The following is a 57,671-nucleotide window of genomic DNA, read 5'->3' on the forward strand; positions in this document are numbered from 1 at the left end:
ATCTGTACGAGTGCCCACACAGATGATTGCTTTATATTGTTAAAGAACGTTGCGATTAAAGCGTTAAACTTTATCTCGCTAGGGCTGCGCATCTTACGCTTTCCTATTTTTTTGTCAACACTTAATTTTGTTAAACTTGAAAGTTTTTAAAATTAAGTTTTACTCAACTCACTGAGTAGCTCGTGCCTCGCTATGCGTTGCGCTCTGTCGTCTCAGTGGGGTCGCATTATAGGGAGAACGGATTTTTACGCAAGCGTTTTTTAATAAAAACTATAAATAAAAGCTCTTTCGTGTATTTTTCACTCTAAAGAGCCAAAAGCAGTACAAAAAACAAACTAAACCTATATGCAAAGCCCAGTTTGTTTTAAATATAACGATGTATAAAACGCAAAAAGCACCTATAAGGTGCTTTTAAGTTAATTTATTAACTGCGCGTATTAATACAAAATACTATAAAGCTTTCTTCTGTATTTCGCTGCAAGTGCATCTCCATCTGGTAGAGAAGCGATAATTGCTAAAAAGCTTGCTTTAGCGTCATTAAAGTTAAGATCTTTTTTAAGTACGCTGAAGAGTGTTTCGAGTGCTTCTTCTTTTCGTCCTGCATCATTTAGCAATTGGCTTAGCTCTATTTTCAGGTCTAAGTCATTTGGGTACTTTTCTACTTGAGATTGCTTTTCTTTTATCTCTGGCGAGTCGGTAGCTTCTAGAGCCGCTTCGCATTTAGCTTTTATATTATGAAAATAAGCATCTTGCTCTTGGGCGTCAATGGTATCAATGAGTGCTTGAGCATCATCTAACTTGTGTATTTGAATGCATATATCGGCTAATACAAGCTTTATACGTGCGTTTGCACTGTCTATTTCATACGCTTGCTTTGCGTAATTAAATGCAGCATTTAGGTCCGACTTTAATAATGCTTGTTTTGCTTGTTCAAGAAGTAGGTCCTGTTGCGCTGGTAAATGCTTACTCAGGGCTTCGCGAATTTGCGCGTCTGTTTGTGCACCCGCTAATAAATCTACTGGAGCTGAATCTTTTAACAATACAAGTGTAGGTAATGTTTGCAAGCCAACCTGCTGCGCTAATTGCGAGGCGAGTGCTTGTTCTGCGTCACAATCAAGATTAGCCACTACAATATGGTCTTTATATTGCGTAGCTAAATTTTCTAATATACCGATTTGGCTAATACACTCAGGGCTTTGTGGCGAGTGGAAGTTAAGCAGCACCAACTTTTGTTGTGATGTTTCACCGAGTACTTGCTGAAGGTTTTGTGCGTTGATACTAACTATGTTGCTCATTGAATTAATTGCCATATTCATTTATTTAGGTTTTTATATGGAGACGAACATAATAAATACAAGTATTAAATACTTTCAAATAATGAGGGAAAACATGAAAATCACCTATCTAGCTGCAGCATTTATGATAGCAAGCCCACTTACTTACGCTAAGTCACTAAACTTAGATTTAACTAAGAGTATGCCAGCTATTGAAAAGTTTTACCTCGACTTACATCAATCTCCAGAGCTTTCATATCACGAACAAGAAACTGGCCAAAAAATAGCATCGCAATTAACAAACCTTGGGTTTGACGTAACAGATAATGTTGGCGGCTACGGTGTGGTAGGGATTTATAAAAATGGCACCGGCCCTACAATAATGATTCGTACTGATACTGATGGCCTACCAATCACAGAGCAAACCGGTAAAGCTTATGCATCTAAAGTACAAGTGACCAACGAGCATGGGAATAAAGTAGGTGTAATGCATGGCTGTGGCCACGATATACATATGAGCTCGTTTATTGGTACTGCTGAGCAACTTATTGCCCATAAAAATAAGTGGCAAGGAACGTTAATGATGGTTGCTCAACCTGCAGAAGAAGTTGGCGGTGGAGCAAAAGCCATGTTAAGTGAAGGCTTATTTAGTAAATATGCTAAACCTGATCATGTTATTGCGCTGCATGTTAGTGCCAGCGTGCCTGCGGGTAAGGTATCAATGAAAAATGAATACACCATGGCAAGTGTTGATTCAGTAGATATAACTATAAAAGGTAAAGGCGGACACGGCGCCTACCCACACACTACCGTAGACCCTGTAGTTATTGCGGCGCGTACGGTATTAGCATTACAAACAATCACAAGCCGCGAGCTTTCTCCACTTGAGCCTTCCGTTGTGACTGTGGGTTCTATTCATGGTGGCTCAAAGCATAATGTGATTTCCGATGAAGTAAAACTACAGCTTACGCTTAGAAGCTACAACCCAGAGGTACGTACGGCGCAAATAGCAGCAATAAAACGTATTACAGCGGGTATTGCTCAAAGTGCTGGCCTTACTGAGTCACACTACCCTGTTGTTCACGTTCATGAAGATGAATCTATTCCATCTACTTACAATAACCCTCAGCAAACTAATATAGTTAGGAGTGCTATTGCTGATGCAATTGGCGAAACTAATGTACTTGAGACAAAAGCGGTTATGGCTGGTGAAGATTTTGGACTGTACGGTAGAACTGATGAAAACATTCCTATTACGTTATTTTGGTTAGGTGGAGTAAACCAGCAGCAATATACAAATGCGATGAAAAGTAACCAAACACTTCCTTCATTACACTCAAGTAAATTTGCACCAGATTATAAAGTAGCATTACCGACCGGTATAAAAGCCATGAGTAACGCTGCAGTCGCATTATTTAATAAAAAATAAGCCGTATTTGAGAGCTCAGCGATTAAGTGGTTGCTGAGCTCTTTTTATAATTTGATTTTTTAAATGCTGCTTTTTTACCACCCTTAGCAAAGCGCTTTTTAGGTGGTGTTTTAGGTAGCTTTGAAAATACATGGCTATCACAACTAGCTGCTTGCTGTACAAAACCTTCAAGCTCCACCAGCAGTGGTTGTAAAAATTGTTGGTAGCTCATTGCTTGTTGAGCAATGTTGCCTAAACTCGCCTCCCATTTAGCGGTCAAATCGGGGCTAGCTAAACCCTCTGGTAAAACACTAATAAGTGCCAAGCCTGTTTGCGTTGCTTTAATTGATTTACCTTCGCGCTTTAAAAAACGACGCCTAAATAATAATTCAATAATGCCTGCGCGGGTTGCCTCTGTTCCTAACCCATCGGTCTCTTTGAGTATTTTTTTAATTTGTGAATCTTTCACATAACGACTAATGCCGGTCATGGCACTTAGCAATGTTGCATCAGTAAAATGAGACGGTGGCGTAGTGTGTTTTTCTACCACTTCACCTTTAGTGCAGTTAAGCGCCATGTCTTTTGTTAAATGAGGCAAGGTTGCTTCATCTTTTAGCTCGGCTTTGCCCATTAATACCTTAAATCCTAGGCTTACATCTTGCTTTGCATTGGCTTTAAATAAACCTCCCGCAATTGTTACCTCTACTTTAGTTTCGTTATAAATATAATCGGGGTAAAACTGAATTAAATAATGCCTACTAATAAGTTGATATACTTTTGCTTCATCAGGCGCCAAAGTCGCTGTTTTTAGTTGTTTAGCGGTAGGTACAATTGCATGGTGTGCAGCCACTTTTGCATCGTTAAAACATTTGCTGCGTTTTTTAGCGTCTGCCCCATTCACAAACTCAGTATTTTGACCGCCATTAGCTGCAATTGCTTTTAAAATTGCAGGCGCATCTAAATGATGCTCTTTAGGCAAATAACGATTATCAGAACGAGGGTAAGTAATTAACTTATGACGCTCATAAAGCGTTTGGCAAATATCGAGCACTTGCTGAGCTGCCATACCAAATGCCTTTGCAGCATCTATTTGCAGTGCCGATAAATTATAAGGCAGCGGCGCGCTTTGTTTTTTTTGTTTTTGTTCGAGCGCTGTAACCTCGCCTGGTTGATTGGCTATTCGCGAGGCGACGTTTTCGGCTAATGCATTATTTAAAACGCGGCCCTCTTCATCTTGGTACGGCTCGCAGGCTTTGCTTGGTACCCACTTGGCCACAAAGCTTTGCTGCTCAGGGGTTATTAAATGCGCCAACACTTCATAAAATGGTTTTGACACAAAGTTAGCTATTTCGTTATCACGGTTAACCACTAAACCTAAAATTGGGGTTTGTACGCGACCCACCGACAACACATTGCCAAAGCCTGCTTTTTGTCCCGCCAGCGTATAAGCACGCGTAAGGTTCATACCAAATAGCCAATCTGCACGTGAACGCGCAAGCGCCGACACACTAAGCGGAATAAATTCACGATTTGAACGCATGGCAGTAAGCGCTTTTTTTACCGCCGCTAAATTTAAATCACTTATAAGTAAACGCTGAATGCTTTGCTTTTTGGTTTTACTTATTTTGGCTTGCTCTATGACTTCATCAACCAACAATTGGCCTTCGCGATCGGGATCCCCCGCATGCACGAGTACTGATGCCTGCTTAATTAGCTTTTTTAAAATAGTTAATTGCTTACGCGTTTTCGTTTTTGCCTTGAGCTGCCATTGTTCTGGCACTATGGGGAGGTGTTCAAATTGCCACTTTTTAAAACGCGCATCATAATCATCAGGTTCAGCTTGCTCAAGTAAGTGCCCTATACACCACGAGACACAGTCACCATTAGCCACTTCTATATAACCATCGTGTTTTTTATGTGGTTTTGGCAATGCATCAGCAATAGCTCTGCCAAGTGATGGCTTTTCTGCGATATAGAGTTTCATGGGAGTTGCTCATTAACTGTTTATATGAACAGTAGTTTAGCACAGCTATTTAGAAGGTGGAGCGCTTTCTATTTTTGAGGGGGAATTACTTTTTTTAGCGAAAAGCATAATTAAAGGTAAATAACACACTATGACGGTGCCAATGTTGATAAAGGGCATTAACGTTTTGTAAATAATGGTGCTGTAAGCTAAATCCCAAAGGTGACGGTCAACTAATCTGAATAATTGTAGTATAGGTGCGCCAATAACCACTAACTGACCAATAACGCATTGCCATAAATAAACTTTATCTTTTATTCCCCAATAAGCTATTAACGCCATCCATATAATATCGGTAGCCGCCCAAACTAAATAACGATAGATATAAATATCGTCAAACTCTCTCAAGCTAGAGGCTGTTATCCCCCCAAAGAAGAAAAAAGCGACGGTCAGTAATGCAAATCTAAAGGCTAAGTAATCTTTAAATATAAAAAATATAAAAAGAGCCGGGCTTAGCATAAAGACCCAGCTTTTACTTAAAATACTAACGAAATACAAAAACCAATCAGGCAAAATGTTTTACCTTATTTTTCTTTTGTATCGTCGTCGGTACCATCACCATTACCTGGCATATCACAATATTTAATTATAACTTTCACAGCGCATCCATTACATATGTTAAGGAAATGTACTTTAAGCTAAAATAATGAGCTTGCCAAGATACTTTGGTGATCAAGTACCTTAAAAAGAAACTTAATTAGAAAAATTAGCGCCCGCTACTCGCCTAGCGCACATCAATAGGGTCTGACTCTTTAGCCTTACCTTGTAAGATTGATATTTCTACTCGGCGATTTCTACGCCTATCTTCGTTTGAATCATTCGGCACAAGTGGACGAGTATCAGCACGCCCTACTACCATCATGCGGTTTTTATCAAACCCTTGTACCGTTTGTAATTCGCTTGCGACTGCTACAGCACGCTTTGACGATAAGTCCCAGTTATTAATATATAACTCGTTAGAAACCTGAAAATCATCGGTGTGACCCGATACCGTAATTTCTCCAGGTACATCTTTTAATAACTCACCAATATCTTGAATTATGGGCTTAAACTTAGGTTGTAAAAAAGCACTGCCAGAGGGAAATGAGCCATTTTCACGGATACGAATAATGATTTGCTGCCCTAAAGATTCAAGCTCGATTGCACCATCGATAATTTGTTTTTCGAGCTGTTGCGCTATTTTTTTTACTAACTCGTTAGTTTGTTCTTGATCGGCGGCTGAAGTTGCTTGCTCTGAAGATTGCTGCTGCGATGTACTACGTGACTCGCCACCACGTTTATCGCCACGTTGCTCTTGTCTACCACCAGCAGAGCTTTCATCACCCGCTTGAAATTCTAACATTTGCTGGGTCATTTCAACGGTTTGTTGCTGAATGGTTTCTATCGGGGTAGGTTCAGGCTTACCAGGGGTAAATTCCATAGCAATAACCGAGGTCCCTTTAGGGATATCTTTTACTTCTATTTTGTTTTGCACACCAAATGCAAACTTCATCGAGCCTGCTATTTGCTTAAATTTAAGTACATCCATTTCTGAAAACGCGAGCAAAAGTACAAAAAAGCACATTAAAAGCGACATTAAGTCGGCAAATGTTCCCATCCAAGCAGGCAGACCTGGGGGTGGGCATTTGCACTCTTGATCAGACATGGTTACTCCTCGGTATCTACTTTGCGCTTAGACTCAGCAAGGTAGTTTTTCAAAATACCTTCAATTACTTTCGGGTTTTGGCCATCTTGAATACCTAAAATAGCATCCAGTATTAGACGCTGATTCATGGCTTCTTCGTCTTTACGAAGCTCCAGTTTTACCTGAATAGGAATAGCCACTACATTTGCTAAAAATGCACCATATAAAGTAGTTAATAATGCCACCGCCATTGCGGGGCCAATGGCTTTAGGGTCATCCATGTTAGATAACATAGCAACTAAGCCTATTAACGTTCCTATCATACCCATTGCTGGGGCTATATCGGCAAGTGACTTAAATAAACCGGCGCCCAGTTCGTGACGAGTTGTGGTTAAAGAAATGTCTTTTTGAAGCGTGGCACGAACTACATCAGCATCGTGGCCATCAACGAGCATATCTACACCTTTGCGCATAAAAGGGTTTGGTATTTCGGCTTCTTCGAGGGCTAAAAACCCCCCTTTACGGGCTGAATCAGCAAGTTCAACTGCTTTTTCAATCAGCTCTTCTGGCGATTCGATTTTAAACATAAATGCTTTACCAACAACCTTACCTATGCCCAAGAACTGCGACAAGGTAAAGTTTGATAACACAATAAATAGTGAGCCACCAAATACAATTACACTAGAAGGCGCATCGGCAAACATCCCCATTTCACCGCTACTACTCATAAACATGGACATGACAATTAAACCAATTGCGCCAAGGATCCCAATTATGGTTGCTAAATCCACATTTCCTCCAAAGTATTATACTTTGTTATTCAAACTTTTATTATTAACTGCTTATCGGCAAGATACTGAAATACTTAAGCCATTTTTGAAAAAAGTGTAAAACACTGTGTTTGGCCTAATTTTAGATCAAGATACCCTACTCGCCTAGCGACTGATTAATTTTATTGTACACAGTGAGCACTAATACGCATCTTATACATGGTAAAAATGCGATTTAAACTGATATAACTCAAAAAACAACGATCATCCTTTGACCTAGTTTAGCATTCCCCCTAAAATTGGCTCCTAAATTTATCATGCTGGCTGAAATTAAACATGGCGACTAAAAAACCTGAAAACCTAAGTTTTGAACAAGCACTCGAAGAACTATCAACCATTGTCGGTGAAATGGAACAAGGTGATTTATCGCTTGAACAGTCGTTAAAGCAATTTGAGCGTGGTATAGCCTTAGCTAACGCCTCAACGGGTAAGTTACAACAAGCAGAACAAAAAGTGTCTATTTTGATGGGTAATGACGTAAAAGCAGCGCTTACTTCATTTAACAACGATATGGAATAACCGTGAGCATACAAGAAAAAATAGAATGTGCTCAACAAGATGTCGTAAAGACCCTGCAACAGTACTTTGATCAACCCCTTGATACCGCACACACAGTAAAAGAAGCTACGCAGTACGGCTTATTTAACGGTGGCAAGCGTTTACGCCCCTTTTTAGTCTACGCAAGTGGTGAAATGCTTGGAGCTAATAAGCAAGATTTAGATATTCTTGCTGCTGCTATTGAGTGTATTCATAGCTACTCGTTGGTGCACGATGATTTACCAGCCATGGATGATGACGACCTTCGCCGTGGACGCCCAACTTGCCATATAGAGTTTGACGATGCGCATGCAATTTTAGCAGGCGATGCACTACAAACATTAGCCTTTGAACTTATCTCGGCTCACAATTTTACCTGCAGCGCATCAACACAAGTAAAAATGATCAGTGCACTGGCTAAAGCATCGGGGCTTGAAGGCATGGTCGGCGGTCAAGGGCTAGATATTGCAGCCACAGATAAAGTGATTACAGTACAACAGCTTGAACGAATTCATAGATTAAAAACGGGTGCCTTAATCAACTGTGCCATTACATTGGGTGCATTATGTAGCGAAAAAGCAGACAAACAAACCTTAGAAAACTTAAGTGTTTTTGGGTATGCTATAGGGCTGGCATTTCAAGTGCACGACGACATTTTAGATGTTGAAGGTGACACATTTACTTTAGGTAAGCCACAAGGCTCTGATTTAGCTGCTAATAAAGCAACTTATCCGGCCCTATTAGGTATGCAAGGTGCCAAGCAAATGGCGCAAAATTTAATAGAGCAAGCGCATCAAGCATTAAACAAAATAGATGCTGATACCTCTGTTCTAGCGGCGCTGGCAAACTACCTGATTAAACGTGACCATTGAGTGTTACATATACGTATTGCCATTTAGCACTGACATTATTACTCAACAGCGGTAACAACTAATAAGTTAGCACCGGTGTTAGCGAAGGATAAAATAAATACCATGACACTTGATAGTAGCAAGTATCCATTACTTAACTTGGTTGACGAACCAGCCCACTTACGCGATATAGCGCAAGATAAACTCCCTGCGTTTAGCAACGAGTTACGAGACTATTTACTCAACTCTGTTTCGCAAAGTAGCGGCCATTTAGCGTCTGGTTTAGGAACTGTTGAGCTTACCGTTGCTCTACATTATGTGTATAACACACCAGAAGATCGCCTTGTATGGGATGTAGGCCATCAAGCGTACCCGCATAAAATTTTAACGGGACGACGCGATTTAATGCATACAATTCGTCAAAAAGACGGATTACATCCATTCCCTTTTCGTGAAGAAAGCCAATACGATACCTTTAGCGTAGGCCATTCAAGTACCTCTATTTCGGCAGCACTTGGTATGTCTATTGCGGCTCAAAAAGAAGGCAAAGGCCGCAAAACTGTTGCCGTTATAGGCGATGGTGCCATTACAGCAGGTATGGCATTTGAAGCCATGAACCACTTAGGCGATGTAAAATCTGACATGTTAATCATTTTAAATGATAACGAAATGTCGATTTCTGAAAACGTCGGTGCGTTAACTAATCACTTTGCGCGTATTTTATCTGGCAGCTTTTACACAAATATTCGCGAAGGCAGTAAAAAGTTACTCTCTGGCGTGCCTCCTGTTAAAGAGCTTGCCAGTAAAGTAGAAGAGCACCTAAAAGGAATGGTTATTCCAGGTACCTTCTTTGAAGAACTAGGTCTTAATTACATTGGCCCAATTGATGGCCACGATGTAAATATGCTCGTAGATACACTGCGTAATATGCGTAATTTAAAAGGGCCTCAGCTTTTACATATAAAAACTCAAAAAGGAAAAGGCTATAAACCCGCAGAAGCTGATCCTATTGGCTATCACGGGGTGCCAAAGTTTGACCCTAATACATCAAGCTTACCTAAATCTAAACCTGGCGCCGCCACTTTCTCTAAGGTGTTTGGTGACTGGTTGTGTGATATGGCCGAGCAAGATAAAAAATTAATGGCTATTACCCCGGCAATGCGTGAAGGCTCAGGTATGGTGCGTTTTTCAAAAGAACACCCAGAGCAATATTTCGATGTAGCTATAGCTGAGCAGCACGCTGTCACATTGGCCGCCGGTTTTGCCTGTGAAGGGTTAAAACCCGTTGTAGCTATTTACTCGAGCTTTTTACAACGTGCGTATGATCAACTTATCCATGATGTTGCACTGCAAAACTTACCTGTGCTTTTTGCTATAGACCGCGCTGGTATTGTAGGCGCCGACGGCGAAACACACCAAGGTGCGTACGACTTAAGCTTTATGCGCTGTATTCCAAACATGGTTATTATGGCCCCAAGTGATACTAACGAGTGCCGCCGTATGCTTTATACCGGTTATAAGGCTAATTGCCCTGTAGCAGTTCGCTACCCTCGTGGTAGTGCCGGTACTGCCGATATTCAAAGCGAAATGACGCTACTAGAAATAGGCAAAGCCAATACCATTAAGCAAGGTGCTAAAATTGCTATTTTATCCTTTGGTACTTTGCTTGAAAACGCGCAACTTGCTGCAAATGAGCTAGGGGCAACGCTAGTTAATATGCGCTTTATTAAGCCACTTGATACAAGTTTATTAGATGAGCTTAGCCAAACTCATGATGTAATAGTAACGCTTGAAGACAACGCTATTTGTGGTGGCGCAGGCTCAGCGGTTAATGAATATTTAGCAGCGCAAAAAGCCAACCTAAAAGTGCTTAACTTAGGTATTCCTGATGAATTTATTAAGCACGGCACACAAGCGCAAATGCACGATGAAATGGGCTTAGGTGAACAAGGCATTTTAAATTCAATAAAATCGTTTATCGCTTAATTATTTTTGCTAGCTAGTTTTTAAAGGGAGCCCGATGGCTCCTTTTTTGTTTTTTATTTTTAAATATTTGCATCCAATGTGTATTTCTACGCGTTATCCCTATGAGGTTAACACAGTAAATAGTACGTACTGAGGAGTATAAACAGGCACGTTATTTACTTTCATTTGATGGAATATTAAAAGGTAAAAATGATGAAAAAAGCTAATTTAACTCACCTTCATACACAAAACAGTTCACTTAAACGCCCCCTTTATTTTTCAGCATTAGCGCTTGGGATAGTACTTGGTATTTCAGGGTGTAGCGGTGATGATGGAGAAAACGGTTTAGCCGGTACGCCGGGAGCAGATGGTCAAGATGGAAGCGATGGCACAAACGGTAACCCCGGCTTTAGTGCTGCCACGTTTATTTTAGCTAATAACGGTGAGCAAAACGCAGGCACTGTTGATTTAATAAACCAGAACGCTGCCAAATTAAAAACCTTTAATACCACTGCAAATGAAGGCGTAGCCTTTGATAGCCTCGGTAATTTAATACAAGCAAGCGACAGCGAAAATGGTAGCATTAAAACTATATGCCAACTTGTCAATCGCGATGATGGTGCAAGCTTTAGCACTAATCAAGACCGTGAAATTACAGGCCCTGCCACTACACTGGTTAATCCTAAGGGCATAGCGATTGCAAAAAATAGCGGGCTGATATTTATAGCTGATTTTGGTGCCATGCAAATTACCACATTTGGCAGTGCTGCAGCGGGAGATGCCGCGCCGCTTGCTACCACTGTTACCGAAGCCGCCCCGTGGGATGTTGATTATGACCACGTAAACGACCGACTTTATGTAGCACTTACCAACGGTGATGTCGCGGTTTATGATAATTTTGTAAGCGGTGAATTTACCGCTATGCCAAGTCGTACTATTACACCAAGCGATGCCGATGGTGTGCAAATATCGGTAAATATTCACGGTATTGTTTATGATGAAACCACCAATAAACTTATTTTATCGGATGTTGGTAGCGCATCAGATGCTACCGATGGCGCGCTTTTTGTTATAAATAATGCCTCAACTGCGCAAGGTAATACATCTGTTGCACGCAGTATTTCAGGCCCTGCGACTATGCTAGGCAACCCTGTAGATATTACCCTTGAGGGTAGCGATTTACGTGTGGCCGAAAAATCAAACGATGCAATTTTAGTGTTTAGTAATATATTTGCCGGTGAAAGTGGCGATATAGCGCCCGATTTAAGTACTGCGTCTACTAAGCCAGAGTCAATTACTAACACGCTAACTCAAAGCTCAATGGCTGATATATCAGATAGTACTGAGCCTAATATGGCGCTATTAGGCATAGCCGTATCCAGTAATCCAAGCACTGCGGGTGATACAACAGGCCAAATTAGCCGTTTAAATACAGCATTAAGTAGCGAACTTGCAAGCTATAATGCAAGCCAAACAATAGAAAGCGTTAGCTTTGATAAAGCAGGTAATAGCTACGCAACATTCAATAATGCCAGTACAGGAATGGGCGGAATCGTCATCTCTACTAAAGTGGCTTATAACCGTGATGGCGAAACATTTAACGCCAGCCAAGATAGACTGATTTCAGGAAGCAATACGGGCCTTATTTCACCTAAAGGATTAGATATTGCCTCCGATAGTGGAATGATTTTTGTGGCTGAAAATAATGAAACCACGCCGAGCATTGCTATATTTTCAAGCTGTGCCACCGGCGATGTATCACCTCTTATGACCTTAACTTTTGCCAATAATGCACGCCCGTGGGATGTTGATTACGACAGTAACACTGACCGCGCTTTTGTTGCGCTAACTAATGGCACTGTAGCGGTATTTGATCAAGTTAAAAATAAGCTACTAAGTGGCGAGACCACAATAAGTACAGAAGATAGATTAATTACACCTGCCAATAATTCACAAGCACTAGCAGGGCCTACCAATATTCATGGAATAGATTACGACTCATTAAGTGGTGCGTTAATACTTTCTGATGTAGGCAGCGCAGCCGTTGCTGACGATGGCAAAATTTATGTATTAAATAATACCGCAAATGCCTCGGGGCTAGTTAATATAAGCGCGACGATTAGCGGGCCCAATACATTATTAGGAAACCCTGTTGATATTATGTATAGCGGAACCGATTTATACGTTGCCGAAAAGTCTAACAACGTAGTTATGCGCTTTAATAATATTTTAAGTACCGCAGGGGGAGATATAAGTGCCGATGCAAGTATGGCATTTAGTGCTCCTGAGTCAGTGGCTATTTTACCAGCGTGGCTAAACCAGTAATTAAATAGCGTTACCCTCACCATGCCTAGCCTACTTTTGTAGGTTGGGCATTATCGCATCCACACTTTAATATCTGCTAAGCCATTACTTTGTAAAATACCCAGCTGCTGATCTACATTCGAATTTTGCTCAAACTCAAACGCATCCAACTGTTTATCAAACGTAATATTTGCCACACCGTCACCACCGCGTTTTTTAACCTGATGAAGCGCTATATCGGCTAAGTTTATCGACGTCTCCCAGCTTATTACTTGCCCACCTAAAAGTGGCAGTGGGTAAAAAGACCACCCCAATGAAGCCGTAATATTGGTTGTTTTACCGTTTGGTAATTGAAACGAATTTAATGCGATTGCTTGGCATAAATCAGAGGCATAGCTGTCAATCATGTTGCACTTAAAATCGCGCAGCAATAATAAAAACTCATCCCCACTCCAGCGTGCTACATAGTCAGAGCCTTGGGTACGCGAATTAAGTAACGCTGCCATTTGTTGTAAGCAGCTATCTCCTGCTATTGGGCCATACGCATCGTTTATACGGCTAAAGTTATCAAAGTTGATAATAAGCAGTACAAGTGACTTACCTTGCGCTTGTAAAGACTGCGCATTACGTTGGAAGTGCTCAATATCTTTAGGGAGCTGATCAAACAAAAAGCGGCGGCTACGTAGCCCTGTAAGCTCATCTGAGTGACTAACTAGTTTAAGCTGTGAGTTTACTTGGCCTAATTTATCGTTAGCTTGGCGCAGCTCTAATGTACGCTCTGTAACCAGGGCTTCGAGTACTTCTTGCTTACGGCGCTCTTGCGCTCTAAATACCCAAAAAATAAAGTAAAACAGTAAAATAAACCCACTAACAATTAGCAATCTAAAGTAAATAGTTTCGTCAAAGCGCTGCGGTACTACAAATGCATACTCGACAGTTTGCGCTCTGTCCCAATCTTCGCCTTGGCGTTTTGCCTCAAGCTCAAATAAAAATGACCCCGCCGGTAAATTTGTATAAATGGCTTCTCGGCGTGCATTAGCATAGCGCCAATCACTATCTAACCCACTTAACTTATATCTAAATTCAATACTATTTGGCGCATAATAATCGATAGCGGTGTACTTTAACGTTATGTCGCGCTCATCAGTATCTAGTAAAGGCTTTTCGCCCAATGCTGCGGTAGTTAACGCGCGCAGTGGTGTGGTCAGTGTTTCTACTTTAGGCTTTAATACATTTAGGCCAAATAGCTCGGTATTTTTAGGTATTTCTACAATGCCTTGTAAGCTTGGGTACCAAATTGAATAATCGGTCATGGCAACGGCATCGTGTCCTAAACCGTTACAACACTGGCTTGCTTTACCATCGAGCTGCCTATCAAAAGAAGAAATAACCTCTTCCACTTTTAAGCTCGACACCTCTGATTTAAATTGCGCTACTGGCATACGGTAAACACCTTTCATGGTACTTACCCATACACGCTTATAGGTTTCGTCATACTCTAGGCTAAAAATAGAGCCATAGGGTAAGCCGTTGGCTGCATCTAACTGTCGCCAATGCCCTTGTAAACTTCTGTAAAATAAGCCGTCATTAAGCGAGCCAATTAAAATACCTACACCATCTATATGTAATACGCTGGTGATGTATGCACTTTCGAGCGAAGTTTGGTCACCTATTTTTTCAATGCCACGGTCAGTAAAGTAATACGCCCCTTTACTGGTCCCTATTACACCAAAGTTTGCTTTATCGAGCACATACGTTATAAATTTACTGCCTAAAAAGGCATTGTATGCAAAGGGTGTTAACCCGCCATAACTTAGCCTATACAAGCCACGCCCTGTACCTATCCAAAAACCACCTTTGCTTGATGGGCTAATAGCGAATACCGGATTGTCGCGCAGCGCTCTGCCAGGAAAACTGTATAGTTTATCTTGCTCGTAAAAAAACAGCCCTCGTCCGGTCGCTATATATAAACGCGACCCATCAAACTGTAAGTCGTGTACTGTTGCACGGCCAAATTGCGCACTGGGTATTTTATTGACAAAGTTTTTATTTAAATCGAAATACCCAATACCACTTTTATTTGCCGCCCATAAATTACCATCGGGCGCTTGGCTGATTGCCATAACGGCCTCTGTCATTTGCGATAAAGCAGAGTGGCGTTCTATACGCCCTTCGTGTGCAAGCCATAAGCCTTCGCTAAAACTTGCAAGCCAAATATTATTTTGGCTATCGCGGTAAATATCGGCAAACCAAATACTTTGATCTAGCTGACTTGGCTCAACCCATTGCCACTCACCCGACTTAGCTCTAAAAAGCAGTCGTCCATACGTAGAAACCCATAAGCCACCATTGGTGTCGCTCATAAATTTATACACAGCTGAGTTATTCGCATTCGGTAGCGGAAAAGGTCTTAGCTCATCGTCTAAATCTAAAAAGTAGGCACCCAGTTCAGAGGCTAAATATAAATTACCATTTAAAAAAGACAGATCATGAACAATGGTTTGTGCTAACCGCTCAGGCAACGACACCTTAGCTGTTAACTCCAACCTGAGTTTTGAAAAATCTGAGGCGCTTTTAGTTAAGCGTAGTAAATGACGATCGTTGACAAGCCAAATCCCCTCTGGAGAAAGCGCCATTTGACTAACCGACCCCACTATTTGGGTGATCACAGTGGCATTTACAATAGGAACGAGTTCGTTCGCTTTATCACGTAAATCAACTTGGTTGCGGTCTACATAATAAAGCCCATTAGCTGCAATCCAAATGCTGCCCTTGGCATCTTCTAATATGTCTCTAACTGGGCCTTTAATATTAAATTCTTGTGCGGCAAGCGTTTGTGGGTTTATGACCACCAAGCCACTTTTAGTGCCCACCCACAGATAGCCATTACTATCTATGAGCAGTTTATTAATACCATTGCTTGGCAAAAAAGGACTATTTTGTGTGTTGTAATTAGTAAAAGTTGTGCCGTCAAAGCGGCTAAGGCCAAATTGCGTTCCGACCCACATATAGCCTTGCTGATCTTGCACAACACTTTTTAGCGATTGCGAGGGCAAGCCATCTTTGATATTCCATTGCTTAACAACGTAATCAGTAATAGAAGCCCAACTTGGCATGGCACACAACATAAGTACACATACCAGTAAAAATCGCATCATTTCGCTGCCACCTAGTTAAACAAATAAAACACAAAAATTAAAAGGGTAGTAAACCTGCTTTTATTAACGCTTGCAAACAAATAAGCGAAAAAATACCGGCAAGTACATCATCTGCCATTATACCCACGCCACCATCCATTCGCTTATCGAGCGTTTTGATCGGGCCAGGTTTGGCAATATCAAAAAATCTAAATAATAAAAAGCCTACAAGTAAGGTTTGCCAACTAAGCGCTGCACCAATCATCGTAATGTAATAACCCGCAACTTCATCCCACACTATGGCTGGATGGTCGTGCACACCTAAATCATCGGCGGTTTTGCCACACGCCCAAATACCAAAAACACTAATAACCACGGCAAACACGATTTGTAGCCAAAGCGGAAAATACATGGTCATAAAAATAAATGGTAAAGCAGCAAATGTACCAAAGGTGCCTGGCGCAACAGGCGCAAGGCCAGTGCCAAACCCTAGGCCAAATAACTGGTGCGGGCGCTTTAAATTAAACTGTTTTTTGCTAGTCAAACCTGCTCCTTGGCAAAGTGCTCAAAGCCCTGTTGCTCAAAATTAAATTTTTCACCGTGGTGTAAAAGCTCAATGTGCCCTTCGCCACTTTTTATTTGCCCTATGCACGTTGCTTCTACGCCGTATTGACGTAATTTAAGCTCCAACATGCTTTTATTATCTTCAGAGACAGTAAAAAGTAATTCGTAGTCATCGCCATAGCCTAAAATATACGGCAATTGCGCCTCAAAGCTCAGGCTTGAACGCATAGCGTCTGAGGTTGGGATGTTTTCAATATTTATACTGGCGCTAACTTGTGACATATCAAGTATGTGGCTTAAATCCGCCATAAGGCCATCAGACACATCAATAGCTGATGAAGCAAGGCCACGTAATACTTGCCCTGCAGCCACCCGTGGAGTGGGGTAATCAAAGCGGCTATTTATGTACTTTAAGTGCTCAGGCTCAATACTTAGGCCACGCTTGCGAGATTCAATAGCCAAGCCTGCATCACCTAGCGTGCCGGTTACACACACCCAGTCGCCCACTTTAGCACCTGCACGGCGTAAAGCTTTGCCCTCTGGCACAGTGCCTTTAGCGCATATAGTAACTGTTAAAGGGCCCTGCGTAGTATCGCCACCAATTATTTGTACATTAAAGTACTCAGCAATTTCGTGCATTCCCTCAGTAAATTCTTCAATCCACTGCTGGTTAATATTTGGTAGGGTTAATGCCACCGACACCCAAGTAGGCTCAGCCCCCATGGCTGCTAAATCACTTAGATTTACGGCCAGTGCTCGGTGTCCTAATGCTCGGGGAGAAATGTCATCAAAAAAATGAACACCCGATACAAGCGTATCAGTTGTTACTGCAAGTTGGCAGTTTTGCGGAACGGTAACTAATGCACAGTCGTCCCCTATTCCTAGGCTTACATCACGACGAGTTATACCACGACCTTTAAAGTAGCGGTTTATTAATTCAAATTCCTTCATACACAAAAAAGCCGACCTATGCCGGCTCTCCTTTTTAACGTGTACTAACTGTTAAAGCTAAGCTCTTTAGCAGAGCGCTTTAGCAAGGTTAGTATTACTTGCGTAAATGCTTAACAGCTTTATCAAGTACACCGTTTACAAATTTATGGCTGTCTTCAGCGCCAAATATTTTAGCAAGCTCAATGCCTTCATTGATTGCTACTTTGTATGGCACATCTTCACGGAATTTAAGCTCATACGCGCTTAAACGTAAAATTGCACGCTCTACCATATCTAAATCATCAAATGGACGTGTTAAATGCGGAGATACAGCTTCATCTAGTTGCTTATAATTAACGGCAACGCCACGCGCTAAATCTTTAAAGTATTCAACATCAATTTTAGTCACGTCGTTTTCGATCAACATTTGTTGTTCGATATCGGCAATTAAATTGCCACTTAATTGCCAAGAATAAACGGCTTGAAGTGCTAAGATACGTGCTTTACGTCTTGCTGCTGGTTTCACAAAAATTCCTTAAACTTAAATTTTATCTAACACATTAACCATTTCAAGCGCGCCTAATGCCGCTTCGCCGCCTTTGTTACCCATTTTGGTACCAGCGCGTTCAATTGCTTGTTCAATGCTTTCTGTGGTTAATACGCCAAATGCAACCGGGATATCATACTCAAGCGATACATTTGCAAGGCCTTTGTTAGATTCGCCAGCAACGAGGTCAAAGTGTGGTGTACCACCTCTGATCACTACGCCTAATGCGATGATTGCATCATACTCTTTTTTTGCCGCAATGCGTTTTGCCGCTAAAGGTAACTCTACTGCACCGGGTACATACACAACGGTAATGTCATCATCGGCTACGCCACCAGTACGCTTTAGCTCATCAACAGCACCTTCTAGTAGGCTGCTACCAATAAAATCGTTAAAACGAGAAATAACAATAGCGAATTTTTTGCCTGGAGCGTACTTATTACCTTCAATAATTTTCATTTGATAACCCTAAAAATATGTTCAAGCGGTTGCGATTGCGCAAAAATTGCTGCGCATCATACCATAAAAATAAAAAAATAGACTAGTTAAAAGCTGAGCCCTTATTGTGGCTCAACGTAATCAACCACTTCTAAATGAAAGCCCGAAAGTGCATGGTACTTTTTAGGGCGACTCATTAAGCGCATTTGCTTAATACCTAAATCAGCTAGTATTTGCGAGCCCACACCAACGGTACGCGATGTACCTTTAAATTTACGCGGCGTAACATTTTCGCCAGCATCGGCAGCAGCAAACGCTTTTACTGTGGCTTCTAGCTCTTCGGTGCTTTCTTGTTTGCCTAAAATAACCAGTGCACCGTTATTTTTTGCAATGTAAGCCATTGCATCAGAAAGCCCCCAGCTACGGTCCGCACTTCTGTCTGAAAGTAAAATGTCGTTAAAGGTGCTTTGTAAGTGCACGCGCACAAGCGTTGGCTCTTGCTCTTTAATTTCGCCTTTTAACAATACGTAGTGCAGTTGGCCGTCAATCGTATCTTTGTAGGTTACTAAATCAAACTCACCGTGCTCAGTAGGTAATTTACACTTAGCCACTTGCTCTATGGTGGTTTCGTTAAGGTTTCGGTATTCAATTAAATCTGCAATTGTGCCAATTTTAATACCATGCTCTTTAGCAAATATTTCTAAATCGGGGCGGCGCGCCATAGTGCCATCGGCATTGAGGATTTCTACAATAACTGATGAGGCTTCAAGGCCGGCTAAACGTGCTAAATCACACCCAGCTTCGGTGTGGCCTGCGCGCGTTAACACGCCACCTGGTTGTGCCATAATAGGAAAAATATGCCCAGGTTGTACTATATCGCTTGGTACAGCACCCTTTGCAATTGCCGCTTGAACTGTACGCGCTCTATCGGCTGCTGATATACCCGTTGTTACGCCTTTGGCAGCTTCAATCGACATAGTAAAGTTAGTAGAAAACGCTGCGCCATTGTTTTTAACCATTAACGGTAAATCAAGCTGCTCACAACGCTCTTGCGTCATAGTTAAACAAATTAAGCCACGGCCATGAGTGGCCATAAAGTTAATTGCTTCGGCGCTAATGTGCTCTGCTGCAATAATTAAATCACCTTCGTTTTCTCTGTCTTCGTCATCCATTAAAATAACCATTTTACCGGCTTTAATGTCGTCGATGATTTCTTGTGCGCTGTGTAAATTCATAAATTTGCTCGTGTAAGTTATCAGTGTCGTTATTTAACAAAACCAGCTTTAGCTAGTAAGCTCATTGAAATATCTGAGCCTGTCGGCTGCTCAGCCCCTTTAATAAGGCGCTCTAAATAACGTGCAATTTGGTCGACTTCTAAATTAACGCGTGTGCCCACTTTAAAATCAGCAATGGTGGTTTGCTCGCTTGTGTGCGGCACTATGGTTAATTTAAATGTATTACCTTGTACAGCGTTTACTGTCAGGCTTATACCATCTATACATACAGACCCTTTGTAAGGAATGTACTTCATTAAGTTTTCATCGGTGCTTAGCCAATATTCTGTGGCGCGCGCATTACTAGTAATGGCTGTAATGGTTGCAATGCCATCAACATGACCTGACACTAAATGCCCGCCTAAACGTGAAACCGGCTGCATGGCTTTTTCAAGGTTAACTGTTTGGCCAATATTATAATTTGCAAACCCAGTTAAGCTGATAGTTTCGTTTGATAAGTCGGCACTAAAGCCATCAATGTGCTTATCAACTACCGTTAAACATACGCCATTAGTGGCAATGCTATCGCCAAGCTTTACATCGCTCATATCAAGATTAGCGCTTTGAATGCGAATGGCTAAATCGCCTTGTTTTTTTTGTAATAGCGCAATTTTGCCTGTGGCTTCAATTATTCCAGTAAACATAGCCCTACTCTTTTAATTAAGTGATTGGAATGTGTTTTGTAGCGGTTATACGTAAATCATCGCCTATTTTCACACACTCTTTAAACGTCAAATTAACGGTGTTTTGCATATCTGTTAGCGGTGCAAAATTAACTAAGCTTTTTGCATCGCACCCCATTAGTTTAGGCGCTAGATAAAATATATATTCGTCTATTAAATTAAGCTCTGTCATTTTACCGGCAAGTGTAGCACCCGCTTCTAAATAAACATGATTAAATTGCAGCTTAGCAAGGTGCGCTAAAACAGACGTTAAATTAACTTTGTTATTTTGCTGTGGCACTTCTATATGCCTTACAAAATGCGGCCACTGCGTTGATTTATCAACCTTGGTAGTAAAAATTATTATTTCACTTTCAATATTAAATACTGCCAGCTCTGGTGTAAGCCTATTTTGTGAGTCAATTATAACACGCACCGGTTGGCGTAGGGGTAATTCAGTAGGCAAAGCCTGTGGCAACTCGCTTAACCTCACATTGAGCTTAGCATCATCGGTAATAACCGTATCAGCGCCCGTTAAAATAGCGCAGCTTTGTGCTCGGTGTAATTGTACATCTTGTCGCGCAGCGCTGCCGGTGATCCACTTACTTTGGCCATTTTTAAGCGCGGTTTTACCATCAATGCTGGCCGCCATTTTACACGTAACATACGGAAGCCCGTGCTCCATACGCTTAAAAAAACCTAAATTAAGTGCGCGCGCTTGCTGCTCTAAAAGCCCAAATGCCACCTCAATACCGGCATCGCTGAGTATTTTAAGCCCTTTACCTGCTACTTGAGGGTTGGTGTCGACCATAGCTGCAATAACTTTTACTACACCTGCCGCTTTTAAGCCCTCTGCACACGGCGGAGTGCGTCCGTAATGGCTACACGGTTCAAGCGTAACATACGCAGTCGCACCTTTTGCGTTTTCACCTGCTACAGCAAGGGCATTAACCTCAGCATGCCCCTGCCCAGCTAATTGATGAAACCCTTCACCAATTATGTGGTTATCTTTAACTAAAACACACCCTACATTAGGATTGGGGGTGGTTGTAAATCGCCCTTTTTTTGCAAGCTCGATGGCACGTGCCATGTACATTTCATCTTGCGCAGTAAAGGTTATTTGGTTTTGCATTATTACTCCCCTAAACGGGCAATTTCTTCACCAAATTCGCGTATATCTTCAAACGAGCGATACACAGAGGCAAACCGCACATAGGCTACTTTATCCAGTTTTTTAAGCGCCTCCATTATGCACTCACCCACAAGGTGACTTGATATCTCTCTCTCGCCGGTAGCACGCAACTGCGATTTAATAATATTAACCACTTCATCCACTTGCTCTGTACTAACAGGGCGTTTTTCTAGGGCGCGATTAAGGCCATTGAGTAGTTTATCTTCATTAAAGGGTTCTCGGCTGCCATCTTGTTTAATTACACGTGGCATAACTAACTCGGCGCCTTCAAAGGTAGTAAATCGCTCGTGACACTCGTTACATTCACGACGACGGCGAACTTGGTGGCCTCCGCCGACTAGGCGAGAATCAATAACTTTAGTATCTTTTGCGGTACAAAATGGGCAATGCATAACTCGGTACTTCCGTTTTAAAACAAAAAAGGCCGCTATTTAGCGGCCTTTTATCTTAGCAAAAAAATAGGGCCTGTTGGCCTTTCAGGATTAAATTTGTTCTATCTAGGGGTGATTTGATCGCGGCGCGAGGTTTGTAACCTAGTGGGCTAAGTAAAAACCGAGCAGAACCCGAGGGCAGTGCATGTTTGGCATTTATGCTGCGTTATCGCCTATTTGTGTGGAGTAACCACACTACATAGACTCTGCCTTGCCTAAAAACCAAACATACTACTGCAAATTAAACCTCGAAAGGTAAACAGGCCCCTTGTTGTGATCTAAATTACTGCTGCTTATGCAATTAAGCGTATACAGGTAGTTTTGCACAAATTGCTTTAACTTTTTCTTTAACTTGCGCTTGTACTGACTCATCGTTGATGTTGTCTAATACGTCACAAATCCAGCCAGCAAGTTCTTTCGATTCAGCTTCTTTAAAGCCACGACGCGTAATTGCAGGTGAACCAATACGTAAACCAGAAGTAACAAACGGTGAGCGAGGATCGTTTGGTACAGAGTTTTTGTTCACAGTAATATTTGCATTACCAAGCGCTGCGTCTGCATCTTTACCTGTGATATCTTTATCGATTAAATCAAGTAAGAATAAGTGGTTTTCTGTTTTATCAGATACGATTTTGTAACCGCGCTCTTGCATAACAGCAACCATAGCTTGAGCATTTTTAACTACTTGTGCTTGGTATGTTTTAAATTCTGGTTGTAGAGCTTCTTTAAATGCCACTGCTTTTGCAGCAATAATGTGACATAAAGGACCACCCTGGCCACCTGGGAACACAGCGCTGTTAAGCTTTTTGTAAATTGCTTCGTCGCCACAAGCAGAAATAATTAAACCACCACGAGGGCCTGCTAAAGTTTTGTGTGTTGTTGTTGTTACAACATGCGCGTGAGGTACTGGGCTTGGGTAAACACCCGCCGCAATTAAACCGGCAACGTGAGCCATATCAACAAATAAGTAAGCACCTACTTTATCAGCAATCTCACGGAATTTAGCCCAATCAACAATACCTGAGTACGCAGAAAAACCACCAATAATCATTTTTGGTTTGTGCTCAAGTGCTAGCGCTTCTACCTGTGCGTAGTCAATTTCGCCAGTTGCTTCGTCTAGCCCGTACTGGATTGCATTGTATAACTTACCTGAGAAGCTTACGTGTGAACCGTGCGTTAAGTGACCACCATGAGCTAAGCTCATACCAAGTACAGTGTCGCCCGCTTCTAATAATGCTAAGAAAACAGCTGCATTTGCTTGAGAACCCGCATGTGGCTGAACGTTTGCATAGTCAGAACCAAATAGCTCGTTAGCACGATCAATTGCAAGTTGTTCAACAACGTCTACGTGCTCACAACCGCCATAGTAACGTTTGCCCGGGTAACCTTCTGCGTATTTGTTTGTAAGCTGTGAACCCTGTGCTTCTAGTACGCGTGGGCTACAGTAGTTTTCTGATGCGATTAATTCAATGTGCTCTTCTTGGCGAGCAGTTTCTTTGTTTATCGCGTCAAATAACTCTGGATCAAAATCCGAAATATTCATGCTACGTTCTAACATTGGGGTCTCCTAGGGCAACGTGTATGGTGTTTTTTAGAGGCTTTATTGTACGCTTTAAACGACTCTTTGCCTACGCTCTTAAGTTGAGGATATTTAAACAGGGATTGAATCTATTTCACAGCGTTTTTAAGATGATATTTTTTTATAAATGCATTAATAATTTAAATGGCTTTTATTTTTTACATTTAATTAGTTAATGATAAATACTTTATTTAGCGCGTTCAAAATACAAAAAAAGCGGCCAAAGCCGCTTTTTTAACGCTAAGTTAGTTAGCCTAACTTAGCGAGTATTTCAGTGCGTAACGCTTCATAATCAGGGTTGATGTCGTTTGCTAAACAAGGTTTAGCAAGTGCGTCGCTAAGTGGTTTTGGCATATCAAGTTCAATATTTAGGATCTCTTCTACGCTATCTTTAAACTTAGCAGGGTGAGCAGTTGCTAAAAAGATACCTGCTGCGCCGGGTGCTTTATTCTCTACAAGACCTTGGTATGCAATGGCGGTATGCGGCTCTGCAACATAACCAGTTTGTTGAATATTTTTCATCACTGCTTGCGTATTTTCTTCGCTCACGCTGGTTGAGTAAAAATTATCGTAGCTAAACCAGTTATTATCTAACATTGTTTGCACACGTGGCCAGTTATTTGGCTTGCTTACATCCATCGCATTTGAAAGCGACTCAAGTGTGGCATTTGGCGCCCAATTTTTATCAAGCATGTAACGTGGCACGGTGTCGTTTTGATTTGTAGTCGCGCTTAGTTTACCCACCGGCAAACCGATTACAGCACCAATCATGGCGGCACATACGTTACCAAAGTTACCACTAGGGACCGAAATATGCGCTGTAGCACGCTTTTCTTTTGGTAGCTGAGCAATGGCTTCAAAGTAATAACATACTTGGGCCACTAGGCGGCTAATGTTGATTGAGTTAGCTGAATTAAGGCCAAGTGTAGATTTAACTTCGTCATCTAAAAACGACTTTTTAACCAGCTCTTGGCAATCATCAAAACTGCCATCAACCGCGTAACAATGAATGTTGTTACCAAGCGTAGTAAATAGCTTTTGCTGAGCAAGCGAAATTTTGCCTTTAGGGTATAGAATAACCACATCTATGTTTGGCTTGTTGTAAAACGCATGTGCAACAGCAGCGCCAGTATCGCCAGAGGTTGCCGTTAAAATCGTGACTTTTTCGCCTTGATTAAACTGTGCTAAACACTCAGCCATAAAGCGCCCGCCAAAGTCTTTAAACGCAAGCGTAGGGCCATGAAAAAGCTCTAAACAATAGTTATTGTCTTCAACCTCTACCAATTTTACGGGGAAGTTAAACGCATTTTTAACCATTTTAGCAACGGTATCAGCGGGTAATTCATCACCAATAAGGTGCGATAAAATTTTGCTACTGCGGGTAACAAAGTCCATATCTAATAACGCATCTACATCGGCGAGTGGCGCTAAGCTTTCAGGGAAAAATACCCCCTGATTGCGCCCAAGCCCTGTTTTTACCGCTTCAACAAACGACACTTTTTGAGAGTTTTCTTTTAAATTATGTAATTGCATAAATGCCTATCCTATAAAACTGTTAATTGACGCGTGCCGTCGTTATCTAATTTACAAATGTGGCAAAAGCCCTGCTCATTTATATAGTTTTGCGCTAACCACTGCGCACATTTTTCAGCAGCTTCTAATGTTTTACACACTGTAAATAAAGTAGGGCCCGCACCTGAAATACTGACAATTTCTGCACCAAGCGCTGGCAAATTTGCTTTCGCTTCGCTAAACCCTATTATTAACGGCGCTCGGTAAGGCTCTGCTATATCGTCTTGCATAATGCTCAGTGCATCATCAAAACGCTGCGTTAATAACAAACTGCTAAATGCCGATAAACGCTGTGCAAACTCAACCCCTGCATGCATGCTTAGCTCTTTAGGTAATACCGATCGTGCCTTTGCGGTATTAAGCGAAAACCCAGGAAACGCCGCTACGTAGTACCAGTTTTCATCAACTGGTAGAGCAATTGACTTATCTGGAATTAAATCGCCTGTAAGCTGTAAGCCCCCTAAATAACACGGGGTGATGTTGTCATAATGACGCCCGCCACTGACTATCGCTTCAAAATCAGCCATTAATTCAATCAGCTCAACTTGGCTTAAATTGGTTTGAGCAAACTTATCAAGCGCAGCAAAGGTTGCTACCACCGAGCACGCACTCGAACCTAGCCCTGAGCCAATTGGTAAATTCTTTTTAAGCTCTAATTTTACACTTGGCATATCTGGCGCAACGTGCGCTCTAAAATGTACTAAACATTGATATGCTAGGTTTTCGCTCGCATCGCTTGGTAACTTATGCGCGTATTCGCCAGAGCAAACAAACTCATCACTTGCTGCGGCGCTTACTACGGCTACATCACCTAATAAGCTGCCATCAATAGGCGCAAGCGCTGCCCCAAGTGCATCAAAGCCCACTGTAAAATTACCTATAGACGCCGGAGCATATACTTCTATCATAATGCTCTCCTAGCGCGATAACGTTTTTAATACGTCGGCAAATACGCCTGCAGCTGTTACCGCAGAGCCTGCACCGTAGCCACGAATTACAAACGGGCGTGGTTGATAATACTGGCTTAAAATAGCTAATGCGTTTTCACCATCACGAATAACATTTAATGCATGCGATGAATCGACCGCTTCAATGCCTACTTTACAGTGGCCTTCTTTAATTGTACCTACATAACGCAGTACCTTGCCCTCTGCCGCCGCACTTTGAATACGGTCGTTAAACTCAGCATCTAAACTTGGCAGTTTAGCCATAAATTCATCTACGCTGTCACCTTGTGCAAAACCTTGAGGCAATACCGACTCTACTTCTATATCGCTAAGCTCTAATTTCATGCCGGCTTCGCGAGCAATAATAAGTAATTTACGTGCTACATCGGTACCCGATAGATCATCGCGTGGGTCTGGCTCTGTAAAACCGCTTTCTTTTGCTTTAATGGTTGCCTCAGAAAGTGATAAACCATCTTCTAGTGCACCAAACATGTACGACAGTGAGCCTGATAAAATACCGCTAAACTCAAGTAACTCATCACCTGCACCAAATAACGACTGTAGGTTATCGATTACCGGTAAGCCTGCACCTACGTTTGTTTCGTATAAAAACTTGCGGTTATTTTTTTGTGTTGCTGCAATTAAGTCTTGGTAATAATCGTACGAGCTGGTTGTTGCTTTTTTATTAGCGGCAACCACATGGAAGCCCGCATTTAAAAAATCCACATACTGAGCCGCTAGCGCATCAGAAGACGTACAATCTACAAGCACGGGGTTTACTAAGTGATTTTGTTTTACAAACTGCTCAACTAAATTTAAGTCAAACGCTTGCTCTGATGCTGCAAGCTTTTGCTGCCAGTCATCAAATGCAATACCTTCGCTGTCTAAATGCAATTGACGAGAATTAGCAACGCCATATAGGTTTAACTTAATATTACGTTTTTCAAGCCACGCTTGCTGGCGCTCTAACTGAGAAATAAGCTCTTGGCCTACTAAGCCACAGCCAAGTAAAAATACGTCAATTGAAGGGACGTGGGTAAAAAAGTTTTCATGGCATATTTTTACTGCATCGTTACACAGCTCGCCATCAATAACCGCCGAAATAGCACTTTCTGTAGAATCCTGCGCAATGGCTACTATGTTTACTTGGGCCTGTGCAAGAGAAGCAAAAAACTGTGCTGCTAAACCTTTGTGTGCGCGCATGTTATCGCCCACTAAAGTAACAATGGCAAGATTACGTTGTACTTGCACCGGCTCAATTAAGCCTGCTTGTAATTCAAGTTCAAATGCACTTTGCAAGGCCTCTAGTGCTAGCGCTAAATCGCTTTCGTGCACACAAAAGCTAATGCTAAATTCACACGATGATTGAGTAATTAATACTATCGATACGTTATCGTGCGCAAGAGCATTAAATACCTTAGAGGCCATGCCCACTTTACCTTTCATGCCAGGGCCTGACACGGTTAGCATTGCTAAGTCTTGCAAGCTAGAAAGCGCTTTTACTGGCTCATCAGATGAATAGTCGTTACCAATTAATGACCCCTGAGCATCTGGATTATGGGTATTTTTAATTTCGCACGGTACGCCCGCTTTCGCGCACGGTAAAATGGTTTTAGGATGAAGTACTTTAGCGCCAAAGTAAGAAAGCTCCATCGCTTCTTTATAAGATAAGAAATCAACTTTAGTCGCTTTTTTGATGTAGCGCGGATCAGCACTGTACACACCATCAACGTCAGTCCAAATTTGGCAAATTTCAGCATCTAAACATGCCGCTGCAATAGCTGCTGAGTAATCAGAGCCATTACGACCAAGTGTAGTAAGTTCGCCTTGCTCGTTGCTTGCTGTAAAGCCTGGCATAATGTAAATGGTGGCTGGGTTTTCTTTAAGTACTGCTTGAAAGCGTGCTTTACTCGTTACTAAGTCGGCCTCAGCATCAATGTAGCCACCAGTAGAGGCAACACAACGCGTTGCTTCAAGGTATTGTGCATTGTGCGAGCTTAATAAACTTTGCATTAGCGATACGCTAACACGCTCACCAAAACTAATTACAAAAGCACGAATTTGATCTGGGCAGCACTTAATAAGCGCCACACCATCTAGCTTATTTTTAAGCTCATTAAAATCTGGCCAGTTTTTTACTTCGCCACTGCTTTTTTCTACTTCTGCTTTTAATGTCTCGCATCGGCTTAGCAAAGCTTGCCACTGCTGAGAAAAATCTTGACCTTGCTCAGCGGCACTTGCCAGCGCAACTAATGAATCAGTCATACCTCCGGGTGCAGAAAGTACCAGTAACATTTCATCTTTTAACTGTGCTTTTACCAGCAAAGCTACTTGTTGCAAACAGGCAAAGTCGGCAAGCGAAGAGCCTCCAAATTTTAAAACGCGCATTATTTATGTTCCTCATCCCATAAAACGAAAAAAGGCCTGTGTTCTTAGTGAACACAGGCCTTTAAATTTGTTGCACCGACCTATGCCACTATCCAGTAAGAATGGTGGTTGTAATAATAATGGTCAGTGCGCGATTAATTGTTTTCATAGAGCTAAGACTGCCTTAACAAAGGCTATGCTGTCAACCCCAAATTAAAAGATAAAACAGCCTTTTTGAACATGAAAAAACCTAATGAATGCCAAATTTATGCAAAACTTCACTTAAAGCCGATTTATTAATAGGTTTATTTATAAAGTCGATAGCACCAAGCTGCGCGACTTTTTGCTTCATTTGTTGTTGTATATCAGCGGAGATCACCAGTACAAAACACTCAATTTTTTCTGCCTTAATGCGCTCCAGCACTTGTACACCGTCAACTTCTGGCATGGTTAAGTCTAAACACAAAAGATCAAATTGCTGCAAGCGTAAAAGCGCCAGCGCATCGGCCCCGTTTGCGGCTTGTTGAATGTCGGCACTCACGCACTCATTTAAACAACGCACAACTTGTTTGCGTGCAACAGTGGAGTCATCACACACTAATATAGAAAATTTCATCATGTTAACTACTAAAATAACCTTCTAAAAATTATAAAAACGAGCCGTCCGTTGGTTTTTTCTATTCTAACACGTTCCTAAAACTCTAACACTTTGCTTGTTCGCATAATGTAATACTGTAACCTTACAATAAAACGTTAAATATTATTGATAATTGCCTTAGCTGCCTATTAAAAATCATCGTTTTTATAATCTCAGTAGCCATTAAAATTAATTTAAATCAGTTTAGTGCACTATTATTAAAACAAAACGACTCAATAGCTGGGCTATCTCTTTAAAATATAAATTTTTTATTTATTTTTAAGGTTTTATTGACTAACTTTTAAGTTAGAAATTGCAACTTAGATATAATTACACCGGATGAGTAAATCCCATATGTTACAAAAAAGCCTTTCTAAGAAATTGTTAACTAATGTTTTATCAGTGTATTTTTTGCTTACCTTTGTGGTGACATGTGGACAGGTGCTTGCAGAATTTGTAAATACTAAAGACTACATTCGTGATGAGCTAAGTACGCTGCAAAAAACCTTTAGCCGAAGCTTAACACGCGCAATTTGGGAACTAAACACAAAGCAAACAATTACAACCGCAGAAGGCTTACTTGCTATACCTATGGTGGAGGGCATTATAGTGCGCGACGACAGCGGTGAAATTATTTCGCAGCTGGGGCGCTCTTTGGATATACACAAACTTTATAACCAACAACTCGTACAAGAGGAAGTCATTATAGAGGACACCAAATCGGGTCTCTTTGGTTATACCTTCCCCCTAATTTTTGAATTTTCGGGGCGCGCTACTCAAGTAGGTGATGTGACCTTGTTCTCTAGCCGCGATGTGGTATTTAGCCGAATAATGGTATCTATTTACTTTTTAATTGGTAACGCCATGATCAAAACCACCTTTTTGATCATTCTGTTTTTAATGGCATTTAGAAAGCTGCTCACCGACCCTTTAAACGAGTTAACCGATCAAATAGAAAACTTAGAGCTTGATGACTTAGAAGGTCAACATATAGACATTGAGACCGAAGAGCATAACGAGCTAAACGTTATGGAGCAGTCTTTTAATAACTTAATAGATAAAGTAGTTCAATACAGAAAAGAGCTTGAGCATACCCAACGTGAGTTGATTGTTAGTAACGAAAAGCTCGACCAGCACAATATACAGCTTGAACAAGATGTTGCCCGTAAAACGTCAAACTTAAGCCAAGCTATGATGGATTTACAACAGCAAAAGTACGAACTAGAAAAACAAAAGCTGGTACTAACCGAAGAAGTTGATTTACGCAGACATACCGAAGAAGAATTATTAACTAAACAAAAAGAGCTTGAACGCTACCTAGATGAGCTAAGCCTTGCTCAAGAGCGCTTAGTAGGCACCGAAAAAATGGCTGCACTAGGCGGATTAGTCGCCGGTATTACACACGACATAAACACACCTATTGGTATTGGTGTAACTGCTATATCGTTTTTACAAGAGCGTTTAAACACGTTAGAAAATGCCTACAAAGAAAAAAAGTTATCGCCCAAAGCATTAGAAGAATTTATAAACGAAGCTAAGCAAAGCACAAGCTTGCTTACAACCAACCTTGATAGAGCCTCTGAGCTTATTGCCAGCTTTAAACAAATAGCGGTAGACCAAGCCAGTGAAGCTGTAAGAACAATTAACTTTAAAGATTATTTAAACGAAGTAATTTTATCGCTCCACCCTAAACTAAAAAAAACCAAGCACACCATAAATTTACAGTGTCCGGATGATTTAGTTCTTAACCTGCCTGCAGGGGCAATTAGCCAAATTTTTACTAACTTAATTATGAACTCAATTATTCATGGTTTTGATAATATTGCGCAGGGCAATATTGATATAAATATTAGCGCCGATGACACACTCCTTATTATTGACTACACCGATAACGGCAATGGCGTAACAAAAGAGCAATTAGCCAAATTGTTTGACCCATTTTTTACGACAAAACGCGACCAAGGCGGCAGTGGGTTAGGCACACACATAACCTTTAACTTAGTTAAGCAAACACTTAGCGGCTCAATAGAAGCAAGCAGTGAGCCTGGCAAAGGGCTTCATTACCATATTGAATTTCCTAAAAACATGCCAAAGCCATTATTTAATCAATAACGGCTTTGCTTAAAATCAGCCATTTCGAGAACCCCATTTTATTGCTATGATTGAGCAAATTTAAAAGATGGAAAAGTTACCTTATGTGGTTTAGTAACCTGATTTGTTATCGCTTTAAGCAAGATGTTTCGTACACTCAAGAAGAGTTTGAAAAAGCGTTAGAACAAGATGTATTTCGCCCTTGTGGCTCTCAAGACCTTTCTACATTTGGTTGGACAAAAGCATTTGGTAAGCATGGTGACTCGCTGGCGCATTTTTCACAAAAAAGCATTTTAGTGTGTGCCAAACGTGAAGAAAAAGTGCTGCCTGCATCTGTTGTTAATGAAATGGTTGCCGAAAAAGTAGATCAAATAGAAGCGGAAGAAAACCGCCCTGTTAAAAAGAAAGAAAAAGACGAGTTAAAAGAAAACATTTTAACTACCTTATTACCTCAAGCGTTTAAAAAATCGAGCCTACAGTTTGCTTTTATTGACCAAGAAAACGGTTGGGTTGTAGTAAACAGCGGCAGTTTTAATAAAGCAGAAGAGCTACTTGCATTGCTGCGTAAGTCTCTGGGCACATTACCGGTAGTACCTGCTTTTGCAAACTACGACCTAGATGTATTTTTAACTGATTGGTTAACTAACTTCAGCACCCCTGAAAACTTTGCTATAGGCTTTGATGCTGAGCTAGAAGAAGCCGACGACAGTGGCGCGCAGGTTAAACTAAAAGGTCATGATTTATCGTGTGATGAAGTTAAATCGCACCTAGAAAATGGTAAACGCGTGACCAAACTTGCACTTGATTGGCAAGAACGCCTGAAGTTTATGCTGCAAAACGATGGCTCTATCAAGCGTTTAAGCTACTCAGAAACTTTAAAAGAAGAAAACGCCGATATTCCTAAAGAAGATATGGCGGTTAAATTAGATGCTGACTTTATTTTAGCCTCAGAAGAAATCAAGCTATTGCTTGAAGAACTGACGGCCGGTTTAGGTGATGCAGAAGATTTATAAAACGCTAAAATTATAAGCGCTATTAAAACCAAAAAAAGCACGACTTAGTCGTGCTTTTTGCTTTTACCTTTATAACTGCTAATTAGCTAAATGTGTCTTTTACATTTTCGAGCATGTCGTTGTATTCGTCACTTGAAAATAGCTGCATAGAAGGAATAACGCCTTTATCTATGTAGGTTTGTAAAGCCGCTGATTTATCAGAAACCTGTAAAGTCCCCTCTAAAATAGCGCCAATACGAATAAAATCAACATAACCAATCTCTTCAGGGCGATACGTAGGGTCGGCCCAATGTCTAGCAACATTTACAAATTCAGGTGGAAACTCCCACGCTCCCATAATTGAGCCACCAATTTTACCACTGAGCTTTTGAATTGCATGTGCTAAAAAGCTTGGGTTAGCAAACACCTCTGGGTGGCGCTCAGCTTCGGTTAAAATAGGCAATACACCAATGTTATATACCAACGACGCCAGCGTAATAGAGTCACTATTTAACGATGTACGTTTATTATTTTGTAAATAAAACGCCATAAGCGTTATTGAATGCCCCGCCACATTTAGTGTTTTTTGCCACGCTTTACTCATGTAGCCTTTTATTAGCTCATTATTAGAAACAAACAGCTGCTCCATTGCCATTGCGGTTGCTATATTTTTAATTTGGCGTAAACCAATGCGAGTAACCGCTTGCTGTAAGTTAGACACTTTAACCACTCGGCCCATAATTGCACTGTTAGCCACTTTGATCATGCGCGCTGAAAGAGCCGGGTCTTGCCCAATCACATCTGACATTTGCATTAGGTTTACATCAGGGTTATCAGCCGCTTGGCGCACTTTAATTGCAACTTCAGGTAACGTAGGTAAAACCAGAGTGTCGTTATTGATTCTATCAACCAAAATCGTTAATAGTGCATTTTCTGTAGACATAGAACTGTCATCCTTTTGTTTCTGGGCCGCAATGCAACTGCTAACCTCGGATAAAATGAGTAATACAATGAGTATTATCTAACTTACCGATAAAGTTAAGAAAATTATATAAATTAATTGTTATTATCGCCTGTAGGCGCGGTACAACGCCAAACACTTGCTATTTACCATTTAGTTTTGCTTTAATGCAGTCACTATAAGGAAACGTTTGTACGCGCTAGCAATTATATTTAAGCGTACAAATAATTAAACTTACTTTTTTAACAGGCAATCAAATGATCTTAAACAAAATTAGCCAAGCAATTTTACTCTCAGGCGTCGTTTTTCTTAGTGCATGCTCAGAGCAAGCCCCCTCTTCGACCGAAGCCACAGGTGTAGAACTTGCTCAAAAAAGTGCCGCGCAAGCTGGCCCAGATTTAATTAATATTGATAAACAACGCTTAGATATTTACACCGACTTTAGCCTAGAAGCCGACCTATCTCATTTAAGTGATAATCAAAAAGCCATGGTTGCTAAGCTTATCGATGCCTCTAAAATTATGGACGAGCTATTTTGGAAGCAGGCTTTTGGCGATAATAAAGACGCTTTTTTAGCAAAGCTAAGTGATGAAAAAGTACGTAAATTTGCTGATATTAACTACGGCCCTTGGGATCGTTTAAATGGTGACGAACCGTTTTTATCAGGTTACAAAGAAAAAGCCCTTGGCGCACAATTCTACCCAGCCGACATAACAAAAGAAGAGCTAAATAATGCCGACGTAGAAGATAAAAAAGGCCTTTACTCATTAATTAAACGTGATGAGCAAGGTAACCTTTACAGCGTGCCTTACTCAAAAGAATACGCTGAGGAGTTAGCTAAAGCAGCAGATTTATTACGTGAAGCCAGTAAGCTTGCCGATGACAAAGAATTTGCTAATTACTTAAACCTACGTGCTGATGCACTGCAAAAAGATGATTTTCAGGGTTCTGACTTTGCCTGGATGGACATGAAAAATAACCCAGTTGATGTGGTTATTGGCCCAATTGAAACCTACGAAGATCAACTCTTTGGCTACCGCTCTGCTTATGAGTCGTATGTACTAATTAAAGATTTAAAATGGAGCGAGCGCCTAGCTAAATTTGCGGCCTTTTTACCAGAGCTGCAAAAAGGTTTACCGGTAGATGCTAAATATAAGCAAGAAGTGCCAGGCTCAGACGCTGACTTAAATGCTTACGATGTGGTTTACTATGCAGGTCACTCAAATGCGGGCAGCAAAACGATTGCCATTAACTTACCAAACGATGAACAAGTACAGCTTGAAAAAGGCACTCGTCGCCTGCAGCTTAAAAACGCAATGCGTGCAAAATTTGATAAAATTTTAGTGCCAATTGCTGAGCAGTTAATTGTACCTGAGCAACGTAAGCATATTACCTTTAACGCCTTTTTTGCCAATACCATGTTTCACGAAGTGGCTCATGGCCTAGGTATTAAAAACACCATTACCAATAAAGGCACTGTGCGCCAATCATTACAAGAGCACGCAAGTGCACTTGAAGAAGGTAAAGCCGATATTTTAGGTTTATACATGGTTGAGCAGTTACTTAAAAAAGGCGAAATTACCGAAGGCACATTAGAAGATTACTACACCACCTTTATGGCGGGTATTTTCCGCTCAGTACGTTTTGGTGCATCAAGCGCACATGGTAAAGCCAACATGATCCGCTTTAACTTTTTTGCTCAAGAAGGCGCTTTTTCTAAAAATGAAGAGGGTTTATACCGTGTAAATATGGAAAAAATGGGCGTGGCTATGGCTAAGCTGTCGCGCTTAATTTTAACATTACAAGGTGACGGCGATTACGAAAAAGTAGATCAACTAATTGCCACTCATGGCGATATTAAAGAAGAGCTTGCTAAAGACCTAGAAAAACTAAGCCAAGCAAATATTCCGGTTGATGTAACCTTTAAACAAGGCAAAGACGTGTTAGGCCTTAACTAACCCAACACGTAATACTTTGTAATAGTTTAATAAAGCGCTGTAGTTTATAACTGCAGCGCTTTTTTTAGCGCTATTATTTGCTCATCTGTGTATGGTTTTGCAGGAAACTTACCCCACACCGGTGCAGGCCACGCAGCATCAGTTGTAAAACGTGCAATATGATGAATATGTAATTGCGGCACCATATTACCCAAAGCGGCCACGTTTAATTTATCAGGGCTAAACACTTGCATAATAAGCTTGCTGAGTTTGGCCGACTCTTTTAAATATACAATTTGATCGGCATCAGATAAATCGATGATCTCTTTTAAATTAGGTTTTCTGGGCACCAATACAAACCAAGGGTATTGGCTGTCGTTAAGTAATAACACCTTACATAAAGGCCAATCTGCCAGTTCTATACAATCGCGCTTAAGCTCTGGGGCGAGTTCAAAAGTGTGGTTCGTCATCGTCACATCCTAGTTAGTCTTTAATAATGGCCACTTTATAGCATTTATTTGCAGTTGCACACGCTTAGCTTTACCATTTAATACAATATTTATAATAAGCTAAGGCAACCTTGTGCTAAAAAAAATAAAACACTTAACCCTCGCACTACCGCTAGCTGTTGGCGCACTGAGCGTACAAGCAAAACCATTATCGCTAGAGCGTATTTTTGATGATCCGAGCTTGTCGGGTAAAGCTCCCGTACAACTTAAATTTTCACCAGACGGTAGCCGCGTAACTTACCTGCAAGGTAAAACCGATGACTACAACCGTTATGATTTATGGGAATACAACTTAAAAGATAACACCAACAGAATACTGGTTGATTCTGCAAAGCTGTTTTCAGGCCCAGAAAACCTCTCTGATGAGGAAAAAGCACGCCGCGAACGCCAACGTATTTTTGGTAAAGGTATTTTAGAGTACAAATGGTCTAAAGACGGCAAAGCTCTGTTATTCCCACTCAATGGTGACCTGTATTATTACGAGCTTGCATCTGGTAAAAGTAAAAAACTTACCAATACAGAAGCGTTTGAAACCGATGCCCGTTTTTCTCCTAAAGGTAACTATGTATCGTTTATTCGCGAGCAAAACCTTTACGCTTTAGCACTTGATTCAGGTAAAGAAATACAACTGAGCAAAGATGGCGGCGGCGTTATTAAAAACGGCATGGCCGAATTTGTAGCACAAGAAGAAATGAGCCGTATGACTGGCTACTGGTGGGCTGGCGATGAATCTAAAATTGCATTCACTCGCGTAGATGAAACCCCAGTAAAAGAAGCTATCCGTAACGAAATTTATGCAGACGAAGTAAAGCTATTTAATCAACGTTACCCATTTACAGGCACCGACAACGTTGAAATACAACTGGGCGTGGTGTCTTTAAATAATCAAAACGTTGACTGGGTTGATTTAGGCGACGATAAAGACATTTACATTGCACGTGCTAAATGGCTAAAAGACAGCACTACCCTTTCGTATCAATGGCAAAATCGCTCACAACATAAGTTAGAACTACGTTTTTACAATAGCGATACTAAAACGCAAAAAGTAGCGCTAACAGAAAACAGCGATACGTGGATCAATTTAAACTTTGATCTGCATTTCTTAAAAGACAAAAAGCATTTTGTATGGGCTTCTGAGCGCGATGGTTTTAAACACCTTTATTTGTACCGCACTAATGGCCAGCTAATTCGACAAATCACCTCTGGCGATTGGGTTGTTGATAGCTTAAAAGGCGTGGATGAGAAAAAAGGCATAGTGTACTTTGCAGGACGTAAAGACACCCCGCTTGAAAGCCATTTATACAGCGCACCACTGTTTAAAAAAGGCAATATTAAGCGCATCACCGAACAAGGCCAATACCACAAAGTGGTAATGGCTAAAGACAGCAAAACGTTTATTGATAATAGCTCATCGGTAAACAAGCCTAACTCGGCGGCTCTTCGTAAAGTAAATGGCGAATTTATCACATGGCTTGAACAAAATAAGCTTGATGATAGCCACCCATTAACACCTTATTTAAGTGATTTAGCAACTCCAGAGTACGGCACAATTAAAGCAGAAGATGGCCAAGTAATGCATTACCGCTTGTTTAAACCAAGCAATATTGCAGACGGTAAAAAGCACCCAGTAATTGTTAATGTATACGGCGGCCCGCATGCACAACGCGTTACAAATAGCTGGCGCAGCAAAAACTTGTACTTTCAATACATGGCGCAACAAGGCTATGTTATTTTTCAGCTCGATAACCGAGGCTCATACAACCGTGGTAAAAAGTTTGAAGATGCTATTTACAAACACTTAGGTGTTGTAGAAGTAGCTGATCAAATTAAAGGCGTTGAGTTTTTACGCACGCTTGATTACGTAGACCCACAACGCATTGGTATTTATGGCCACAGTTATGGCGGATACATGGCCCTAATGACCATGTTTAAAGCGGGCGATTACTTTCAAGCCGGTGTATCGGGTGCACCAGTTACTGACTGGGCACTTTACGACACCCATTACACTGAGCGCTACCTTGGTCATCCAAAAACCAATGCCAAAGGCTACGAAGACAGCGCCGTATTCCCATACGCTGATGGCTTAAAAGGCCCATTAATGATTTACCATGGCATGGCCGATGACAACGTGTTATTTACCCACGCCACTAAATTATTTAAACAACTACAAGATAACGAAAAACAGTTTGAAATGATGACCTACCCAGGCTCAAAACACAGCTTACGCGGTAAACAGGTGCAAACACATTTACACCAAACCATCACAAACTTCTTTAATCGACATTTTGATGTTAAATAATCATATGACGACTAAATAGACTAAAGGCTGATTGAAAAATCAGCCTTTTTTTTGTCTTAATAAGTTAGTGAGCCTAGATTAAACGCTTTTTTTAGCTACGCTTATTCTATGCGCTAAGGCGTACACTAATTGAGGACAAATTAATGCTTAACCTACGTAGTTTCAGTATTTTCCAGCGTTTTTTACTGTTAATAGCCATTGTTGTATTTGGCTTAATAGTACTTAGTATATCTAGCTTAACTCATCAATATAGCTCACTCAAAAACGAGCAATATCTAAAAACCCAAAATGTAGTAGAAACGGCATACAGTGTTATTGAGCATTACCACCAGCTTGAACAAAACAATACACTCACACAAGCGCAGGCTCAATCACAAGCACTGGCCGCTATAAAAGCGCTGCGCTATGACAAAACAAATTACTTTTGGGTAAACAACTACCAGCCCAAAATGGTAATGCACCCAATAAAGCCTGGGCTTAACGGTAAAGACTTAAGTAATAATAAAGACCCCGATGGCAAAGCACTTTTTGTAGAAATGGTGAACATTGTAAAACAACAAAAAGAAGGTTTTATACCTTATAAATGGCCAAAACCAGGAAAAGACCAGCCGGTAGATAAAGTCGCATTTGTAAAAGGCTTTAGCCCGTGGCAATGGATTATTGGCTCAGGCGTATACCTAGATACAATAGATGAAGCATTTAGCGAGCAGCGTAATCTCATCATAATTAGCGCTTTAGTTATGATTATTGCTGTCATTTTATTAAGTTACTTTATTGGTAAAAGTATACTCACGCCTACTCGCCTTGCCGCAGACATGATGAAAAACATATCGCAAGGTGAAGGTGACTTAACACGTACGCTAAACGAATCGGGCAATGATGAAATATCAGAGCTGTCACGCTCTTTTAATTTATTTGTTTTAAAAATGCGCGAGTCGTTAGTACATGTATCGCACAGTGCTGATGATGTAAGCAGACACGCTCATACGGTGGATGAGTCAAGTAGAACAAGCCACTCCTTCATTGAGCTACAAAACGACAGTTCCACACAAGTAGCCGCCGCCATGGAGCAAATGACGCACCAAATTCATGATGTGAGTCGTAATGCCGAAGCCGCAGAACAAGCTGCCAATGATGCAGCGCACAATGCCTCAACCGGTAAAAACGTGGTAGCGAATACCATTACCGCCATAGAAACACTCTCAAGTAATATAGAAACAGTGAGCCAAGTAACTGAAGATTTAGCAAACGAAAGTAACAATATAGGCTCTGTGCTTGATGTGATCAGAAGTATATCGGAGCAAACAAACTTACTTGCACTCAACGCTGCTATAGAAGCGGCTCGTGCAGGCGAGCACGGCAGAGGGTTTGCAGTTGTTGCCGATGAAGTGCGCACATTAGCCAGCAGAACTGGGCAAAGCACAGATGAAATTCAAACCATGATCACTAAATTACAAGAAGGCGCTAAAGCGGCTGTAGAGGCGGTAAAATCAAGCCAAGCACTGTCGGTGACGACGGTAGAGCAGGTTTCATCTGCAGATACATCGCTCAATGAAATAGAAAGGCTGGTATCTATAATTACCGACATGAACAGCCAAATAGCCCGTGCCACCGAGCAGCAAACACAAGCTGCTGACGAGGTTAATTTACGTATTAACGAGCTATCACAATCAACCGAGCAATCACTAAATAATACAAAGCAACTTACCGATGCCAGCGATAACCTTAAACAAAGTAGCCAAGGGCTTTCGAGCGTGGTTAATCGCTTTAAATTAAAATAATTAAAAAACAAAAGCCCTGAATTAACAGGGCTTTTTATTACATAAGCGTTTTTAGCTTATACCATTTCGCATAATTGAGTGATCTATTTTTAGGATGGAAAAACGTGTTGATGGCTAGGCAAAAAATTTGCTATTTAGTTGTTCTAAATGAGAATTTTTTATAGCCCCGAAAAATGATTAAGTATTATTGCGGATTGGTATTAAATACAGTAGCGTGCAAATAAGCTGGTTACTGATGCTGCGGTTGGCTTACCGTGCTGCCAATCACCGCCTTCAACACCACTACCAGCAATGTCCATATGTACATAAGGAAGCGGCTGCTCAGAGTCGTTACCGTGTTTATCAAGCCCACCAACAACGGCTAAAAACGCCATAGGGAATTGATGGCCACGGGCTGTAACAGCAGAGGCCGCATTATTGCTTGATAAAACATCATCAGCGAGGGTACGCGGTTTGATAAAGTCGTAATCTTCACGGCGAGAGCGAGAAACCTCTGCTGCATCTGCCCATAAATCACCACAATCCGCTATTTGACGAGAGGTATTAGCGCTACGTGCAGGTCCGTTTTCAACATATGCTCCGTAAGGGCCCATAGCACGTGCCGCATGGCCTGTAAGGGTTGCTACGGTGAACAATGTTGGGTTAACTTCGCCTTTGGCGACATCTTTCATTTCGCTAAGTAGGTCACCCATAGCTAAACGCCCTTCTGCATCGGTGTTACCAATGCGTACACGTACGCCTTCACGGCTAGTGATAATTTCATCTGGTACAAAACAATCTGAGCCAATTGAATTACGGACTACAGCTAAGTAAGAAATAACTTTAACGCCTTTAGGTTGGTAATCTGCCACGGCTTTCATAAAGCCCGCAACGGATGCAGCCCCACCTTTATCGCGGCTCATACCCGCCATGTAACCGCCTACTTTTAAATCGGCGCCGCCGGTATCGTATACTAAGCCTTTACCAACAAACATTAGCGTGCGCGTTACTTCACCTTCTGGCACGTATTCTAGCTTAACAACACGTGGATGATGGCGCTCAACCGCATAAGATGCGCGCGCAACAGTGCTAAGCATAGGGTAGTTTTTATCTATCGTGTTAATATCGTCAATCACATCAACCGCTACTTTAGAGCCTTTAAAAAGCTCAACACAGTAATCAGCAAAACGTGGTGGCGCCATACGTTCAGGCTCAGTACCACATAAATCACGTGCCGCATATTGCCCTGCTGCAATTGCATTTACAGCTTTAACTGTTTGCTCATTTGCATCTATTAAACCTATTTGCGTAATAGGTTCAATGCTTTCGCCGTGGTATTCGCGCGCCTCTAAAGGCTGCCATAATGCTTGGCATGCCCCTAAATACGCCACTTCTAACGCATGCTGGTAACGCGCATCTGTATGTAATTTAGGTAAGTAAATAGCAGGGTTTACACTACCCGCGGCTTTTGCTTCGTTAATCGCTAGTTTAGCAGCATCAAAGTAGCGCCTTACATCATCGTAATCGCGGTTAAGCGGCCCCGTAGGTGCTAAAACAACGCGTACATTATCAACCACTAAAAACGTAACTTGTTTACCAATACGAGAATCTACTTTAGCGTGTGATTCGATAGCATCACTTAATGAGTTATTGGCTAATTGAGAAAAGTCATCACTAATTATAATAAGTGCATCGTGAGAAAATGAGTCAAAGCTTGCACTAAGTGATTGTGCAGCTATCGCTTGAGGATATGCCATAAGTAAAACTCCTGTTAGAAAACATAAGGGGCTATTATCGTTGATATAAAAACACAAAACCAGCCAACTGCGATCAGCTCATTTTAATCTGGCAACTTGGTTTTACAGCAAACTAAAGTGACTCCATGTTTTAAGAAGAAATTAACAACTATATAGTTTTTAGTAAAGGCAGCCCTGCTTATACCGCGTTTAAATTACTGTGCTAAAGCACTCTAAATTGCAAAAAAGCATGTAGTTAATCAAGAATACTCAGTTGCAGATTTAAATTAGGTTCATTTTTAACACCCACTCCAATACCTAATAAACGCACTGGTTGCTGCATCCCGCGTTGATACGCCTTAGAGAGTAATTCAGTAAAAATAGCAGTATTTAATTGATGATGAGCTTGATCAGCAGAGGTAACAACAAAGTTTGCAAACTTCACTTTTACACTTAGCTTATTAATACGATTTTGCAGCTTTTGCTTATTAAGGCGCGCTGTTAGCTCTTCGAGTAATTTAGGTAACTGATCTAAACATTCTTGTAAGCTGTTTTTGTTGTATTCATAGGTGTGTTCAACACTAAGGGATTTACGCACTCGCTCAGTGGTTACTTTACCAATATATTCGCCAGCACATTTTTGATAAAGCGATACACCAAAATTGCCCACATGCTGCTGCATCCAATTAACGCCTTTCTCGCGAACGTCTTTTCCTGTGTATAACCCCTTTAAATTAAGCTTTTCGAGGGTTACTTTGCCCACACCAGGGATTTTACCCAGCGGTAAATTATTTAAAAACGCATCAACTTCATCCGGTAAAACCACAAATTGGCCATTGGGTTTATTTTCGTCACTGGCTATTTTGGCAATAAACTTAATGGGGGCAACTCCGGCAGAGGCAGTAAGGCCGGTATCGTTATAAATATCTGCTCTAATTTGCTGAGCAATAAGTGTTGCGCTGCCTTTGCATGCGGTGCTGTTGGTTACATCTAGGTAAGCTTCATCAAGCGACAGCGGCTCTATTTGATCGGTGTAGCGTTTAAATACAGCGCGTATTTGGTTAGAAATTTCTTTATAAACCGCCATGCGCCCAGGCACAATAACTAAATCGGGGCATAATTGCTTAGCGTGGTAGTTAGACATAGCCGAGCGAACACCATATTCGCGCGCTATATAATTTGCTGTAGAGAGCACGCCACGACGGCTATTGCCACCAATCGCTAAAGGCACACTGGCAAGTTTGGGGTTATCGCGCATTTCAACCGCTGCATAAAAGCAGTCCATGTCGATATGAATAAACTTTTTCATTACCACATAACAACTGTTTATTTATACAGCCATTATTATGGATTCACTTTCATTAAGCAAGCCCATTAAAGCCTGTTTAACTTGCTAAAGTTAAAAGCGCTACTAAGTGTAGCGCTTTTAACCGTGCAAGCTTTAAACAGCTTTTTTAAAACGGCTGCTTAAAGCGCTTTGATTTTTTAAAGCAATGTAGCCAAAAAACAAACTCCAATAAAAACCCCGCAGCTAAAAGCATTATGCCGCCGGAGGCATTACCCATTGCATAGCAAGCAAAAGACGCTATAAAAACTAAACTGGCTAAAGCCCAATTAATTATATTTTGCATGTGTGTTCTCGTGTGTGTGTTGTCTGTGTTATTTAACTGTAGTCCTAAAAATAAATAGGTACAATCATCTTATAAAAAAACATGGCATTTATTGTCTTGAGCTACAAACACCATATTGATAACCTCATTCATTTAAAACTAAGAGTACACATACATGCAAAGGTTCAAAGATCTGCACCCTATTCATACCGATATCACCGTAGCATGGGCCGATATGGACGCCCTACAACATGTTAACAACGTGGTGTACTTGCGTTATTTTGAAATTGCGCGTATCGATTTTCTAAATAAAATAAATCAGTTTGATACGATAAAACCAGGTGGAATAGGCCCGGTCATTAGTGAAAACAATATTCGCTATAAACGTCCAGTGACCTTCCCAGATACCTTAACCGTAGGTATTACTATTTCAGATATAAAAAGCGACCGTTTTATGATGAATTACTCTGTATTTAGCCATGCTCAGCAAGCTATTACTACCACAGGCTATTCTCAAGTTGTTATGTTTGACTTTAAAACAGGACAAAAAGCGGCTATTTCAGAGCCATTACTATCGGCACTACATCAATTCGCTTAAGTAGGTTTATTGCGAATTGGTATTAATTATCCACTCTCAAGATCTTACATAATTTAAGGATTTTAAATGCAATACAGTCCGTTAGGCAGCAGCGGTGTTGATGTTTCTAGAGTATGCTTAGGCAGCATGACTTGGGGTAAACAAAATACCCAACAAGACGCCGATGAGCAAATAGCTTATGCCTTGGCACAAGGCGTTAATTTTATAGATACTGCCGAAATGTATGCCGTTCCTCCTTCACCAGAGACCTACGGTAAAACAGAGCAAATTATAGGTAACTGGCTAAGTCGCAATGCGCAAAAGCGCAGTGATATTGTATTGGCGAGTAAAATTGCAGGCAATGGCTTGTCGTGGGTACGAGATGGCGGCGATATAACACGCAGCGCTGTCATTGAGGCCGTAGATAACTCGCTTAAACGCCTACAAACCGACTACATAGATTTATACCAATTGCATTGGCCTAATCGCTCTACCCCACATTTTGGCAGGCAGTGGCCAGGTAAACTCACTTTTAGTGACGTAGATACTGAGCAACAACAAGCGGGTATGCTTGATATTTTAGAGGGTCTTAATGAGTGTGTTAAAACCGGAAAAATAAAATATTGTGGCCTTTCAGATGACACCCCATGGGGCATTAGCCAATTTTTAAATTTAGCAAAAGTGCATAACTTACCGCGTATGGTGTCTATTCAGAACGAGTTTAGCCTAGCGCACGCTAAAGATTGGCCTTATTTAATTGAGCAGTGTATCCATGAAGACATTGCTTATTTACCTTGGTCGCCGCTTGCTGCTGGCCTGCTAACGGGTAAATACCTAAACGGCGCACGCCCAGCGGGCTCGCGTTGGACATTTATGCAGCGCAATGGCATTTTTAGAGATACCCCTAACGCGCAAAAAGCCACGCAGCGTTATGTAGAGCTTGCACATGCAAGCGGCATAACCCCAGCCCAATTGGCTCTTGCTTGGTGTAATCAAGTCGATGGCGTTACCTCGTCAATTATTGGTGCGACCAGCATGGCCCAATTAAAAGAAGACATTGACGCTTTTAGCATAACTTTAAGCGACGACACTCTAACTGAAATTGGCACTATTTTTAAAGATTACCCGCAGCCATATTAAACCAAAATAATAGGCAGTTTTTTTACTGCCTTTTTCTCTCTTACATTTGAACATATAAAAAGTAAAACTATACTAAAGTTAATTTAAATGGATTATTTTTAGTGAGTTATGCTTAGAAATGTAATTTTATTCTTTGGTGTCCTAGGTGGTTTAATGCGTTACGGGTACGCTGACAATACTCACCCAATTAAAGAAATTGTATGGCTACAAAGTTACACGCCCCCCTTTCATATGGATAAAGATTCGCATGCGCCGCAAGGTGGTATTTGCGACAACCTCACCGAGCAACTAATTAACAGCATTGATGATGTAAAACATACACGACTAATCGTGCCGCAAGAGCGAATTAATAAGCACTTAAATGAAGGCGATAATGTATGCTTTCCGTGTGTTATTCATAAAAAAACGGCCAATGGGGTGTTACAGTTTTCTACCCCCACCACGGTTTACCCGCCTTTTTCGGTTTTAACCACTCAAAAACTTGCTCCAGAAATACACGCTAAGTATGGCAGCCCTATTAAACTTATTCATTTATTGTCAGACGAGCAATATGTGTATGGTCAAGCCGCGGCGCGCAAGTTTACTTCAAAAATTAATAAAATAATCGAAAACACCACGGTGTATCATAAAGCATCGCTAAGCTGGAGCAGCGAAAATGAAAGCCAAGCTGTTATTGCTCGCTTGAGTCGCGGCTTTTTAGATTACACAATAGACTACCCGTTTATGAGGGATTATTTTGTCAACCACAGTAAGTTTAAAAATATAGTCAGTTTACCAATTGAAGAAGACCCTAGAGAGTTTGTTTTAGGGGCTATAGGGTGTGCAGTAAGAGCACCGAATGATTTTGCTACCAAGGCGCTTAATAAAATAAATAAAGCGCTACATAAGCAGGTATTACAATCGCCTGCTTATATAAATAGTCAGCGCTTTTGGTTAGAGCAAAGTTTTCCGCAGTTTACTAAGCATTACCAACAGCAAATACTTAATCCTATTGTGCCTGCCAACTTTGCGATAACAAGCAGGTCGAATTAGCATACAAGCTTACTGTAAATACGCTGTTTGCAGGCACTTCCCCTACGCCTGCAGGCGTTCCTGTCATTATTACATCGCCATTTTCTAAGTGCATAAACTCATTAATTTCACTTAAAATATCTTTAGGCTTGTGTATCATAAATTGCGTATCGCCTTGTTGAATAACGTTATCGTTAATTTTAAGCTCAAACGTAAACGCCTGCTCAGCATCCGCTATAGCGACAAAGGGCGTTAATAATACCGAGCCGTTAAACGCCTTGGCGCGCTCCCACGGTAACCCTTTATTTTTAAGCTTACTTTGCACGGTACGTTTAGTTAAATCCAACCCTAAACCTACGCCTGCCAACTCATTATTTTTAATAACAAAACACAGCTCGGTTTCATAATGCAGTGTGTCGTTATTGTGCGTAGCAAATAAGGTAGACGAAAGCGCACTGTTCGGTTTATTAAACAATACCATTTGATCTGGTAGCTCATTATTAAGCTCAGCAATATGCGCGGTGTAATTACGCCCAACGCATACTACTTTAGAGGGTGTTAATATCTCACTTTCTAGTTTTATCGACTGCATAAAATAACTTCTAAATTACGAGCTGATCAAGGTTTCTAATAAGCTCAGATTAATCGGTTTCAAAAGTACATGATTAATATTTAAATCTTTGATCTGCTTAGGATCGGGCTCTGCACCACTAACAATCACCAAGCTTAAGTCAGGGTAACGTTCGTTAATTTGCTTACCTAAATCGACACCACGCCCGTCAGGTAAGTGCATATCTAGCAAAACCTTATTAAATTGTTGGTCATGATTGAGGGTTTGTAAACACTGTGCACACGTTGAGGTAATAACGGTTTCTACCCCTAAACTTTCTAGCAACAACTGCGTAATTTGCGCTGCATCTTGGTCGTCCTCAACCAATAAAAAGCGCTGCTTTTTCTCTATTACAGCTTTGTCGCTGTGAATGTTTTTAGCTTGAGGCGCATGCTCTGGCGATACTAAGTAATCTTGTAAGCATTGATACAAAGAAGAGCTATCAACGGGCTTTGGTATTACATCGTTAAAGCCAAGGGCTGCCAGCTCTTCATGTATGCCTTTCATAGTGGCGGCAGTAAGCGCAATAATTGGGCCTGTGTAGCCCATTTTTCTAAGCTCTATTGTGGCTTCTTTACCACCCATTACAGGCATATGTATATCAATAAAAATAATATCATAAGGCGAGCGATACGCTTGTGCAATTCTAACTTTTTCAAGCGCTTGCTGGCCATGCTCGGCGTAGTCTACGCGCGCACCACATGTGCTAATCATATGACCAACTAACATGCGTAAATCGCGTAAATCATCAACCACTAATACGCGGCCAGTCACTTTGCATGGCGCTGATTTTGTCTGTAATTGCGAGCCACTACTAAAGTTTAATACTTGGCGTTCTACTTCGCTTATATCACCTGGGTACACCGAAATAGTAAAGGTAGAGCCTTCGCCCATTCTAGAGGTTAAATCAATACTGCCGTGCATACGCGTTAATAGCTCGGCACAAATAGCAAGGCCTAAGCCTGCTCCGCCAACAGAGCGCGATTCTACATCGGCTATTTGCTCAAAGGGTTTAAAAATTAATGCTTGTTTTTCAGGGGCAATCCCCATGCCTGAATCTTTAATACTAAAAAATAGCATTTCTTGGCCTTCAACCCACTCGGTCCAGGCACTAACCACTATTTCGCCCTTTTCGGTAAATTTAACCGCATTATTGATTAAGTTAATGAGTATTTGGCGTACGCGGGTGGCATCTACTCTAACAATAAGAGGTAAAGGCTGTAGAGACTCAAAGCGAAGCTTTAAACCTTTATCAAGCACAGATACACGCATTAAGGTGTAAACATCAGCCAGCATGCTATCTAAGTTTACTTCACTTAAGGTGAGCTCTAATTTGTCGGCAGCAATTTTAGATAAATCGAGCACGTCGTTTAACAAGCTCAGCAAGTGCTTACCGTTTCGGTAAATAACCCCTAATTCGTTTTCGGCCTGTTTGCTAAAGTCGCTTTGTAGCAGTAACTCTGTGTAACCTAATATAGATGAAAGTGGGGTACGTAATTCGTGGCTTAAGTGGGCTAAAAATCTGTCTTTTGAGCGGTTCTCTGCCTCGGCTTTTAAACGCTCTACTCGCTCGCCTTCAACATCTTTACGCGCTAAAGCATAACGTATAGCGCGAGCAAACCGGCTCGAACTCATTTCTGTTTTTATAAGGTAATCTACCGCGCCGGCATCTAGTGCTGCAGAGTCTAATTCATCATTAGATTGCCCTGTAAGCATAATAATTGGCCCGCTAAACCCATTAGCAATGGCCTTTTTTAATACACTTAGCCCATTTGAGGCGCCTAATCGATAATCAAGCAAACAAATATCGTGATCGTTTTTACTTAAAATGCTTATTGCTTGCTCAGGAGAGCTTATCCAATCTATGTCAAATGTATGTGAATCTAACTGATCTAAGTAGTCGCAAGTGAGAATGTAATCATCTTCATCGTCTTCTACTAAAAGTAAGCGAGTCACTTTATCTAACATACTACCTCCTTTTAATTGCATTTAATAAGCCCCTAATTAGGGGCTTAATGTTGCTACTTATTTAGTCGTTAAACGTTGTCGGCAGCTCTACAAATTCTACCCAGTATTTTCCTAGGGTTTTCATTAAATCAACCAAGCCATCAAACGTTACCGGTTTAGTAATATAAGAGGCCGCGCCTAAGTTATAGCCTTTAACCATGTCTTCTTCTTGCTTAGAGGTGGTTAAAATAACAACCGGTATGCCTTTAAGGTTTGGGTTTGACTTAATGGCCTCAAGTGCTTCACGGCCATCCATACGTGGCATATTTAAATCAAGCAAAATCAACCCTGGGCGTGGCGATGAATTTTTATCTTCAAACTTACCCTTGCGCTCTAAGTACTCTAATAATTCAACCCCATCTTCCACAAAATGCAGCTCGTTTAATACACGGCTTTCGGCTAGCGCATCTTGCGTGAGTAGGCGATCATCCTCGTCATCATCTGCCATTAATATTGTAATAGGTTTCACTTTTGAATACGGCATCTAAGCCTCTCCTTGAAGTGTGAAAAGCGTTGTTTCCACAGGTAATTTTATTATGAAGGTTGCCCCTTCACCATCTTTACTATGAGCGGTAATTATCCCACCATGCCGCTCAACTATACGCCTACAAACTGAAAGCCCAATCCCTGTGCCTTTATATTCCGAACGCCCATGCAGGCGCTGAAATGGTACAAATATTTTATCAGCATACTCTTGTGAGAAACCAATACCATTATCTTTTATGGTAATAATTTGCCAACCCACTTTTTCGTTGTGCTCTTCACTAAACTCGTCTTTGTGCTCGTACATTACGCTTATGTGTGGCTCAACACCTGGTTTTCTAAACTTAACAGCGTTAGACAGTAAGTTTAAAAACAACTGCTGCATTTGGCTTTTATCGGCTTGAATAACCGGTAGTTCGCCCACCTCTACGTGCGCATTGCTTTCTTTAATGGCAACTTCTAAATCACTTAAAATGTCGTCAACTACTTCTTTTAAGTCAGTGTCATCAAAGTCTTTACCTCGCGTTGTTACCCGCGAAAACTCTAGCAAGTCATTAATAAGGTTAGACATACGTTGCGCTGCATTTTTCATACGGCCTATGTAATCTATGCCTTTTTCGCCCAGCTCATCTTTAAACATGGTTTCTAGGCGGTCACTAAATGCTTGAATTTTTCGAAGTGGTTCTTGTAAGTCATGGCTGGCAACAAACGCAAACTCTTCAAGCTCACGGTTTGAGCGGCTCAGCTCGTCTGAATATAAGGTCAGCTCTTGCGTGCGCTCAGACACTTTAGTTGCAAGTGTTTCGTTTTGTCTTTCAAGCTCCTCACGGTATTTAGCCGCGTTTCTTAAGTTTAGGCGTGTTAATAAAAACATACCTATTATTAAAAGCGCACTGGTAACCGCTGTAATAGCAAAGGTGATTTTTGCTTCATTTTTTATTTGTGCCAGCTTAGAAAAATGGCTCACCTTAAACAGTAATTCTCGGTCTTGAATATCATTAACCTTGATGCGAATTTCTTTATAAAGCTCTCGCCCTCTGTGCGTATTTAATACATATAACGCACGGCGCTCTTTATCATTAGTAGCCAGCTTAACCGTTTGTTTAAGCTCTTTAATTTTTGCTTCGGTTAATACTAACAGCTCAGCAATTCGCTCTGCTTGGCCATCAATTTCAGAGTGTAGTGACTTTACATGCTCCATTTGTGATTCTATTTGCCCTATCGCATCGTAATAGGGCATTAAATAATCTTCTTCTTCGGTGAGTAAGTAGCCGCGCTGGCCAGACTCTGCCTGCACAACAGATAAGTGAAGACTCTCAATAGCATCGGCTAATAAGCTAGTGTTATCCAAGCTTTTTTGCGTTTGCGTTAATCCCTGAATAGTACTTAATGCTAAAAATGCATTGCCAACAATAATACACAGTACTATTGCGATAAAAGCGGCCCACGTTATATTCGTTTTACCCTGCTGCTTTTGCTTACTCATTATGCGTATATACCTAATTTTAAATGGCTACTTGTTATTAAAATCAGTAATGTTTTGCAAGCTTTCGCTACATTGCTGACAGTTTGAAATTATTTTATCGAGTGCCGCTAACGCTTTGTCTTTTGGCATGTCGTTTTCTAACACCAATTTGATTAGCTCTGCATTCATAGAAATTCTATTCAGTGGAGCTCTCGCATCATGTACCAATTTATTTAGCGTATTGACCTCTTTTTCATCACTCATATTACTTCCTATACCTACTTATACTCTCCAATTCCGCCGTATGCGTTTAATCGGTTATACAATGTTTTTGTACTTATCCCTAGCATTTGCGCAGCTAGCGTTTTATTACCTTGCACCTTATCTAGCGTGGCGTGGATTAACTCTTTTTCGACTTCTTCAATGGTTTGCCCAGCCGAAACATGGTTGTCGGCCACTTGCGTATTTACACGCGAAAACGGCGACTCTAAGTTATCCGGAAGTGTAATTTCGCTCGATTGTGGGTCGCTCATAATAAAGGCGCGATGGATAGCGTGGCGAAGCTCACGCACATTGCCTGGCCACTCGTATTGCTGTAGTTCTTTTAGCTGCTCGTTGTGCCAATAAAACGAAGTGCCATTTTCATCGTTAAGCTGCTCTAAAAAGGCTTTCGCAAGCAGTGGAATATCTTCTTTTCGTTCACGCAGCGCAGGTATATCAATGGGAAAAACCGCAAGCCTAAAGTAAATATCTTCACGAATAATATTGTTTTGCGCTAAGTCGGTCAGCGAGCGGTTAGTAGCAGAAATAACGCGGCAGTTTATAGGCAGTTCACGATTGCCGCCTACACGTGTTACTTTTTTAGTCTCAAGCACGCGCAGTAAGTTTGGCTGCATATCTATAGGCATTTCGGTTACTTCATCTAAAAATAACGTACCGCCGTCTGCTTGCTCAAACACCCCTTCTTTACGGGCAATTGCACCTGTAAAAGCCCCTTTTTCATGGCCAAATAACTCACTACCTATTAATTCTTTAGAGAGCGCACCACAGTTGCTCGCCACTAAAGGGCCTTCGCATTGGCTTGCATTATGAATGGCTTGGGCGACCACTTCTTTACCTGCACCGCTTTCCCCCATTAGCATTACGTTAGCATTGGTTTTAGCTACGCGCTCTATCATGGTGTAGAGCTTTTGCATTGGTTCTGATTCACCAATTAAACTATTAAAATGGCGCTTAATTGCAGGTTTTTTAGCTTTTTTAGCTGTTTTTTTAGGGCCGTTTAATACCAGCTCTAGGTCTTCGCGTTGCAGCGGCTTTAATAAATGCCCAACATCTTGCTCACACATGTCTGCCAAAATCCCTTTTACTGAAGGGTGGCCAGAAATAAGCGTCACTTTTGGAGACTGCCCAATCATTTTTAAATGATCGAGTAAATGAAGACCACTGCCATCTGGCAGCATAAAATCGAGCAATACGTGATCAAAGGTATTATTTTCAAACCATTGATGTGCTTCTTTTAAGCTAGTTGCAGTACAAATGTTGTGCCCGAGGAATTCGACAATGTGGCAAACAACGTCACTAAATTCAACGTCATCATCGACTAAAAGTATGTTTAACATGATAAATCCCTATGCTTTTCTTCTTATTCTACGCACCCTATTTTACAAATAAAAGGGGCTACTAGAATCTCTTAAAAATGATTAAACTATTGAGTCTTTTAACGTTTAATTTTAACAACCCAGTATGTACGTAAACTTAAGCCATACCGATCATAATTTTTAAAAATAATTAGAATTATTTTTACTACTCGCCTAAGTATACCAGCTGATATAATTTTGCTTTTAAAAAGGAGACAAAATGCAATTATTAAAAACAATGGTCCACCCTGGCATAAATTTAAACCAAGGCACTCAATTTACCCGCCGCACAGGCCGCGCCATTGTGATTAAAGATGCACACATTTTATTAATGTATACCAATCGCTACGAAGACTACAGTTTACCCGGCGGCGGTGTAGATGAAGGTGAAACCCTAGAGCAAGGGTTAATAAGAGAGCTTAGCGAAGAAACTGGCGCGCAAAATATACAGGTTATTAAACCCTTTGGGTTATACGAAGAGTACCGCCCTTGGTACAAAGACGACTTTGATATTATACATATACAGTCGTATTGCTATTTATGCGATACAGACAAAGAGCTTGGCAAAGCACAGCTTGAACATTACGAGCAACAAAATGGTATGACGCCTAAATGGGTCAATATATACGACGCCATTGCACACAACGAGCGCACAATGAGCCTTAGTGAAAAACAAGGGCTGTCTATCATTCGTGAAACTTACCTACTAAAACAAATAGCACAGCAACTGTTTAACTAAGGCTGTAAAATTTGCATAAAGCAGTATTTTTTACTGCTTACTCATCACTCGCTTTTTATTTACATCCCATAATTAAATTTAAAGCGACCACTATTCAATAACTTAAACTCTATTTTACTTTATAAAACAAACTGGCTTTGTGTTTGCACCCTTACTGATAACTAATTTGTAAGGAGATAAAAATGAGTAACACAGTTAAAACAATCAACCCCGCAACTGAACAAACCATCGATACCTACACGCTGCTTTCTCAAGAGGAAGCTGAGCAGGTAGTCGAAAAATCTCACGAAACATATTTAAAATGGCGCCAAACCTCATTTACCGAGCGTGCTAAGTATTTAAATAAACTAGCCTCTTTATTTGAAGAGCAAAAAGAAGCCATTGCTAAGTTAATGACCGAAGAAATGGGTAAAGTGTACGAGCAAGGTTTTCAAGAAATTGAACTGTGCGCTGGTATTTGTCGTTACACAGCCGAAAACGGCCCACAAGTACTTGGCGATGAAGAGCGCGATATGGATGGCGGCCGCGCTATTGTTAGCTACCAACCAACGGGCGTTTTATTAGGTATTCAGCCTTGGAACTTCCCGCTTTACCAAGTAATTCGTTACAGTGCAGCTAACATTATGGCCGGTAATACCACCGTACTTAAACATGCCGGTAATGTATTTGGTATGGCAGAGAAAATCGATACCCTGTTTAAACAAGCGGGCTTCCCTGAATATTGCTTTAGCAACTTACTTATTGATGGCAAAACTGCCAGCGCGCTTATTTCACACAAAGCAATCAGCGGCGTAACATTTACAGGCAGTGACGCTACCGGTAAAAAAGTAGCTGAAGAAGCAGGTAAATACGTTAAAAAAACAGTGCTTGAGCTTGGCAGTAACGATGCCTACTTAGTACTTGATGATGCAGATTTAGACCTTGCTGTTGAAACCTGTGTTACAGGGCGCATGATCAACAACGGCGAAACCTGTGTATCGGCAAAACGCTTTGTGGTTGTAGAGTCACTATATGATGACTTTAAAGAAAAAATTAAAGCGCAATTTGAAGCATTAAAAATGGGCGACCCAATGGCCGAAGATACAGATTTAGGCCCAATGGCTCGTGAAGATTTACGTGATAAAATTCACGACCAAGTAATGCAATCCGTTGAAGCAGGTGCAAATGTAGTAACAGGCGGTGAAGTGCCATCGCAAACAGGTTACTACTACCCACCGACTATTCTTGATAATTTATCGCCGGGCATGCCAGCATACGATGACGAATTATTTGGCCCTGTAGCCTCGCTCATTAAAGCAAAAGACAACGACGATGCAATGCGCATCGCTAACGACTCTCGCTATGGTTTAGGCGGTGGTATTTTCTCTAAAGATGAGAAAAAAGCCATTGAACTGGCTAAAAAGCACTTTGATACCGGTATGATCAATATTAACGGTTACGGCCTTGCCCAACCAAACCTACCGTTTGGTGGTGTTAAAGAAAGTGGCTACGGCCGAGAGCACGGCGGCTTTGGTATGCGCGAGTTTGTAAATATCAAATGTATTATGATTAATAGCTAATTTAGCTATACACGTATTAAAAGAATATTTATACGTGTTTTAAAAAATATTATTAAGCCTAAAGGTGAGCAATCACTTTTAGGCTTTTTTATGGGTATAGCTACTAAGTGTAATGCGTTTAAAGACTATATTTTGCTTAGAAATTCACACCTAAAACTTCACTTCCCAATTTAGCTTATTTAGTAAAAGCCCAAGCATGTTGTTTAAAATTGTGATTTCAGATTGCTCGATAAGCTCTGTAAAACTTAGCGCTAAGATTTGATATATAGAAGTTGGTAAAAAACCTAAAGATTTGATGGGTAGACTTAAAATGACAGACAATAATGAGCGAGAATCGGTCATTGAGGCTGGCTAAACATCGTCGTTAATAGATTGGTTAAACTGCTCTTTGCGCATATATTCATGAAGATGAGCGACGAGCGCATATATTCATGAAGATGAGCGACGAGCGCATATTGTTCTATTTATCTTTTCTTTAAAGTTTCAGAAAACTTAGTGATAGTAATACCTTAGGTTATTTGTTAAAACTATATCATGCAGAGAAATGAGCGTAGCGTCGGCAGAAATATACGCGATGAGCGCACTATTAAATTGTTAGACATATTATTTAATTAAGCAAGGAGCACTAATTGTATTTTTATATTGATGAAAGCGGTCATACGGGCGCAAATCTATTTGATGAAAATCAACCAATACTTTATTACGGAGTCTTATCAAGTAAGATAAATTTAGATGCTGCGGCTGAAAGCAAAGTTATCGCAATCCGTAAAAAATTAGATGTCGATAGGCTGCATGCTGCGGAGCTAGGAAATGGTAAGCTTGTAACTATTGTTAAAGATATTGAAAAATTAAAAAAGCAATATGACTTACGTTTTGATATTTATCGTGTAGCAAAGGTTGATCATGCTCTTATAAGTTTTTTTGACCAAGTATTTGATCAAGGTGTTAATCCTGCTGTACCGTGGTTGTCATATTGGACTCCTATGCGTTACGTACTTTTAATTAAGCTCTCTACTTTATTTGATGAAGAGTTACTTAAAAAAGCATGGGCTGCAAGAGTTAATATAAAAACAGATGAAGCCAATCTAGCCCTAACTTCGATTTGCAATACTTTATTAACTAGAGTTGGAAGTTTGCCTGATAAAAGATCTCAACAAGTTTTAACTGATGCCCTTACTTGGGCAGCTAAAAACCCTGATAACATTTATTACAATATCAAAAAGAAAAAAGATCTTCTTGATATTACTCCCAATTTAATTGGTTTTCAGTCGGTTATGAGTGGTATTGCTAACCGACTATTAAAAAATGGGAAAAAAGCCTCAAAGATTGTAGTTGATCAACAAACGCAATTTAATAAAGCACAAATTAAACTATCTGATTTTTATGCTAAACATAAAAAAACTCCCTTGGTTAGTGGACCAGGGCTACCAGATATTGATTATTCAGGTATGCCTGAAGTACCGATTGCTTGTACCTCTGGAATGGAAAGTGTGGGACTTGAAATAGTAGATCTTTATTTATGGATATTTAAGCGTCATTTGGAAGGTAAAGAACTTGCCCCTGAATTATTTCCGATAATCAAAGGTCAATTTCATCGAGGACGTACAGATGAAATATCAATTCAAGCTATCGAAAGTCGCTGGAGTAAATGGTTTCAAAATCTACCTGACCCAACAGTAGAGCAACATGAAAAAGGACAAGAGATGCTTAAAGTGGATGAAGAAAGAAGACTGGCAGCAGTTGCTAAAAAAGCCTAACAAAAACATTAAACGGAAAAATTACAGTTGGCTGTTTTTCGTTCCTCAAACATTATAGCCAACTATAATTTTCCGCTTATGTAAGCGTTAACTACCTCTGAGGAATCGAGTGAAAATAATTATCAAAAGCCCAGTAGCAACACTAGCAATTATTGCTGCGGTTTTGGTGCTTGCTGTTTTCTTAATATCAGCTTTCTGGGATGACGTTAGTAGCACAGTACTGCCAAACACAATACTTGGTCTTTATAACAAGGATTTTTGGGAAAACTTCTTAGTTGAAATGCACGGCATTGTATTCGAGCTATCTATTATTGGTGTTTTAATTCTATGGCTAGATTCTAAAAGGAGTAAGTCAGGCGAAATAACAAGATTAAGAGAAGACCTAGAAGACTACTCAGTTTTAGACTTTCCCGAAATTAACGTGAAAAAATTAGGCCATATAAAAAGACTGAATGAGCATAATATCAAAAATATAGATGTGCAAAATCTAGTTTTAAATGGGCTAAAAGTAAAAGGAATAATTGCTGAGGGCTCTAGACTTATTGGGCTAAAAATTGTTGAGGGCTCTATTATTGGTTCTATTTTTAAATCTATGAAAATGAGATCATCAAACTTTCAGAAAAGCACGATTAAAAGTACTACTTTTGAGTCCTGCGAGCTACTAAAAAGTAAGTTTAATGAATCAATATGCAAGGGAGTAGATTTTACTAACTCGTCCCTTGAAAGAGCTGAATTCACAAATTCAGACTTACAAAGCAGTATTTTCAATGGGTGCGATGTCCGAGAGGCAAAGTTTGATGGCGCTAACCTTAAACATGCATCTTTCCATAACGCAATGCACCTAACTTCCGAGCTTCTGCTGAGAGCAAAGAACTTAGACTACGTTAAAGTATCAGATGAAATAATGGCGGAGCTGATTGCTCAGAGGCCTGATATGAAATATCAGAAGAATAAGGGCCGGCCTTGAAGGAATTGAACCTTCACACAACTCAAGAGCTGCTGACCCGCATCCGGCCTATCGAAGCGTCAAAGTATCAGTCGGTTATAGTGCTGTCAATATTTAACAAGCGCAAAAAATCGGAAAAATTACTCGCTGCGCTCTCAATTTCCCGCTGTTGCGAGCGTTACCACTGTTTGCAATTGGCACTCTCCTGCGACTCGACAGGAAAAAAAGAAAAAAAAGGGGTCAAAAATATTGACTTCATACATCAAAGTTTACCAATGACCGCTCAAGCCACTCGACAACATAAATATTGATTATAATTGGCAAGGTATTTTACTGTGTCGGATGGCGCTTCGCTTATCCGACCTACACAAGCTAATAGCTAGCTCTTCTCAAACCTTGGAACCTTTCGTTTATCGGCTTTGCTCATAGCAAGCTCTTGTATCTCTTCTTGCTTTAGCTCTTTTGGTTTATCTTCTAATGAATGCTGCTTGGCGTTTTCATACACCAGCTCGGTAAGCAGTGCAAAGTGGTCGGAGCCATATTTAGCAAGGCGCTTAATGCGCTTTACTTTAAAGCCTGGGCTGTGAAATAAATGATCGAGCGGCCAGCGCATAAAAAAGTAACTTGCGTGAAAGGTGTTATAAAAGCCACGACCTTTACGTGGGTCTAAAAAACCACTTATTTGCATAAATAAACGGGTGCTGCGCGACCATGCCACATCGTTTAAATCACCGGCTACAATGGTCGGGCGT

Annotated in this window: 49 protein-coding genes (1 of these 49 running past the window's edge); 18 read left to right on the forward strand and 31 right to left on the reverse strand. The window is 40.9% G+C overall.

Translation table 11 applies throughout. The annotated features are described in order from the left end of the window. Window positions 1-437: 437 nt before the first annotated feature. Window positions 438-1,295, reverse strand: a complete 858-nt coding sequence (locus AN395_RS15190) for a tetratricopeptide repeat protein (RefSeq protein ID WP_024031324.1) — start codon at window positions 1,293-1,295, stop codon at window positions 438-440. Window positions 1,296-1,389: 94 nt separating this feature from the next. Between AN395_RS15190 and AN395_RS15195 the strand changes: the two genes are divergently transcribed. Then, window positions 1,390-2,703, forward strand: a complete 1,314-nt coding sequence (locus tag AN395_RS15195) for a M20 family metallopeptidase (protein ID WP_054983480.1) — start codon at window positions 1,390-1,392, stop codon at window positions 2,701-2,703. A 22-nt stretch (window positions 2,704-2,725) separates the two neighbouring features. On the opposite strand, the gene AN395_RS15200 is transcribed toward AN395_RS15195, so the two are convergent. The 4 genes from AN395_RS15200 to pomA form a co-directional block, all read right to left on the reverse strand. After that, entirely contained in the window at window positions 2,726-4,666 is a 1,941-nt protein-coding gene (locus AN395_RS15200) for a DNA topoisomerase III (protein ID WP_054983481.1), read from the reverse strand. A 45-nt stretch (window positions 4,667-4,711) separates the two neighbouring features. Further along, on the reverse strand, window positions 4,712-5,218 hold the full coding sequence (locus tag AN395_RS15205; RefSeq protein WP_031289574.1) for a hypothetical protein: 507 nt from the start codon (window positions 5,216-5,218) through the stop codon (window positions 4,712-4,714). 211 nt (window positions 5,219-5,429) lie between these two features. Continuing rightward, a complete protein-coding gene (locus AN395_RS15210; protein ID WP_004586875.1) occupies window positions 5,430-6,350 on the reverse strand; it encodes a flagellar motor protein MotB in 921 nt (306 codons plus the stop codon). 2 nt (window positions 6,351-6,352) lie between these two features. After that, window positions 6,353-7,120, reverse strand: a complete 768-nt coding sequence (gene pomA / locus AN395_RS15215) for a flagellar motor protein PomA (RefSeq protein WP_004586874.1) — start codon at window positions 7,118-7,120, stop codon at window positions 6,353-6,355. Between the two features lie 315 nt (window positions 7,121-7,435). On the opposite strand from pomA, the gene AN395_RS15220 reads away from it, so the two are divergent. The 4 genes from AN395_RS15220 (at window position 7,436) to AN395_RS15235 (ending at window position 12,837) form a co-directional block, all read left to right on the forward strand. Continuing rightward, the gene (locus tag AN395_RS15220; RefSeq protein WP_054983482.1) at window positions 7,436-7,678 is read left to right on the forward strand and encodes an exodeoxyribonuclease VII small subunit; all 243 of its coding nucleotides are present in this window, start codon (window positions 7,436-7,438) and stop codon (window positions 7,676-7,678) included. Between the two features lie 2 nt (window positions 7,679-7,680). Further along, on the forward strand, window positions 7,681-8,568 hold the full coding sequence (ispA, locus tag AN395_RS15225) for a (2E,6E)-farnesyl diphosphate synthase (RefSeq protein ID WP_054983483.1): 888 nt from the start codon (window positions 7,681-7,683) through the stop codon (window positions 8,566-8,568). A gap of 102 nt (window positions 8,569-8,670) precedes the next feature. Beyond that, window positions 8,671-10,533, forward strand: coding sequence for a 1-deoxy-D-xylulose-5-phosphate synthase (gene dxs / locus AN395_RS15230; protein ID WP_054983484.1), 1,863 nt, complete (start codon window positions 8,671-8,673; stop codon window positions 10,531-10,533). A 192-nt stretch (window positions 10,534-10,725) separates the two neighbouring features. Next, the gene (locus AN395_RS15235; protein ID WP_054983485.1) at window positions 10,726-12,837 is read left to right on the forward strand and encodes a hypothetical protein; all 2,112 of its coding nucleotides are present in this window, start codon (window positions 10,726-10,728) and stop codon (window positions 12,835-12,837) included. Window positions 12,838-12,887: 50 nt separating this feature from the next. Here AN395_RS15235 and AN395_RS15240 read toward each other — a convergent pair whose 3' ends face one another. The 14 genes from AN395_RS15240 to AN395_RS15305 form a co-directional block, all read right to left on the reverse strand. Further along, on the reverse strand, window positions 12,888-15,974 hold the full coding sequence (locus tag AN395_RS15240; RefSeq protein ID WP_054983486.1) for a ligand-binding sensor domain-containing diguanylate cyclase: 3,087 nt from the start codon (window positions 15,972-15,974) through the stop codon (window positions 12,888-12,890). Window positions 15,975-16,011: 37 nt separating this feature from the next. Next, a complete protein-coding gene (locus AN395_RS15245) occupies window positions 16,012-16,497 on the reverse strand; it encodes a phosphatidylglycerophosphatase A (protein ID WP_054983487.1) in 486 nt (161 codons plus the stop codon). Further along, a complete protein-coding gene (gene thiL / locus AN395_RS15250; RefSeq protein WP_054983488.1) occupies window positions 16,494-17,468 on the reverse strand; it encodes a thiamine-phosphate kinase in 975 nt (324 codons plus the stop codon). The genes AN395_RS15245 and thiL overlap by 4 nt, the downstream gene beginning before the upstream one ends. A 94-nt stretch (window positions 17,469-17,562) precedes the next feature. Next, window positions 17,563-17,973 (reverse strand): transcription antitermination factor NusB, encoded by a 411-nt coding sequence (gene nusB / locus AN395_RS15255; RefSeq protein WP_004586866.1) that lies wholly within the window; start codon window positions 17,971-17,973, stop codon window positions 17,563-17,565. 15 nt (window positions 17,974-17,988) lie between these two features. Continuing rightward, entirely contained in the window at window positions 17,989-18,453 is a 465-nt protein-coding gene (gene ribE / locus AN395_RS15260) for a 6,7-dimethyl-8-ribityllumazine synthase (RefSeq protein WP_004586865.1), read from the reverse strand. A 101-nt stretch (window positions 18,454-18,554) separates the two neighbouring features. Then, window positions 18,555-19,667 carry a bifunctional 3,4-dihydroxy-2-butanone-4-phosphate synthase/GTP cyclohydrolase II gene (ribBA, locus tag AN395_RS15265; RefSeq protein WP_054983489.1) on the reverse strand — a complete coding sequence of 371 codons (1,113 nt, stop codon included), beginning with the start codon at window positions 19,665-19,667 and terminating at the stop codon, window positions 18,555-18,557. 29 nt (window positions 19,668-19,696) lie between these two features. Next, entirely contained in the window at window positions 19,697-20,350 is a 654-nt protein-coding gene (locus tag AN395_RS15270; RefSeq protein WP_054983490.1) for a riboflavin synthase, read from the reverse strand. A 16-nt stretch (window positions 20,351-20,366) separates the two neighbouring features. Beyond that, window positions 20,367-21,500 carry a bifunctional diaminohydroxyphosphoribosylaminopyrimidine deaminase/5-amino-6-(5-phosphoribosylamino)uracil reductase RibD gene (ribD, locus tag AN395_RS15275; protein WP_054983491.1) on the reverse strand — a complete coding sequence of 378 codons (1,134 nt, stop codon included), beginning with the start codon at window positions 21,498-21,500 and terminating at the stop codon, window positions 20,367-20,369. 2 nt (window positions 21,501-21,502) lie between these two features. After that, window positions 21,503-21,952 (reverse strand): transcriptional regulator NrdR, encoded by a 450-nt coding sequence (gene nrdR / locus AN395_RS15280; RefSeq protein ID WP_004586861.1) that lies wholly within the window; start codon window positions 21,950-21,952, stop codon window positions 21,503-21,505. Between the two features lie 340 nt (window positions 21,953-22,292). After that, window positions 22,293-23,549 carry a serine hydroxymethyltransferase gene (gene glyA, locus AN395_RS15285; RefSeq protein ID WP_024031685.1) on the reverse strand — a complete coding sequence of 419 codons (1,257 nt, stop codon included), beginning with the start codon at window positions 23,547-23,549 and terminating at the stop codon, window positions 22,293-22,295. Window positions 23,550-23,819: 270 nt separating this feature from the next. Further along, window positions 23,820-25,103: a threonine synthase gene (thrC, locus tag AN395_RS15290; protein ID WP_054983492.1), complete on the reverse strand. Its 1,284-nt coding sequence runs from the start codon at window positions 25,101-25,103 to the stop codon at window positions 23,820-23,822. Between the two features lie 11 nt (window positions 25,104-25,114). After that, window positions 25,115-26,050, reverse strand: coding sequence for a homoserine kinase (gene thrB / locus AN395_RS15295; protein WP_054983493.1), 936 nt, complete (start codon window positions 26,048-26,050; stop codon window positions 25,115-25,117). A 9-nt stretch (window positions 26,051-26,059) separates the two neighbouring features. Beyond that, window positions 26,060-28,477, reverse strand: a complete 2,418-nt coding sequence (gene thrA / locus AN395_RS15300) for a bifunctional aspartate kinase/homoserine dehydrogenase I (protein WP_054983494.1) — start codon at window positions 28,475-28,477, stop codon at window positions 26,060-26,062. A 229-nt stretch (window positions 28,478-28,706) separates the two neighbouring features. Then, window positions 28,707-29,075, reverse strand: coding sequence for a response regulator (locus AN395_RS15305; protein WP_024031682.1), 369 nt, complete (start codon window positions 29,073-29,075; stop codon window positions 28,707-28,709). Window positions 29,076-29,447: 372 nt separating this feature from the next. Between AN395_RS15305 and AN395_RS15310 the strand changes: the two genes are divergently transcribed. After that, window positions 29,448-31,205: a HAMP domain-containing sensor histidine kinase gene (locus AN395_RS15310; RefSeq protein WP_029773775.1), complete on the forward strand. Its 1,758-nt coding sequence runs from the start codon at window positions 29,448-29,450 to the stop codon at window positions 31,203-31,205. A gap of 83 nt (window positions 31,206-31,288) precedes the next feature. After that, window positions 31,289-32,197, forward strand: coding sequence for a recombination-associated protein RdgC (gene rdgC / locus AN395_RS15315; protein WP_004586854.1), 909 nt, complete (start codon window positions 31,289-31,291; stop codon window positions 32,195-32,197). Between the two features lie 82 nt (window positions 32,198-32,279). Here the strand turns inward: rdgC and AN395_RS15320 are convergent, their stop codons facing one another. Further along, window positions 32,280-33,119, reverse strand: a complete 840-nt coding sequence (locus AN395_RS15320) for an HDOD domain-containing protein (protein WP_054983495.1) — start codon at window positions 33,117-33,119, stop codon at window positions 32,280-32,282. Window positions 33,120-33,394: 275 nt separating this feature from the next. Here AN395_RS15320 and AN395_RS15325 point away from each other — a divergent pair, with 275 nt between their 5' ends. Next, entirely contained in the window at window positions 33,395-35,095 is a 1,701-nt protein-coding gene (locus tag AN395_RS15325; protein ID WP_054983496.1) for a dipeptidyl-peptidase 3 family protein, read from the forward strand. 44 nt (window positions 35,096-35,139) lie between these two features. Here the strand turns inward: AN395_RS15325 and AN395_RS15330 are convergent, their stop codons facing one another. Continuing rightward, on the reverse strand, window positions 35,140-35,544 hold the full coding sequence (locus AN395_RS15330) for an HIT domain-containing protein (protein WP_004586851.1): 405 nt from the start codon (window positions 35,542-35,544) through the stop codon (window positions 35,140-35,142). Between the two features lie 112 nt (window positions 35,545-35,656). Between AN395_RS15330 and AN395_RS15335 the strand changes: the two genes are divergently transcribed. After that, the gene (locus tag AN395_RS15335; protein ID WP_004586850.1) at window positions 35,657-37,882 is read left to right on the forward strand and encodes a S9 family peptidase; all 2,226 of its coding nucleotides are present in this window, start codon (window positions 35,657-35,659) and stop codon (window positions 37,880-37,882) included. Between the two features lie 143 nt (window positions 37,883-38,025). After that, entirely contained in the window at window positions 38,026-39,663 is a 1,638-nt protein-coding gene (locus tag AN395_RS15340; RefSeq protein ID WP_054983497.1) for a methyl-accepting chemotaxis protein, read from the forward strand. A gap of 200 nt (window positions 39,664-39,863) precedes the next feature. On the opposite strand, the gene AN395_RS15345 is transcribed toward AN395_RS15340, so the two are convergent. Both AN395_RS15345 and dinB read right to left on the reverse strand, forming a co-directional pair. Continuing rightward, window positions 39,864-41,399: a leucyl aminopeptidase family protein gene (locus AN395_RS15345; protein ID WP_054983498.1), complete on the reverse strand. Its 1,536-nt coding sequence runs from the start codon at window positions 41,397-41,399 to the stop codon at window positions 39,864-39,866. Between the two features lie 235 nt (window positions 41,400-41,634). Next, a complete protein-coding gene (gene dinB, locus AN395_RS15350; protein ID WP_054983499.1) occupies window positions 41,635-42,687 on the reverse strand; it encodes a DNA polymerase IV in 1,053 nt (350 codons plus the stop codon). Window positions 42,688-43,163: 476 nt separating this feature from the next. Here dinB and AN395_RS15355 point away from each other — a divergent pair, with 476 nt between their 5' ends. The 3 genes from AN395_RS15355 to AN395_RS15365 all read left to right on the forward strand — a co-directional run bounded on the left by AN395_RS15355 (window position 43,164) and on the right by AN395_RS15365 (window position 45,737). After that, window positions 43,164-43,586 (forward strand): thioesterase family protein, encoded by a 423-nt coding sequence (locus AN395_RS15355; protein WP_054983500.1) that lies wholly within the window; start codon window positions 43,164-43,166, stop codon window positions 43,584-43,586. A gap of 66 nt (window positions 43,587-43,652) precedes the next feature. Continuing rightward, window positions 43,653-44,705 (forward strand): aldo/keto reductase, encoded by a 1,053-nt coding sequence (locus tag AN395_RS15360; RefSeq protein ID WP_054983501.1) that lies wholly within the window; start codon window positions 43,653-43,655, stop codon window positions 44,703-44,705. 153 nt (window positions 44,706-44,858) lie between these two features. After that, the gene (locus AN395_RS15365) at window positions 44,859-45,737 is read left to right on the forward strand and encodes a hypothetical protein (RefSeq protein WP_054983502.1); all 879 of its coding nucleotides are present in this window, start codon (window positions 44,859-44,861) and stop codon (window positions 45,735-45,737) included. Here the strand turns inward: AN395_RS15365 and AN395_RS15370 are convergent. From AN395_RS15370 to AN395_RS15395, 6 genes are all read right to left on the reverse strand, one after another. Further along, on the reverse strand, window positions 45,694-46,308 hold the full coding sequence (locus tag AN395_RS15370; RefSeq protein WP_054983503.1) for a fumarylacetoacetate hydrolase family protein: 615 nt from the start codon (window positions 46,306-46,308) through the stop codon (window positions 45,694-45,696). The genes AN395_RS15365 and AN395_RS15370 overlap by 44 nt on opposite strands. A gap of 15 nt (window positions 46,309-46,323) precedes the next feature. Next, the gene (locus AN395_RS15375; protein ID WP_054983543.1) at window positions 46,324-48,294 is read right to left on the reverse strand and encodes a hybrid sensor histidine kinase/response regulator; all 1,971 of its coding nucleotides are present in this window, start codon (window positions 48,292-48,294) and stop codon (window positions 46,324-46,326) included. A 61-nt stretch (window positions 48,295-48,355) separates the two neighbouring features. Beyond that, window positions 48,356-48,817 carry a response regulator gene (locus tag AN395_RS15380; protein ID WP_054983504.1) on the reverse strand — a complete coding sequence of 154 codons (462 nt, stop codon included), beginning with the start codon at window positions 48,815-48,817 and terminating at the stop codon, window positions 48,356-48,358. Continuing rightward, window positions 48,818-50,302, reverse strand: a complete 1,485-nt coding sequence (locus tag AN395_RS15385) for an ATP-binding protein (protein WP_054983505.1) — start codon at window positions 50,300-50,302, stop codon at window positions 48,818-48,820. Window positions 50,303-50,329: 27 nt separating this feature from the next. Then, window positions 50,330-50,545: a hypothetical protein gene (locus tag AN395_RS15390; RefSeq protein ID WP_004588505.1), complete on the reverse strand. Its 216-nt coding sequence runs from the start codon at window positions 50,543-50,545 to the stop codon at window positions 50,330-50,332. A gap of 14 nt (window positions 50,546-50,559) precedes the next feature. After that, window positions 50,560-51,900: a sigma-54 dependent transcriptional regulator gene (locus tag AN395_RS15395; protein WP_054983506.1), complete on the reverse strand. Its 1,341-nt coding sequence runs from the start codon at window positions 51,898-51,900 to the stop codon at window positions 50,560-50,562. 238 nt (window positions 51,901-52,138) lie between these two features. Here AN395_RS15395 and AN395_RS15400 point away from each other — a divergent pair, with 238 nt between their 5' ends. Together AN395_RS15400 and AN395_RS15405 are read left to right on the forward strand one after the other, a co-directional pair. Continuing rightward, on the forward strand, window positions 52,139-52,657 hold the full coding sequence (locus AN395_RS15400) for an NUDIX hydrolase (RefSeq protein WP_054983507.1): 519 nt from the start codon (window positions 52,139-52,141) through the stop codon (window positions 52,655-52,657). Window positions 52,658-52,839: 182 nt separating this feature from the next. After that, window positions 52,840-54,216 carry an NAD-dependent succinate-semialdehyde dehydrogenase gene (locus AN395_RS15405; RefSeq protein WP_004588502.1) on the forward strand — a complete coding sequence of 459 codons (1,377 nt, stop codon included), beginning with the start codon at window positions 52,840-52,842 and terminating at the stop codon, window positions 54,214-54,216. A 150-nt stretch (window positions 54,217-54,366) separates the two neighbouring features. Here the strand turns inward: AN395_RS15405 and AN395_RS15410 are convergent, their stop codons facing one another. Further along, complete coding sequence (locus tag AN395_RS15410) at window positions 54,367-54,558, reverse strand: hypothetical protein (RefSeq protein ID WP_054983508.1); 192 nt, start codon at window positions 54,556-54,558, stop codon at window positions 54,367-54,369. Between the two features lie 287 nt (window positions 54,559-54,845). On the opposite strand from AN395_RS15410, the gene AN395_RS15415 reads away from it, so the two are divergent. From AN395_RS15415 to AN395_RS15425, 3 genes are all read left to right on the forward strand, one after another. After that, window positions 54,846-55,973, forward strand: coding sequence for a DUF3800 domain-containing protein (locus AN395_RS15415; RefSeq protein WP_054983509.1), 1,128 nt, complete (start codon window positions 54,846-54,848; stop codon window positions 55,971-55,973). 109 nt (window positions 55,974-56,082) lie between these two features. After that, window positions 56,083-56,940, forward strand: a complete 858-nt coding sequence (locus AN395_RS15420) for a pentapeptide repeat-containing protein (RefSeq protein ID WP_054983510.1) — start codon at window positions 56,083-56,085, stop codon at window positions 56,938-56,940. Next, window positions 56,937-57,230 (forward strand): hypothetical protein, encoded by a 294-nt coding sequence (locus AN395_RS15425; protein ID WP_054983511.1) that lies wholly within the window; start codon window positions 56,937-56,939, stop codon window positions 57,228-57,230. Before AN395_RS15420 ends, AN395_RS15425 begins: the two co-directional genes overlap by 4 nt. Before the next feature lie 68 nt (window positions 57,231-57,298). Here the strand turns inward: AN395_RS15425 and AN395_RS15430 are convergent, their stop codons facing one another. Further along, window positions 57,299-57,671, reverse strand: the end of a protein-coding gene (locus AN395_RS15430; protein ID WP_054983512.1) for an endonuclease/exonuclease/phosphatase family protein. It continues 707 nt past the right edge of the window; only the last 373 of its 1,080 coding nucleotides appear in the window; the start codon falls outside the window, past its right edge; it ends in the stop codon at window positions 57,299-57,301.

Source organism: Pseudoalteromonas sp. P1-30, from assembly GCF_001400005.1.
Lineage (GTDB): Bacteria > Pseudomonadota > Gammaproteobacteria > Enterobacterales > Alteromonadaceae > Pseudoalteromonas > Pseudoalteromonas atlantica.

Excerpts from the sequence above, each read along its gene's own strand:
- AN395_RS15190 (WP_024031324.1), bottom strand. The coding sequence starts at position 1,295 with ATGAGCAACATAGTTAGTATCAACGCACAAAACCTTCAGCAAGTACTC.
- AN395_RS15195 (WP_054983480.1), top strand. The coding sequence starts at position 1,390 with ATGAAAATCACCTATCTAGCTGCAGCATTTATGATAGCAAGCCCACTT.
- AN395_RS15200 (WP_054983481.1), bottom strand. The coding sequence starts at position 4,666 with ATGAAACTCTATATCGCAGAAAAGCCATCACTTGGCAGAGCTATTGCT.
- AN395_RS15210 (WP_004586875.1), bottom strand. The coding sequence starts at position 6,350 with ATGTCTGATCAAGAGTGCAAATGCCCACCCCCAGGTCTGCCTGCTTGG.
- AN395_RS15220 (WP_054983482.1), top strand. The coding sequence starts at position 7,436 with ATGGCGACTAAAAAACCTGAAAACCTAAGTTTTGAACAAGCACTCGAA.
- dxs (WP_054983484.1), top strand. The coding sequence starts at position 8,671 with ATGACACTTGATAGTAGCAAGTATCCATTACTTAACTTGGTTGACGAA.
- AN395_RS15235 (WP_054983485.1), top strand. The coding sequence starts at position 10,726 with ATGAAAAAAGCTAATTTAACTCACCTTCATACACAAAACAGTTCACTT.
- AN395_RS15240 (WP_054983486.1), bottom strand. The coding sequence starts at position 15,974 with ATGATGCGATTTTTACTGGTATGTGTACTTATGTTGTGTGCCATGCCA.
- thiL (WP_054983488.1), bottom strand. The coding sequence starts at position 17,468 with ATGAAGGAATTTGAATTAATAAACCGCTACTTTAAAGGTCGTGGTATA.
- ribE (WP_004586865.1), bottom strand. The coding sequence starts at position 18,453 with ATGAAAATTATTGAAGGTAATAAGTACGCTCCAGGCAAAAAATTCGCT.
- ribBA (WP_054983489.1), bottom strand. The coding sequence starts at position 19,667 with ATGAATTTACACAGCGCACAAGAAATCATCGACGACATTAAAGCCGGT.
- AN395_RS15270 (WP_054983490.1), bottom strand. The coding sequence starts at position 20,350 with ATGTTTACTGGAATAATTGAAGCCACAGGCAAAATTGCGCTATTACAA.
- ribD (WP_054983491.1), bottom strand. The coding sequence starts at position 21,500 with ATGCAAAACCAAATAACCTTTACTGCGCAAGATGAAATGTACATGGCA.
- nrdR (WP_004586861.1), bottom strand. The coding sequence starts at position 21,952 with ATGCATTGCCCATTTTGTACCGCAAAAGATACTAAAGTTATTGATTCT.
- glyA (WP_024031685.1), bottom strand. The coding sequence starts at position 23,549 with ATGTTAGAACGTAGCATGAATATTTCGGATTTTGATCCAGAGTTATTT.
- thrC (WP_054983492.1), bottom strand. The coding sequence starts at position 25,103 with ATGCAATTACATAATTTAAAAGAAAACTCTCAAAAAGTGTCGTTTGTT.
- thrB (WP_054983493.1), bottom strand. The coding sequence starts at position 26,050 with ATGATAGAAGTATATGCTCCGGCGTCTATAGGTAATTTTACAGTGGGC.
- thrA (WP_054983494.1), bottom strand. The coding sequence starts at position 28,477 with ATGCGCGTTTTAAAATTTGGAGGCTCTTCGCTTGCCGACTTTGCCTGT.
- AN395_RS15305 (WP_024031682.1), bottom strand. The coding sequence starts at position 29,075 with ATGATGAAATTTTCTATATTAGTGTGTGATGACTCCACTGTTGCACGC.
- AN395_RS15310 (WP_029773775.1), top strand. The coding sequence starts at position 29,448 with ATGTTACAAAAAAGCCTTTCTAAGAAATTGTTAACTAATGTTTTATCA.
- rdgC (WP_004586854.1), top strand. The coding sequence starts at position 31,289 with ATGTGGTTTAGTAACCTGATTTGTTATCGCTTTAAGCAAGATGTTTCG.
- AN395_RS15320 (WP_054983495.1), bottom strand. The coding sequence starts at position 33,119 with ATGTCTACAGAAAATGCACTATTAACGATTTTGGTTGATAGAATCAAT.
- AN395_RS15325 (WP_054983496.1), top strand. The coding sequence starts at position 33,395 with ATGATCTTAAACAAAATTAGCCAAGCAATTTTACTCTCAGGCGTCGTT.
- AN395_RS15330 (WP_004586851.1), bottom strand. The coding sequence starts at position 35,544 with ATGACGAACCACACTTTTGAACTCGCCCCAGAGCTTAAGCGCGATTGT.
- AN395_RS15340 (WP_054983497.1), top strand. The coding sequence starts at position 38,026 with ATGCTTAACCTACGTAGTTTCAGTATTTTCCAGCGTTTTTTACTGTTA.
- AN395_RS15345 (WP_054983498.1), bottom strand. The coding sequence starts at position 41,399 with ATGGCATATCCTCAAGCGATAGCTGCACAATCACTTAGTGCAAGCTTT.
- dinB (WP_054983499.1), bottom strand. The coding sequence starts at position 42,687 with ATGAAAAAGTTTATTCATATCGACATGGACTGCTTTTATGCAGCGGTT.
- AN395_RS15355 (WP_054983500.1), top strand. The coding sequence starts at position 43,164 with ATGCAAAGGTTCAAAGATCTGCACCCTATTCATACCGATATCACCGTA.
- AN395_RS15360 (WP_054983501.1), top strand. The coding sequence starts at position 43,653 with ATGCAATACAGTCCGTTAGGCAGCAGCGGTGTTGATGTTTCTAGAGTA.
- AN395_RS15365 (WP_054983502.1), top strand. The coding sequence starts at position 44,859 with ATGCGTTACGGGTACGCTGACAATACTCACCCAATTAAAGAAATTGTA.
- AN395_RS15370 (WP_054983503.1), bottom strand. The coding sequence starts at position 46,308 with ATGCAGTCGATAAAACTAGAAAGTGAGATATTAACACCCTCTAAAGTA.
- AN395_RS15375 (WP_054983543.1), bottom strand. The coding sequence starts at position 48,294 with ATGTTAGATAAAGTGACTCGCTTACTTTTAGTAGAAGACGATGAAGAT.
- AN395_RS15380 (WP_054983504.1), bottom strand. The coding sequence starts at position 48,817 with ATGCCGTATTCAAAAGTGAAACCTATTACAATATTAATGGCAGATGAT.
- AN395_RS15385 (WP_054983505.1), bottom strand. The coding sequence starts at position 50,302 with ATGAGTAAGCAAAAGCAGCAGGGTAAAACGAATATAACGTGGGCCGCT.
- AN395_RS15390 (WP_004588505.1), bottom strand. The coding sequence starts at position 50,545 with ATGAGTGATGAAAAAGAGGTCAATACGCTAAATAAATTGGTACATGAT.
- AN395_RS15395 (WP_054983506.1), bottom strand. The coding sequence starts at position 51,900 with ATGTTAAACATACTTTTAGTCGATGATGACGTTGAATTTAGTGACGTT.
- AN395_RS15400 (WP_054983507.1), top strand. The coding sequence starts at position 52,139 with ATGCAATTATTAAAAACAATGGTCCACCCTGGCATAAATTTAAACCAA.
- AN395_RS15405 (WP_004588502.1), top strand. The coding sequence starts at position 52,840 with ATGAGTAACACAGTTAAAACAATCAACCCCGCAACTGAACAAACCATC.
- AN395_RS15410 (WP_054983508.1), bottom strand. The coding sequence starts at position 54,558 with ATGACCGATTCTCGCTCATTATTGTCTGTCATTTTAAGTCTACCCATC.